At 39.6% G+C, this 57671-nt stretch carries 52 protein-coding genes and 1 tRNA gene; 29 read left to right on the plus strand and 24 right to left on the minus strand.

The window, feature by feature from the left end; genetic code table 11:
• Positions 1-308, minus strand: a 308-nt coding sequence (locus ACTIEV_RS03965; RefSeq protein WP_439516144.1) for a hypothetical protein, incomplete at its 3' end; no start/stop codon positions are given.
• 107 nt (positions 309-415) lie between these two features.
• Positions 416-796, minus strand: a complete 381-nt coding sequence (locus ACTIEV_RS03970) for a helix-turn-helix domain-containing protein (protein ID WP_439516145.1) — start codon at positions 794-796, stop codon at positions 416-418.
• Positions 797-1129: 333 nt separating this feature from the next.
• Between ACTIEV_RS03970 and ACTIEV_RS03975 the strand changes: the two genes are divergently transcribed.
• Entirely contained in the window at positions 1130-2530 is a 1401-nt protein-coding gene (locus ACTIEV_RS03975; RefSeq protein WP_439516146.1) for a S41 family peptidase, read from the plus strand.
• A 260-nt stretch (positions 2531-2790) separates the two neighbouring features.
• On the opposite strand, the gene ACTIEV_RS03980 is transcribed toward ACTIEV_RS03975, so the two are convergent.
• The 9 genes from ACTIEV_RS03980 to ACTIEV_RS04020 all read right to left on the minus strand — a co-directional run bounded on the left by ACTIEV_RS03980 (position 2791) and on the right by ACTIEV_RS04020 (position 9469).
• A complete protein-coding gene (locus ACTIEV_RS03980) occupies positions 2791-3237 on the minus strand; it encodes a JAB domain-containing protein (protein ID WP_430895121.1) in 447 nt (148 codons plus the stop codon).
• A gap of 45 nt (positions 3238-3282) precedes the next feature.
• Positions 3283-4155, minus strand: a complete 873-nt coding sequence (locus ACTIEV_RS03985) for an AAA family ATPase (RefSeq protein ID WP_439516147.1) — start codon at positions 4153-4155, stop codon at positions 3283-3285.
• A 175-nt stretch (positions 4156-4330) separates the two neighbouring features.
• Positions 4331-4681 carry a hypothetical protein gene (locus ACTIEV_RS03990; protein WP_178888512.1) on the minus strand — a complete coding sequence of 117 codons (351 nt, stop codon included), beginning with the start codon at positions 4679-4681 and terminating at the stop codon, positions 4331-4333.
• A gap of 596 nt (positions 4682-5277) precedes the next feature.
• Complete coding sequence (locus ACTIEV_RS03995; protein ID WP_439516148.1) at positions 5278-6339, minus strand: AAA family ATPase; 1062 nt, start codon at positions 6337-6339, stop codon at positions 5278-5280.
• Complete coding sequence (locus ACTIEV_RS04000; RefSeq protein WP_178888514.1) at positions 6339-6632, minus strand: phage antirepressor KilAC domain-containing protein; 294 nt, start codon at positions 6630-6632, stop codon at positions 6339-6341. The genes ACTIEV_RS03995 and ACTIEV_RS04000 overlap by 1 nt, the downstream gene beginning before the upstream one ends.
• Before the next feature lie 6 nt (positions 6633-6638).
• The gene (locus tag ACTIEV_RS04005) at positions 6639-6905 is read right to left on the minus strand and encodes a hypothetical protein (RefSeq protein WP_178888515.1); all 267 of its coding nucleotides are present in this window, start codon (positions 6903-6905) and stop codon (positions 6639-6641) included.
• 90 nt (positions 6906-6995) lie between these two features.
• Positions 6996-7262, minus strand: a complete 267-nt coding sequence (locus ACTIEV_RS04010; RefSeq protein WP_178888516.1) for a helix-turn-helix domain-containing protein — start codon at positions 7260-7262, stop codon at positions 6996-6998.
• Between the two features lie 121 nt (positions 7263-7383).
• A complete protein-coding gene (locus tag ACTIEV_RS04015; protein WP_178888517.1) occupies positions 7384-8238 on the minus strand; it encodes a hypothetical protein in 855 nt (284 codons plus the stop codon).
• Positions 8195-9469 (minus strand): site-specific integrase, encoded by a 1275-nt coding sequence (locus ACTIEV_RS04020; protein WP_439516149.1) that lies wholly within the window; start codon positions 9467-9469, stop codon positions 8195-8197. Before ACTIEV_RS04020 ends, ACTIEV_RS04015 begins: the two co-directional genes overlap by 44 nt.
• Before the next feature lie 190 nt (positions 9470-9659).
• Between ACTIEV_RS04020 and ACTIEV_RS04025 the strand changes: the two genes are divergently transcribed.
• The 20 genes from ACTIEV_RS04025 (at position 9660) to ACTIEV_RS04120 (ending at position 32796) form a co-directional block, all read left to right on the plus strand.
• Complete coding sequence (locus ACTIEV_RS04025; protein ID WP_439516216.1) at positions 9660-14849, plus strand: gliding motility-associated C-terminal domain-containing protein; 5190 nt, start codon at positions 9660-9662, stop codon at positions 14847-14849.
• Between the two features lie 266 nt (positions 14850-15115).
• Positions 15116-15188 (plus strand) — tRNA-Lys (locus tag ACTIEV_RS04030).
• A gap of 228 nt (positions 15189-15416) precedes the next feature.
• Complete coding sequence (locus ACTIEV_RS04035) at positions 15417-16223, plus strand: SDR family oxidoreductase (protein WP_439516150.1); 807 nt, start codon at positions 15417-15419, stop codon at positions 16221-16223.
• A 29-nt stretch (positions 16224-16252) separates the two neighbouring features.
• Entirely contained in the window at positions 16253-17074 is an 822-nt protein-coding gene (locus tag ACTIEV_RS04040; protein ID WP_178888450.1) for an SAM hydrolase/SAM-dependent halogenase family protein, read from the plus strand.
• Positions 17075-17185: 111 nt separating this feature from the next.
• Complete coding sequence (gene lpdA / locus ACTIEV_RS04045) at positions 17186-18592, plus strand: dihydrolipoyl dehydrogenase (protein WP_178888451.1); 1407 nt, start codon at positions 17186-17188, stop codon at positions 18590-18592.
• A gap of 422 nt (positions 18593-19014) precedes the next feature.
• On the plus strand, positions 19015-19485 hold the full coding sequence (locus ACTIEV_RS04050) for a (2Fe-2S)-binding protein (protein ID WP_322196253.1): 471 nt from the start codon (positions 19015-19017) through the stop codon (positions 19483-19485).
• Positions 19486-19519: 34 nt separating this feature from the next.
• Positions 19520-21676: a molybdopterin cofactor-binding domain-containing protein gene (locus ACTIEV_RS04055; protein WP_439516151.1), complete on the plus strand. Its 2157-nt coding sequence runs from the start codon at positions 19520-19522 to the stop codon at positions 21674-21676.
• A gap of 27 nt (positions 21677-21703) precedes the next feature.
• Positions 21704-22111: a c-type cytochrome gene (locus ACTIEV_RS04060; protein ID WP_439516152.1), complete on the plus strand. Its 408-nt coding sequence runs from the start codon at positions 21704-21706 to the stop codon at positions 22109-22111.
• A 31-nt stretch (positions 22112-22142) separates the two neighbouring features.
• Positions 22143-23306 (plus strand): XdhC family protein, encoded by a 1164-nt coding sequence (locus ACTIEV_RS04065; RefSeq protein WP_439516153.1) that lies wholly within the window; start codon positions 22143-22145, stop codon positions 23304-23306.
• 8 nt (positions 23307-23314) lie between these two features.
• Positions 23315-23899 (plus strand): nucleotidyltransferase family protein, encoded by a 585-nt coding sequence (locus ACTIEV_RS04070; protein ID WP_439516154.1) that lies wholly within the window; start codon positions 23315-23317, stop codon positions 23897-23899.
• A gap of 3 nt (positions 23900-23902) precedes the next feature.
• Complete coding sequence (gene moaA, locus ACTIEV_RS04075; protein WP_439516155.1) at positions 23903-24883, plus strand: GTP 3',8-cyclase MoaA; 981 nt, start codon at positions 23903-23905, stop codon at positions 24881-24883.
• Between the two features lie 25 nt (positions 24884-24908).
• Entirely contained in the window at positions 24909-26093 is a 1185-nt protein-coding gene (locus ACTIEV_RS04080) for a molybdopterin molybdotransferase MoeA (protein ID WP_439516156.1), read from the plus strand.
• A 9-nt stretch (positions 26094-26102) separates the two neighbouring features.
• Positions 26103-26840 carry a sulfite exporter TauE/SafE family protein gene (locus tag ACTIEV_RS04085; protein ID WP_439516157.1) on the plus strand — a complete coding sequence of 246 codons (738 nt, stop codon included), beginning with the start codon at positions 26103-26105 and terminating at the stop codon, positions 26838-26840.
• Between the two features lie 8 nt (positions 26841-26848).
• Positions 26849-27370: a molybdopterin-binding protein gene (locus tag ACTIEV_RS04090; RefSeq protein WP_439516158.1), complete on the plus strand. Its 522-nt coding sequence runs from the start codon at positions 26849-26851 to the stop codon at positions 27368-27370.
• An 11-nt stretch (positions 27371-27381) separates the two neighbouring features.
• Entirely contained in the window at positions 27382-27609 is a 228-nt protein-coding gene (locus tag ACTIEV_RS04095; protein WP_439516159.1) for a MoaD/ThiS family protein, read from the plus strand.
• Position 27610: 1 nt separating this feature from the next.
• The gene (locus tag ACTIEV_RS04100) at positions 27611-28735 is read left to right on the plus strand and encodes a ThiF family adenylyltransferase (RefSeq protein WP_439516160.1); all 1125 of its coding nucleotides are present in this window, start codon (positions 27611-27613) and stop codon (positions 28733-28735) included.
• Position 28736: 1 nt separating this feature from the next.
• Entirely contained in the window at positions 28737-29180 is a 444-nt protein-coding gene (locus tag ACTIEV_RS04105) for a molybdenum cofactor biosynthesis protein MoaE (RefSeq protein ID WP_439516161.1), read from the plus strand.
• Positions 29181-29182: 2 nt separating this feature from the next.
• Positions 29183-30094: a bifunctional molybdenum cofactor biosynthesis protein MoaC/MoaB gene (gene moaCB / locus ACTIEV_RS04110; RefSeq protein WP_439516162.1), complete on the plus strand. Its 912-nt coding sequence runs from the start codon at positions 29183-29185 to the stop codon at positions 30092-30094.
• Positions 30095-30223: 129 nt separating this feature from the next.
• The gene (locus ACTIEV_RS04115) at positions 30224-30688 is read left to right on the plus strand and encodes a (2Fe-2S)-binding protein (protein WP_439516163.1); all 465 of its coding nucleotides are present in this window, start codon (positions 30224-30226) and stop codon (positions 30686-30688) included.
• A complete protein-coding gene (locus ACTIEV_RS04120) occupies positions 30685-32796 on the plus strand; it encodes a xanthine dehydrogenase family protein molybdopterin-binding subunit (protein WP_322197441.1) in 2112 nt (703 codons plus the stop codon). Before ACTIEV_RS04115 ends, ACTIEV_RS04120 begins: the two co-directional genes overlap by 4 nt.
• Before the next feature lie 179 nt (positions 32797-32975).
• On the opposite strand, the gene ACTIEV_RS04125 is transcribed toward ACTIEV_RS04120, so the two are convergent.
• On the minus strand, positions 32976-33701 hold the full coding sequence (locus ACTIEV_RS04125; protein ID WP_322195445.1) for a DUF4197 domain-containing protein: 726 nt from the start codon (positions 33699-33701) through the stop codon (positions 32976-32978).
• A 176-nt stretch (positions 33702-33877) separates the two neighbouring features.
• Between ACTIEV_RS04125 and ACTIEV_RS04130 the strand changes: the two genes are divergently transcribed.
• Both ACTIEV_RS04130 and ACTIEV_RS04135 read left to right on the plus strand, forming a co-directional pair.
• The gene (locus ACTIEV_RS04130; protein ID WP_322195444.1) at positions 33878-34390 is read left to right on the plus strand and encodes a phosphoglycerate mutase family protein; all 513 of its coding nucleotides are present in this window, start codon (positions 33878-33880) and stop codon (positions 34388-34390) included.
• A 185-nt stretch (positions 34391-34575) separates the two neighbouring features.
• On the plus strand, positions 34576-36162 hold the full coding sequence (locus tag ACTIEV_RS04135) for a peptide chain release factor 3 (protein ID WP_439516164.1): 1587 nt from the start codon (positions 34576-34578) through the stop codon (positions 36160-36162).
• Between the two features lie 3 nt (positions 36163-36165).
• On the opposite strand, the gene ACTIEV_RS04140 is transcribed toward ACTIEV_RS04135, so the two are convergent.
• Complete coding sequence (locus tag ACTIEV_RS04140) at positions 36166-37218, minus strand: sensor histidine kinase (RefSeq protein WP_439516165.1); 1053 nt, start codon at positions 37216-37218, stop codon at positions 36166-36168.
• Positions 37219-37293: 75 nt separating this feature from the next.
• Between ACTIEV_RS04140 and ACTIEV_RS04145 the strand changes: the two genes are divergently transcribed.
• Both ACTIEV_RS04145 and rimO read left to right on the plus strand, forming a co-directional pair.
• Positions 37294-37797 carry a GNAT family N-acetyltransferase gene (locus ACTIEV_RS04145; protein ID WP_439516166.1) on the plus strand — a complete coding sequence of 168 codons (504 nt, stop codon included), beginning with the start codon at positions 37294-37296 and terminating at the stop codon, positions 37795-37797.
• Between the two features lie 44 nt (positions 37798-37841).
• Positions 37842-39149: a 30S ribosomal protein S12 methylthiotransferase RimO gene (rimO, locus tag ACTIEV_RS04150; RefSeq protein ID WP_439516167.1), complete on the plus strand. Its 1308-nt coding sequence runs from the start codon at positions 37842-37844 to the stop codon at positions 39147-39149.
• A 149-nt stretch (positions 39150-39298) separates the two neighbouring features.
• On the opposite strand, the gene ACTIEV_RS04155 is transcribed toward rimO, so the two are convergent.
• Entirely contained in the window at positions 39299-40561 is a 1263-nt protein-coding gene (locus ACTIEV_RS04155) for a sterol desaturase family protein (RefSeq protein WP_439516168.1), read from the minus strand.
• 109 nt (positions 40562-40670) lie between these two features.
• On the opposite strand from ACTIEV_RS04155, the gene ACTIEV_RS04160 reads away from it, so the two are divergent.
• The 3 genes from ACTIEV_RS04160 to ACTIEV_RS04170 all read left to right on the plus strand — a co-directional run bounded on the left by ACTIEV_RS04160 (position 40671) and on the right by ACTIEV_RS04170 (position 45406).
• A complete protein-coding gene (locus tag ACTIEV_RS04160) occupies positions 40671-41921 on the plus strand; it encodes an NAD(P)/FAD-dependent oxidoreductase (RefSeq protein WP_439516169.1) in 1251 nt (416 codons plus the stop codon).
• A gap of 122 nt (positions 41922-42043) precedes the next feature.
• A complete protein-coding gene (gene bshC / locus ACTIEV_RS04165) occupies positions 42044-43642 on the plus strand; it encodes a bacillithiol biosynthesis cysteine-adding enzyme BshC (protein WP_439516170.1) in 1599 nt (532 codons plus the stop codon).
• Between the two features lie 291 nt (positions 43643-43933).
• Complete coding sequence (locus ACTIEV_RS04170) at positions 43934-45406, plus strand: TlpA family protein disulfide reductase (protein ID WP_322195436.1); 1473 nt, start codon at positions 43934-43936, stop codon at positions 45404-45406.
• 9 nt (positions 45407-45415) lie between these two features.
• Here ACTIEV_RS04170 and purE read toward each other — a convergent pair whose 3' ends face one another.
• From purE to ACTIEV_RS04190, 4 genes are all read right to left on the minus strand, one after another.
• Complete coding sequence (purE, locus tag ACTIEV_RS04175) at positions 45416-45934, minus strand: 5-(carboxyamino)imidazole ribonucleotide mutase (RefSeq protein ID WP_322195435.1); 519 nt, start codon at positions 45932-45934, stop codon at positions 45416-45418.
• Positions 45935-45985: 51 nt separating this feature from the next.
• Positions 45986-47407: an alpha-L-fucosidase gene (locus ACTIEV_RS04180; protein ID WP_439516171.1), complete on the minus strand. Its 1422-nt coding sequence runs from the start codon at positions 47405-47407 to the stop codon at positions 45986-45988.
• A 2-nt stretch (positions 47408-47409) separates the two neighbouring features.
• The gene (locus ACTIEV_RS04185) at positions 47410-48129 is read right to left on the minus strand and encodes a pyridoxine 5'-phosphate synthase (RefSeq protein WP_439516172.1); all 720 of its coding nucleotides are present in this window, start codon (positions 48127-48129) and stop codon (positions 47410-47412) included.
• A gap of 107 nt (positions 48130-48236) precedes the next feature.
• Positions 48237-48656, minus strand: coding sequence for a DUF1761 domain-containing protein (locus ACTIEV_RS04190; RefSeq protein ID WP_322195432.1), 420 nt, complete (start codon positions 48654-48656; stop codon positions 48237-48239).
• A 138-nt stretch (positions 48657-48794) separates the two neighbouring features.
• Here ACTIEV_RS04190 and ACTIEV_RS04195 point away from each other — a divergent pair, with 138 nt between their 5' ends.
• Positions 48795-50645: a UbiD family decarboxylase gene (locus tag ACTIEV_RS04195; protein ID WP_439516173.1), complete on the plus strand. Its 1851-nt coding sequence runs from the start codon at positions 48795-48797 to the stop codon at positions 50643-50645.
• Here the strand turns inward: ACTIEV_RS04195 and ACTIEV_RS04200 are convergent.
• The 6 genes from ACTIEV_RS04200 to ACTIEV_RS04225 all read right to left on the minus strand — a co-directional run bounded on the left by ACTIEV_RS04200 (position 50626) and on the right by ACTIEV_RS04225 (position 57572).
• Positions 50626-51099 (minus strand): YhcH/YjgK/YiaL family protein, encoded by a 474-nt coding sequence (locus ACTIEV_RS04200; RefSeq protein WP_439516174.1) that lies wholly within the window; start codon positions 51097-51099, stop codon positions 50626-50628. The genes ACTIEV_RS04195 and ACTIEV_RS04200 overlap by 20 nt on opposite strands.
• Positions 51100-51139: 40 nt before the next feature.
• Positions 51140-51931: a DUF2452 domain-containing protein gene (locus ACTIEV_RS04205; protein WP_322195429.1), complete on the minus strand. Its 792-nt coding sequence runs from the start codon at positions 51929-51931 to the stop codon at positions 51140-51142.
• A gap of 105 nt (positions 51932-52036) precedes the next feature.
• Complete coding sequence (locus tag ACTIEV_RS04210) at positions 52037-52552, minus strand: DUF2911 domain-containing protein (RefSeq protein ID WP_322195428.1); 516 nt, start codon at positions 52550-52552, stop codon at positions 52037-52039.
• A gap of 210 nt (positions 52553-52762) precedes the next feature.
• Complete coding sequence (locus ACTIEV_RS04215; protein WP_322195427.1) at positions 52763-54550, minus strand: hypothetical protein; 1788 nt, start codon at positions 54548-54550, stop codon at positions 52763-52765.
• A 217-nt stretch (positions 54551-54767) separates the two neighbouring features.
• Positions 54768-55217, minus strand: coding sequence for a hypothetical protein (locus ACTIEV_RS04220; RefSeq protein ID WP_250685346.1), 450 nt, complete (start codon positions 55215-55217; stop codon positions 54768-54770).
• A gap of 450 nt (positions 55218-55667) precedes the next feature.
• Positions 55668-57572, minus strand: a complete 1905-nt coding sequence (locus ACTIEV_RS04225) for a beta-N-acetylhexosaminidase (protein WP_322195426.1) — start codon at positions 57570-57572, stop codon at positions 55668-55670.
• Positions 57573-57671 lie beyond the last annotated feature (99 nt).

Genomic DNA, 57671 nt, shown 5'->3' on the forward strand with positions numbered 1-57671 from the left:
TCATTACCAAGTTGAGCGATAAAAGAAGATTCTAACTGTTCCCAGAAAGCTGGTTCTAACTGAGCAGTTTCAATCTGTTCTTCAGTTAGTCCATTTTTCCCTAAGTTTTGAACTACCACATTAAAATTAGCTGAACTGTCGGCTAATCTCAACGAATAAACAGAAGCTATATTCTGCATATTTCGAACATCTGGTTTTTCTGGGAAGGTGATGGAAACTTTCTCAGTTAACTTGACTTTTGTTTCCTGTGACATTGCAGCAATTGGCAACAAAACGAATAAAAAGTGAATAATATAAATCTGTCTCATAAATTATTTTAGGTTAATAATGATAGATTAAAATTGGGGGTTCTGTTTTTTCTTTTTTACTATTTCCTCTTAGTTGACGAAATATATTTACTGATATTTCAAGATAGTTACTTGCCACTCCAAGCGTCCATTATACCAGCTTTAATATCAGCATAACTGGTGAATAGATAAATTACCAAAATAATAAGGAATATTGTTTTCCAATGGGTTTTTACTAAGACTTTTAAGTCATTTAAGAATTGATTCATATCTGTGATTTTAAGGTTTACATTAAATTCATAGGGTTTGGTATCGGATGTATTCAAGAGCTCAGACGATGCTAACTCCAAAGCATCACTTATTGCTTTTACGGAATAAAGACTTGGCTTTACCTCATTGTTCTCAATTCGTTGAATCGTTCTAAGGGTTAAGCCTGTTTTTTCTGAAAGCTCTTTTTGGGAGATATTTAAACCCGTTCTAAGCTCTTTTAATCTTTCACCAAATTCCATTGTGCAAATATGATGTGAGTTAATGAATAAAGTATTGACAAATAGGCGTCATTTGTGCGACATTTGATATGTCCAAGGCAATATTACAACCAGGTTGCGAGAAAATAAGTTGAAAAAGTCGGTAATTGCAACACGACAGATGCAACTATAATTCGATGATTGAGTATGTTACTATAAGGAAATTGAGAATTTAATTTGTTTTCTAAAAGATAATGTAACATTTATTAGGTTAATTCGTTTAACGAGAAAATTATATAAGTAGAAGAAAAATAGAAACAGTATACACCATTTTTTATTTAATATTCGTTTTTATTAAAAATTAGAAAAGCTAATATGAAATCATTATTCATTACAATAGCCTTTTTAGGACTTCCGTTTCTAATGCAGGCACAATGCAACTGCCAAGAAGAATTTTCAAAAATTAAAAACTACTTAGAGTCAAACTATGCTGGCTTTAAGGACAAGGTAACAGCAAATAATATCAAGCAATACAAAGACTTAACAGCTCAAAAAGAGCAACTTGCTGCGCAAGCAAAAAATAAATCTCAATGTTATTTTATCATAAACCAGTGGATGAGTTATTTTAATGATAATCATTTGTATACGGTATTGAACGCAGAAGCAATTGAGAAAATCAACCCAAAAAAACTTCAATCTGATTTTCCAATTGAAAAATATTCAGTAAGCGATGCGCTAATTAAGAATTTAGAAAACGCAAAAGGCCTAGAGGGTATATACACCAAAAAAGGTGAAGGCTTTTCAATTGCGGTTCTTAAAAACAAAAATCCTTTTAGAGATTATGTTGCTATGGTTGTTAATTCAACAGATAGTAAATATGAAAATGGTACTGTATTAGCAGAACTTAAAGAAAAATCAGGAAAAGAATATTTTTTATTGTACAACTCCTCTAATAAGTTAGCCTTTGCTACTATAAAACCAAAGGATGGTGAGTTGATCAGTGGATTCTTTAAGAATGGCAGAGAAATCGTTAATAAAACAAATTATAATTTCGAATCCAAACTTCTGAACGAAAATACTTTATACTTTAATATACCAAGTTTTAGTTGGGAAGCGAAACCAATGGTTGATTCTTTATTTGCTGCGCAAAAAGAAAATCTATCTAAAACCTCAAGCCTAATTATTGATCTAAGAAATAATGGTGGTGGCAGTGATGATGTCTACAGTGTTATTTCTCCATATTTATACACACAACCAATAAAAGGTATAGGCGTTGACATCTGGGCTTCGAACGATAATATAAGAGGTTGGGAAGTGATGCTACAAGATCCTAATTTACCACTGGACAATAAAGCAGATTATCAAAAAATGGTGGATAAACTTAAACTGAAGATAAACCAAAATGTAAATATTGTTGAAGACTATATAGATTCAAGCTATACTATGCTGCTATTCCCTAAGAATGTGGTAATTCTTATTAACGATGGTTGCGCTAGTTCTACCGAACAATTTTTACTTGAAGCTAGTCAGAGTAAAAAGGTTACATTGATGGGACAAAATACATCGGGAACATTAGATTATTCTAATTTACGAGAATCTGATTTTTGTGAAATGCCCTATAGACTTTGGTCGCCAACTACTCGTAGCCGTAGAATAGATATACGAGAAGGTATTGATGGGATAGGCATTAAACCCAACATTTACCTTACTGAAAAACAAGATTGGATTGAAGAAGCATTAAATTTCCTGAATGTAAAATTGAAAAATAATAGGTAAGAGGTTGCATCTTTTCAGAAATAGTGCATTTTGAAAATGGGAAAGCTGCAACTCCAAAGTACACACCACCAATTGAGGTTATAATCAATGCCAGAGGGGTTTTGGAAGGGGCTAAAAACAAACAAGAGACCTATAAAGATCTCTTGTGCAGTGTGGCTCCCCTTAATGGACTTGAACAAATATGATCTAGATCAACAACTTACATGGGTTTTAAATAGGTAACATATTAACTTTTACGAATATCTTACCCTGCTATTAATTCATTTTGACGAGTCAGCGAAGGAATAAAATGTTTTTGGTGTAATAATTATGTGATCGAGTACATTAATATCCAAATACTTACATGCTTCTCTAATTTTATTTGTAAGCTCCTGATCAGTGTTTGATGGATTTAGATTACCCGAAGGGTGGTTATGCGATAAGATTATACTTGTTGCAGCAATTTTGAGTGCAACCGATAAAATAAGTCTGGGATCTGCTATGGTTCCAGTCAATCCCCCAACGGATGCTTCATATACCCCAATTACATTATGCGCCCGATTAAGATAAGCAACAACAAATCTTTCTTGTAATGATATGGTTTCTTGCGGGTAGAAATCTTTTAGCAATTGGTACGCGTCTTCTGAGCATGAAATCTTATTGCCAAGTGTCTTTTTGGGAATATAACTTACTTGAATTTCTGCTGCTGATTGAGTGAGTTCTTTCATAATTAATGTTTTGAAAAATCCCCCACCAAATGGCAGGGGACCTAATTAGATAATTCCGTTTTTGTGAACGGGTAATTGACTTAATAACTTTCGATCATCATCTGCTTTGATAATGAGCTTTCTTTTTTGACTTTCGAATTCTGGCTTTAGACTCTGCTGAAACTGAGGGAACATCTTGTAAAGGGTAAGTAACTCTTGCATGGATTTGCATTCGCTAATACGATCTTGCACATCACTTGAATTGATATCAGATCCTGATTGACACCATTCTAAGATGGACTTTCCTACATCAGCCGAAAGCTTCATTTCAGGTTTACCAAAGAATAATCCGGTCCTGTCTTTAGAGGCTATGGCATTGTTTTTCATATCTAGATCAAACACCAAGGTCATCTCGTAGTCAAGGCCTTCTCTTTGGACCGATTTCAGCCCAACTTTTTCTGGGGCTACTCGACCATTTTTCTCATTCAGAACGTAATCCTGTTTGGTGCGAACTGTTGAGATCACATGAAACGGTGTCTGAAGAATCTTCTGTACAAAAGCATTGTGTCTTGGAGTAACCTTGTTCCAGTTTGTAAAGGAGTTCCCTTGTAAGGAAGAATGATACTCAAGCAAGTTTTCCCACTCGTGGGTAACGGAATCAATAATTATCACCTCCATTTCTGCTTTCTGACACACATCTAACGCCTGAATGTATTTCTCAGGAGTAAAAGGACCGGTCAGATTTAGTACTTTGAATGCACCCAAGTGAGCGTACAATTCGGCTGAGTGATTCTCAGTATCAATGACTGCAACTTTACCAAAATCATTGCATAATCCAAAAGCTATCAGCAACGCTGAATATGTTTTACCTGAACCAGATGGTCCCTGTAATGACATTTTAATTTTTGCTCTTTTTCTTTCTGCTGTTTGTAATTGCATAAGTTTAAACTTTAAATGTTTAGAAATAAAAAGAGGACCGGTTGAAACCAGCCCCCTGTTATCCATCAACCACAACTGCCAAGACGCTACGAACTACTTGTAGCGATTGATGGTGTTGTGTGTCCTACACTTGGTCGTGTGGGTCCGAGCAGTGTTTTGTGATTGGGTGGATAATCTAGATAGAAGCAACTTCATGGACTCTTGTGTGTCCAATTGCATTTTCCACTTTGCTATCCTGAGAATATGCATATGAATGCTGCAGCTTCATTAGCTCTCCTGTTCTTGGGTTAACGAAGTCGTAAGGCTCAGTTATGACCTTTACAACCTCTCCAGGAAGCTTTTGACCAATCATTGCCTCTGCAACAATTGCATTGAAAGTGCTGGGAATTGAGCACTTACGTACAGTCGCGTAATAGCGACCAGTTGTGCTGCTTTGAATCAACTCAACGCCACCTGTGATTTCAAGGGCAATGAATGTGGAACCGTCTTTACGTGTTCTTTCTGCGTAACCTGTTACTGTTACCATCGTTTGTTTTTTAAATTGTGATGAAATGGATGTTTGGAATCTACCATTAGTCTTGAATAGATACAGTTGTGCACCACTGCAAATGTTTAGTGACCTTTGGAAGTAAGTTGTATGTAAAGGGAGCATGTTGGGTAGTACAAACACTACTGCTCCATAACTTTATTTGAGTCTGGGGTTAGATAGAGGATTTAGGAAAGTAGATGTGAGGGGGGATGCGGAGCTTCAAGAAAGAGGGGGGGTAGGTTATGGGGGAACCTATCAAAGACTCGAATATAAATATCCTGAAGATGATTAATATATATCGGCATTGTTGAAAATTGCGTAATAAAGTTTACTGCTCCTAAGACTTAGATTAAATTATAGCTATCTTATCCGTTATGCGTACTATTTTTTGCTAATATCTATTTACAAAATAAATTGTAGAGGTAGAATTACTCCTCATATAAACACACTTAAGCAATTTCATTTTTCATTAGTTAAATCAAATTTCATCCTCCTGATCACTTAACTGACTTAACTAGGTTAACTAAGGAACTAATTATCAAATTCAGTTAATCGAATTAAGTCAGTTAAGTAGTACAGAGGTTGACTTACGTTTAACTGGGAAGATTAAGTTTGTAATTTCCTTTCTCCGGTTTAATAATTATTCCGTTCTTTTCTAAGCGCTTTAATGCAGCATGAAGAGTGGGTCTGGTCATAATTCCAGTGTTAACTAGCCGAGCATATAAATCTGCTGTCTTTATAAGAATTAAAGGATCTCCATTTGTCAACTCACTGAAATGAGTCTGTAAAGTGATATCACTTCCAAATGTTTCATTGGCTGTTGATGAAGACGATAGGATATCCGATTCATAAACCTCCTCTTCAGCTACTATCATTTGATTTGAGTCAATCGAAAACTTAAGGACAAATTCTGAGTCATCTGGCCAATAACGGTAGGCAACATCTTTGAGGTATCGAATATTCTGTGTACTTCGATTAACACCAATCATAAAGTCCATCTCTTGACCAATGACACGTGATCCTGCCATAGTAGCAATTGTTATAGGTCGATCATCCATTTTCTGTGAATGGTGAATTAAAACTAGTGCTATGTTGTGCTTGTGTGCCATTTCCCTAAAACGTTTCATCAGGCTTGTAGAAACTGCCGAGTCTTCGATTGAATCTGTTGTTGTCCTTGTTACTGAGTCAATCATCACAAAGCCAGGTTTTACCCTTTCAATTTCGGCATCCAGCAATTCCCACTGTTCCTCTGTTGTTATATACCTGGCAAACGAATCATCAACCACATATACATTTTCACTCCAGGTCGGGTCCAAATTATACTTACTTGTAAATGCTTCCATTTGTCTAACGTTTCTGACAGTCCTACTTCTGTAGTACTCTTCCAAGCTGACTAGCAGCACTCTTCTGTTATCACAGTTGAGATCATCATTTAGAAAACGTGTAAGCCCAGCAGCAATGCTAAAAGCAAGATTTTCAACCAGCGTTGTTTTGCCGGATTTTGAAGGACCAAAGAAGCATCCAAGGCTTGGGCGTATAATCCCTCTGAAAATTCTAGGAGGCTCTGGTAATCCCTCAAGTTTTGCCGACATGCAGTCCAGTGTTAATGCAGGTCCTGTGCAATTATCTATTGTTTTTTCTATTGTCTCTTTCATTATGAACATGGTTTGCATTTATGAAATTCTTCAAATACTATTCTTTCCAGTGCCTCGAGGCCCTTTATTTTTACCCGGGTTACGTTTACAGTAAAAGGCGGATTTGCCTTGTGTATTGTCTTCGTAGATAATTCAAACCATCCCCAGTCGCAGTATTTTTGGTATGGATCATTATTATTCATTAAATACTTTTTCTCTCTCAACCAGGCAGCGAATTTTTTCTCGCCCCCTGGGAATTTTGTAATCTTTGCCGTTTGTTGTAATGAAAATGTGGTAGCGGATTTAGTTTTCATGATTTTTTAATTAACTGAAAAAATATTTGGGTGTATTTTGACTGTACCTGTTTTCAAAAAGCGATCTAGTATAATTAATACGCTTTCATCTTCAAGCGGAATAATTCTATTCGCTTCGCATCCTAAAGAGATAGGATCTCCGACTGCCAAAAGGGAATAATGGTCGATTTCCATGTCAGCATATTCAGTGCTGCAATCATAGATTGCGAAGTACCCATGTTCCTTGTAAAATTGTAGTAACTGATTTGCAGATTTAAATCTTAGTTTTTGCATGTTTTTGTTTTTATGATTTTAAATGATAGAAAATTCAAGAATTTTAGAATCTGAGATATCTATACAAATTTGTTTTCTTAATCACATTACCTATTTGGTAGTTGCAGTTGTTGCATTATCAAGATCTGATTTTCTGTAAAGCAGCCTGCTGCCAATCCTTTGCCCACGTATTCGCCCTTTCTTAGTATGGGTATGAAGAGTTCCAAGGCTGATATCTAAGTATTCTGCGGCCTGCTTTCTATTATACAGCGAGTCTTTTGTGGGTTCTGCTGATTTTTTATCAGACAGTACTTTCTGAATTGCTCGCTCAATGATCTCTTCTAGTTCTTTAGCTGACTCTATGTTGAATACAATCATGTTCTCGTTGTTTACGAGGACGAAAGTAGTATCGCAATTATTTATGGAGAAAGAAATTGGCGTTTCCGTTTTCCCAAAAAAATGGGAAAAGAAAGGTTATAAATTAGAAGGCTGTGAAGTATTATTCACTTATAGAATCTGAATTGTTGATTGGAATTGTAAGTGGGTTGAACTTAAAATCATGCTGAGTTCTTTCAAGCCTTTTTTTTGAAGCATGAACAACTCTCATTTGCTGCAGATCAAATGCTTTCTTTACTGCATCATATTTTGCAGCTTGCCCTTTTTTACCTACCAAAGAAAAATGAAAATTACAGAGGTTAGCAAATTGTCGTACGCTTGAAGCATAAGTGGTATCTACCCAGTTGTTCTTTTTAAGAGTGGACATGAGTTCAGCAAAATCAGTTGTAGAACCCAACCATTTTATTCTTGGATAGTAACCATCAATTATTTTATCCGCTTCAATAGAGCTTGGGAATGCTTTAGTACACAATTCGATAAAATGGTATTCTAGTTCATATAAATGATCAACATGCATTTTAATTGATTCTTCGACTAGACTTCTTTTACAATCAGAAACATCAATTTTACCAGTAGCAAGCATCAGGCTTTGAATCTCTACAGGTATATATTCTTGATGCCTCTGCAGATATGAATTAACAGTTTGCCGTTTGTCCGGAGGAAATATACTCAGTAGCTCACTGACTTTGCTTTTAAATGAAGCAAAAGATTTCTCTTCATCAAAAACAAATGATGGGTCCATCAGCTGCGAAACAAAATTGCTTTTAAAATCATATTCCTTATTTCCCATCCCTTCCAAAACATCTAATCTTTCTTTGACAGACTGTCGAGCCAGGGAATGTATTTTTACATTTGATTCCTTTTTTGATTCAAGCAAGGCAATTATACTTTGGGATAATTCAATTTTCTGTTCCTCAAGACTTTTTATCTTCCCAGCTGCGTTGGATGATTTTGGCATGATCAATAGATTTGACTTTAATGTATCGAAGAAATGCTTTTTCTGTTTTATGACCTGATATTGCCATTATAGATAAAGAAGGCGTTCCTGCAAGATACTCGTTTGAACAAAACGATCTTCGTGCGGTGTGAGTTGAAATTAGCTCATTTTTTTTGAACGTTTGCCGAGCTTTTTTTCCTCCTTTAGTTATAGACAACTCCACTTCCTCATTAAGCGATGGTATCATGGCAGCAATTTCTTTTAATTCCCTGTTGGTAACTTGATTTACTTTTGCTTTTGGCAAAATCCCATTATACTTATCGATTATTTTTTTCACCGTCGGATGGATTGGAACGGTTACTGGTTCACCGGTTTTAGCCTGTCTTATCATAATAAATGAATCTTTTATTTCACTCGGTTGGATATTTTTAAAATCCCCAAACCTGAGTCCAGTTTTACAACCCAAGACAAACAGATCACGTGTTTTATCGAGCTTCTTATGCTTGGATAGGTCAAGCTGATAGATCTCTTCAATCTCTTTTTCCGTAAGGTATATTGCGTCCGTCTGTTCCTTTATTACAATAAATCGCTTGTTCTTAAACTTCATACTTGTGGTAATCCCGAGTTCAAGAGCTTCATTCAATACTAACTTGATGATTTGAATATGCTTGCCTAAAGAGTTGTTACTATAGTTCTTTTCCTTAATAAGCCATTCATTGAATTCGTTGTAGAAATTGAGGTCAAAGTCGGTGAACTTCAGTGCAATATTTTTTTCCTTCTCATACAGCAGTACATTATTATATATAGTAGAATAAGTTTTGATGGTATTGATGTGGATTGCATGACCTGTTCTGTGATTAGTTCTTATACCAGTCTTAGAGTCATCAATCATTTTTTTAAAGAATTTGATAAACTCGCCTCGTTCACCTGCTTTCATTACAAGTGGTCGCAGTTTGCTAGAAATTGCCTCCTGTAGTTTTTTTGGATCAGGAGGGTTTAATCCACTTTCCAGTTCCATTCTTCTAAATGTTGTTCGAATAAAATTATCAATGGTGTTTATGCGCTCATTAAACTCTGGATGTTGGGGGAAAGAACGATTCTCAATTGCTCGTTGACGTCTCGAACTCCAATGTGCCGGCTTAATGAATTCATTGATATAAACCTTGACCTTGTTTCCATTATAACAGATGCGGCAAAAAATTGGTCTTGGTCCTTTTGAGCTGGTGCTTTTGAGGTAATAGCTAATTTTCATGGTTTGCAGATTTAATGAATTAATGAAAGAGATTTGTTTTTGTAACCCAAGGGTACATTGAGGGGTACACCAGGGGGTACACTTTCCCTGTTTTTATCTGCATTTATTTGAATTTCTTTACAATTAATCATGTCGTAGGGTAGACATAAATAACTGTAAATAAGCACAATTAGCTGTAAATCAACAACTTATACACAGTTCGCCAGCAACCATCAGCGTTTCTTCACCAACAGGGACACATCAATGGTTTACGGTAGCATCAGGAGGAACAGCCATTGCAACCGGAAATAGTTATACCACGGGAGCATTGTTTGCGAACACAACATATTATGTACAAACAACCGTCAATGGTTGTACCAGTACAAGAACAGCAGTAACCGTTACAGTCAACAGTATTCCAACCGCACCTTCAGCATCCGGTGTGAGCATTTGTGCGGGAACTACAGCATCGCTTACTGCGTCCGGATCTTCGGGTAGTTATCAATGGTATGATGCTGCGGCAGGAGGTAATTTTTTGGTATCCACAGCAACATATCCAACACCTACTTTAAATACCAATACAACTTATTATGTCCAGGCCATGAATGGAAGCTGCGCAGGACCGAGAACAGCGGTGACTGTTACAGTGAATAGTATTCCTGCAAACCCCACCATTGTGGGTGCATCTATTTGTAGTGGTAACAGTGCTACACTTACAGCAACAGCACCGGGTGGAACCTATGAATGGTGGACAGCTTCATCTGGGGGAACAAGTTTAGGTACAGGTATCGCTTATAATACAGGTACGTTAAGTACAACTACCACTTATTATGTGGAAACCACTGTAAACGGTTGTAAGAGTGCGGGGAGAACTGCGGTGACGGTAACGGTGAATCCCACACCAGCTGCGCCTGTTGTAAACGGTGCTAGTATTTGTGGAGAAGAATCAGCTTCACTATCTGTAAGTTCTACAGGGGAAACATACAGATGGTATAATGCAGCAAGTGGAGGAGATCTTTTAACAACTGGGTCATTTTATACTACTCCACAATTAAATGCAACCACCAGTTATTATATATCTGCAACTTCTGCTGCAGGATGTACAGGTTCAAGGACAACAGCTACTGTAAATGTGACTCCTAAACAAAATCCTGCTTTTGTATATTCAGCAGGTACCTATTGTACTTCCGGAGGAATTAATCCCTCACCATTTATTCCAGGAGGGAATACAGGAACATTTACTGCATCGCCTACGGGTTTGGTATTCAGTAATCCTTCTTTAGGAGAAATTAATGTTGCTGCCAGTACTCCTGGTGTTTACACTATTACTTTTACTACTGGAGGAAGTTGTGTTTATTCAAGTAGTTCAGATATTCGAATTATTACTGGTGCAGCAGATGCAACTTTTATATATAATTCTCCATTTTGTGTGCAGCAATCGAATCCATTACCGGTATTTTCCGGTTTAGCTAGTGCAGGTAATTTCACAGCTTCATCTACTAATCTGAAATTTAAAAATGAAAATACCGGTGAAATCGATTTAGCAACAAGTTTACCCGGCAGTTATAAAATTACAAATACAATTTCTCCATCTGGAGGATGTGCAGGTAGTATTAAAGACTTCGATATTGTTATTAATCAAAATACCACCGCAGATGCAGGTACTAACTTAGTAACCTGCGATGCACAACCAATTACATTAAATGGTTTAGTAGGAGGCTCGGCAACCAATGGCTCTTGGTCCATCGTTAGTGGAACAGGTACATTTGGAAATGCGAGTCAACTATCAACCACTTTTACACCAACCAGTGGACAATCCTCAGTTACCTTACAATTAACTTCTAATAATCCCGTATCACCATGTACAGTTGCCACTGATATTATGGTGGTGAATATTAATCCTGCACCTGTAGCACCAACAGTGAATACGGTAACTATTTGTTCAGGAAATACGGCTACATTAATTGCTTCTGCGCCTGGTGGTACCTATAACTGGTACGCAGCACCATCAGGAGGAAGTTCATTAAAAACGGATCCTATTTATACCACCAGTGTATTAACATCCTCTACAACATTTTATGTAGCTGCTACTTCCGCCGATAATTGTACTGGTCCAAGAGCGCCAGTTATAGTAACAGTAAACCCACTTCCATCTATTAATAGCTCACCTACAGGAACTGTCTGTTCAGGTGTTGCACAGAATTATAGTTTTAGTTCTACGATCTCCGGTAGCAGTTTTGTATGGAGTAGGGCAGCCATCGCCAACATTACTAATCCTGTCGTATCCGGTCAAACAGGAACAACATCTATTACTGAAACATTAAATAGTATCGTTACAAGTCCGGTTGATGTAGTATACCAAATCGTACCAACAGCCAATGGTTGTACAGGTCCCGCATTCAATTACACCGTCACCGTAAAACCCATACCCGCCACACCAACTGCAACCACTACCGGACCGGTGTGTGAGGGAGGAGTGATTCAATTATCTTCTCCATTTTTATCAACAGCATCTTATAGTTGGACAGGTCCAGGATTCGCTTCTACATTACGCGAGCCACAGATTGCGAATGCAACAACTGCCAACGGAGGTACTTACACCGTACGCATAACAGTAGATGGTTGTGTTAGTGCTGGAGGAACAGTTTCGCAAACCATCAAAACAAAACCGGCTGCACCGGTTGTTTCCAATTCATCACCAGTTTGTATTGGAGAAACTTTCTCATTAAATACGCCGATCGTTATTGGTGCCAGCTATACATGGACAGGTCCGAATGGATTTACTTCTACTGAACAACAACCATCTATACCCAGTGCACAATCCGTGAATGCAGGAAATTATGCATTGTCCATTTCGGTGGATGGCTGTGTTAGTAATCCCTCTACCACGAATGTAATTGTGAATTTACCACCCGCTCAAGTAGATGTAACGAGTACCGGACCGGTATGTATCACGGAAGAGTTGAGATTGATTGCTCAAGAATTGCAAGCGGCAAGTTACACATGGTCAGGTCCGAATGGATTTGTTGCCAATAGCAGAATCGTTACCATTGCCAGCATGAATGAAGCAACTGCCGGCGCTTATCAAGTCATTGCATCAGTAGCCGGTTGTGCCAGTGTAGCAAATAGTGTAGATGCATCATTAAAGCCTACGCCCGCAGCACCTACCATCAATCCCATTTCATCGGTTTGCGAAAATGAAACACTGATTTTATCGGCTGCATCTGTTACAGGTGCTTCTTATAATTGGACGGGTCCGGGTGGATTTATCAGCAATACACAAAGTCCTGCCATCACCAATGTGCCTGTATCAGCATCGGGAAATTATTCGGTGAATATTGTTGTGAATGGATGTAGAAGTGCGAATAATACTGTAGCCATAACAGTTAATCCAACTCCACCCGCACCACAAGTGAGTAACAATGGAGCTGTTTGTGAGGGTAATACTTTGCAATTGAATGCAGTTACCATTAGCGGTGCTACCTATTCATGGACGGGACCTTCGGGATTTACTTCGTCCAATCAAAATCCTGTGATCAACAATGCCCTGCAAACAAATGCAGGTACTTATACGGCTGCAGTTACCGTAAATGGATGTAGAGGACCGGGTAGTACTACTACCGCCATTGTAAATCCATTACCGGGTCCGGTCAATATTGCAAGTAGTGGACCGGCTTGTGAAGGAAGATCGCTTCGCTTAACGGCAGATAGTGTAACTGCAGGCTCTTATAGTTGGACTGGTCCCAACGGGTTTAGTTCAAATGCAAGATCTGTATTACTCTCATCCATGAATAATAACAATACGGGAGAGTATCGTGTAGCGGTGAGTGTTGCAGGTTGTACGGGTGTGAACAACAGTATTACTACGATATTGAAACCAACACCTACAGCACCGGTGATTACAGTGCCCACACCAATTTGTCAAAATAGTCGGTTGAACTTAGGAGCCAGTATTGTTTCCGGTGCAAGTTATCAATGGACGGGTCCGAATGGATTTGACAGTAAACTATCATCACCGGTGATCGATTCTGTAAGATTGAATCAGTCGGGTATTTATTCAGTGAATATTACGGTGGATGGATGTGTGAGTAATGACAGATCCGTAAATGTTACGGTAATTCCGGAACCAACAAAGCCACAGATCAATTCGAATAGTCCACTTTGTTTGAATGATCCATTACAATTGACAGCCACAGCGGGAGGCAATGCAAGTTTCCGATGGTTCAGTACCAATGGATTTAGTTCTACGCAACAAAACCCACAAATCGCATCAGTGAATTATAGAGATTCCGGTCAATATGCGGCTTTTGTTCTTGTCAATGGATGTGTGAGTGATACGGCTTTTACCAAGATTGAAATTGATCAGCCTGCTGTAGTGAATGCGGGTAATGATCAGGTAGTATGTGCCAATAATGCGGTAGTACAACTCAATGGATCTGTTTCCGGAGGTAGCAATACCGGTATTTGGACAAGTAATGGTACCGGTAGATTTGGTACACGTACTTCTAGTTTAACGAATAGTTATATACCGAGTTCACAGGATACAGCCAATGGTACTGTTACGCTGGTATTGTCTTCAACGAATAATAAATCTTGTCGCGTTGTCAATTCTTCTTTGTCGGTTCGTATTACAGATGCACCGTTTGTAGATATTGGTAATAATCCAACCATCTGTGCGAATGATTCTTTACTGGCAGTGAATGCACAGTTTAGAAATGCAAGTGGTATTCAGTGGACATCCAATGGAACCGGAACTTTTGACAATAGGAATGCGCTTAATACCCATTATGTTCTGTCAAGCAGAGATCAATCATCAGGAAGTTTTAGGATCTATGCTACTACTACGGGTAATGGTTCTTGTGTAGCGGTAATGGATGAGATCATTGTGAATCTGGCACCGGTTCCGCAGGTAGATGTAGGAAAGGATCTGTATATTTTTGAGAATACGCCTTATACATTCAATCCGCAAATAACTGGGAATGTACAATCCTATCTATGGACACCTGCTACTTTTTTAAACAATGCATCACTGCGTAATCCTGTTTTTAGAGGAAATGCGGATCAGAATTTAACACTAAGGGTAGTGAGTACCAATGGGTGTGTTGCTACTGATGAAGTATTTGTTACGGTATTGAAACCATTCCCAATTCCCAATGTGTTTTCACCCAATGGAGATGGTGTTCATGATACTTGGGTGATTCCTGAACTGGATAAATATCCGAATGCGGTGGTGAGTGTGTTTGACAGATATGGTAGAAGGGTATTTTTTACAGAAGGGTATAAGCGACCTTGGGATGGAACATTTGAAGGGAAACCTGTTGCAATAGCTACTTACTATTATATCATCGAACCGAGATTGATACCAGGAATATTTTCGGGGTCTGTTACTATTTTGAAATAAGTTGAATAGAAGAATAATTGTATAGCTATGTTTTAGCAGACGCCTTGCGTGAAAAATTCGCTTCTTTTAAAAAGATAAATTATTGGGATGGGAGCGAAATACGGTCGTATTCAGATGGAAATGAGCAGTTGATTATGCACATAAAGAGTTGAATGTGAGTAAATCGTATAAAAAAGAAGCATAAAAATTTGGCTGGTTTTTTATTTCACCTATTTTTGCACTCCCAAAACGGAATACAGCAATGTATTTTCAGTTCTAAGGAAGGAGATTCCGTAGCTCAGTTGGTAGAGCAATACACTTTTAATGTATGGGTCCTGGGTTCGAGTCCCAGCGGGATCACAGTAAAAAGGTTACGAACAATCGTAGCCTTTTTTATTTGTGCAACCTCATGCAGGTATTGTCTTGCAAAATTTCGACAAGTGCTAGGATTATAGATGCTTGAACCATTATTTTCTTCTTAAGTCGTTGTATTTTTCACCATTATAACGATGAATAATGCAAATGGCTTCTTCCATTTATTATTTACGACTATCTATCTTGTATTTTTGTTACTTAATGATTTGAATTATGTCGCAATTCCTCAACAAAGTGGTAGTAGTTACCGGTGGCTCCGATGGAATCGGTAAAGCATTGGTAGAAGCTTTTTTGGTCTTGGGTGCTAAAGTGGCTACTTGCGGAAGAAACTATGATAAGCTTTATCAACTGCAGTCTGCTCACCCGGGTGCTCCTTTATTGATTCACACTGCGGATGTGAGTAAGGAACAGGATTGCAGACAATTTATCGATGTTACGATCAAATCATTTGGCACCATTGATATCTTGATCAATAACGCAGGCATTTCCATGCGCTCCATTTTTGAAGAAGTGGAATTGGATACTTTACGTAAAGTCATGGACATCAATTTCTGGGGTACTGTGTATTGTACCAAATTCGCTTTACCGCATATTTTGAAAAACAAAGGAACCATTGTAGCTATTTCATCCATTGCCGGTTATCGCGGATTGCCGGGAAGAAGTGGTTACTCCGCTTCCAAATTTGCAGTCAACGGCTGGATGGAAGCACTCAGAACCGAATTACTCGAGAGTGGAACCAATGTACTATTGATTTGTCCGGGATTCACCACTTCCAATATTCGAAATGTTGCGTTGAACAAAGTCGGACAATCGCACGGCGAATCACCTATGGATGAGGGTAAAATGATGAGTTCGGAAGAATGCGCCACACATATCATTGCAGCCATCGAAAAAAGAAAAAGAAGCCTTGTACTCACTTTCACCGGTAAGAGAACTGTTTTCATGAATCGCTTTTTCCCTTCGCTGACTGATAAGCTGGTTCGTAAGTTTTTCTTCAAAAATGGACAACTGGTGAAATAACCGACGTATCCTGACGTTACTATTGCGGCATGCCCATACTAACGTTGACAACTGATATAGGCCAGCGAGACTTTCTCGTGGGTGCTATCAAAGGACAGTTCCTGCAACTGGATCCTTCTGTCAATATTTGTGATATCACACACTACCTGCCCCAAACCAATTTCCCGCAGGCGGCTTATATCTGTGCGAATGCATTTCAACATTTCCCCTCGGGTACTTTTCATCTGATCATTGCTAATTTATTTGAATCACCCCTGAAATATGTGTTGATGGCCAAACACCGCCAGCAATACATCATCTGCTCCGATAATGGTTTATTGACCATGATTACAGGTGAAAAACCCAAAGAGATCATCGCCATACCCTTGGGTGCTGCTAAAAATTTATTACAGATCACAAGTGCTATTGCCGTAGCTATCAACACTTTCTCTAAAACCGCACAGCTCAATAGCATCGGTCAGCCCATAGACACGATTGATGAAAAATACCCGCTCAGACCAACCGTAGGTCCAGATTGGATAGAAGGACAGATACTGTTCATCGATCAGTTTGAAAATGTGGTGATCAATATCACAGAGGCTGAGTTCAATGAACATCGTAAGGGAAGGAACTTTAAGATCGTTTTTAAAAGAAATGAGGTCATCGAAACGATCAGTGCCAACTATACGGCCGTTCCGGAAACCGAAAAATTGGCATGGTTCAATTCCGCCGGTTATCTCGAAATAGCCCTCAGGAATGGAAATATGGCCGGACTTTTCGGCTTACAGGGTTTCAATGAGCAACTCCAAAAGACACCCTCCATCGATACCAGCTGGTTTTACCAGACCATCCGGGTATTCTTTGAGGGATAAGATACTGGGTTCTTTCACTTTTCACCTTTCACTTCTCACTTTTCACTACTTTCCAGTATTTTCGCATCCGCAATGACATCGTCATTGGATCATTAAATCAATCAAAATCTTATGGCATACGACGTAATCGTTATTGGAAGTGGTCCGGGTGGATATCCTGCTGCTATCCGTGCTTCTCAGCTGGGTTTTAAAGTAGCAATCATTGAAAAAGAAAGTCTGGGTGGTATCTGTCTGAACTGGGGCTGTATTCCTACCAAAGCATTGTTAAAAAGTGCACAAGTATATGAATACCTGAAACATGCTTCTAACTATGGCATCAATGCAACCGGTACCCATGATTTCGGTGGTGTTATCAAACGTAGTCGTGGTGTTGCGGATAAAATGAGTAAAGGTGTTCAGTTCCTGATGAAAAAGAATAAGATCGATGTCATCATGGGCTATGGTAAAGTGCAGTCAAAAGGAAAAGTGGAAGTAACTGCAGCAGATGGCAGCAAACAAATTGTAGAAGCGAAATATATCGTGATCGCCACCGGTGGTCGCAGCCGTGAATTACCGAACCTGAAACAAGATGGTAAAAAAGTGATCGGTTATCGCGAAGCGATGGTATTACCTGAACAACCTAAGAGCATGATCGTTGTAGGAAGTGGTGCAATAGGTGTTGAATTTGCTTATGTATACAATAGCATGGGTACCAAAGTAACCATCGTTGAATTCATGCCTCGTATTGTTCCGGTAGAAGATGAAGATGTTTCTAAAGAATTAGAGAAGCAATACAAAAAGCAAGGTATTGAGATCATGACCAATGCTTCTGTTGAATCAGTAGATACTTCAGGTGCCGGTGTAAAAGCACAAGTGAAAAAACAAGATGGTTCTATTGTAACCCTTGAAGCTGATGTAGTATTGAGTGCAGTAGGTGTGGTAGCTAATATCGAAAATATTGGTCTGGAAGAAAACGGTATCAAAACTGAAAAAGGAAAGATCATCGTTGATAAATACCAGCAGACATCTTTAGCAGGGGTGTATGCAATTGGTGACTGTTCACCCGGACAAGCACTCGCTCACGTTGCTGCCAAAGAAGGTATCAATGCAGCAGAGCACATGGCTTATCTGGAGAAGAAGCATCATCATTTACCTGAGGCTATCGATTATAACAATATCCCGGGCTGTACCTATTGTATCCCTGAGATTTCCAGCGTTGGTTATACAGAGAAAGCTGCGAAAGAAGCAGGATACGAGATCAAAGTAGGTAAGTTCCCATTTGTAGCCAGTGGTAAAGCCAGTGCTGCAGGAGCCACCGAAGGTTTTGTAAAAGTGATTTATGATGCGAAATATGGTGAGTTCTTAGGTTGTCATATGATCGGTTACAATGTAACTGAAATGATCGCTGAAGCGGTAGTTGCACGTAAATTGGAAACCACTGCACACGAAATTCTGAATGCAGTGCATCCACACCCAACCATGAGCGAAGGCTTGAAAGAAGCAACAGCCGCGGCTTATGGGGAAGCGATTGATATTTAGTGAATTTTTTGATGTCTGATCGCAGATGTCAGATGTAATATAATTTTAGTGATGCCGGATATTTTTATCTGGCATCTTTTTTTTATTGTCGACTTAATAGTCTAGAGAGGCATATAAAACTCCTTAGCGCAAACTCAGCGTCCTCTGATTCTCTGCGGTAAAAAACGCTATATGAACCGCAGAGAACATGAGTAAAAGAGATATCGCAAGGAACCTTCTATCTGGTGGGCATTTTCAAAAAAAAGAATCACATCCTTTTTACCCTTCCCATTTCTTAAAAATTATAAACGACCCATTTTCATGTTGAATGGGAGGGGAATTGTTTGGGGAAACTTCATTTTTGTTTGGAATAAAAACTTTAACTTAAAGGGATTTTTCCAGATAAGATCTATTCCTCAATCATCATACTTTAAAATCACTATATGGCTAAGATTACACTAAAAGTCAATAAGAAAGAACATACGATTGATGCCGATCCCCAAATGCCGCTTTTATGGGCTATCCGCGATATCGTTGGATTAAAAGGAACCAAATATGGATGTGGCGTGGCACAATGTGGCGCCTGCACGGTTCATATGGAGGGGCAACCGGTTCGTTCTTGTTCCATTCCTGTGATCGGTGCTGCGAATAAGTCCATCACCACCATCGAAGGGTTATCAGATGATAACTCACATCCGGTTCAGGCTGCCTGGATAGAAGAACAGGTGCCGCAATGTGGTTATTGTCAGTCCGGACAGATCATGGCCGCCGTTGCGTTATTACAAAAGAAGACTTCACCCACGGATGCGGATATTGACGCAGCCATGCAAGGACATATTTGCAGATGCGGTACCTATCCAAGAATACGAGAAGCCATTAAAAAAGCTTCGAAGAAAATGACCGCAAAAGGATAGCATCTACATTATTCAACCACAACAATGACCGATCATGGAACCAAAAGATATATCAAGAAGAAAATTCATTAGAGCCACCGGTTTATCAGCCACTGCGCTTACACTAGGTTTTTATTTTTCCGGTGAATCCAAAGCATCTACCATTATCAAAGGAGAAGATGCAGAGAATTATGGCGTATCACTGAATTCATGGATACATATTGATACCAATGGTAAAGTCACCATCGTGAGTCACCGCGCTGAAATGGGACAAGGGGCTTATCAGGCCATCCCGCAAATGATTGCAGAGGAATTAGAAGTAAACCTCGATGAAGTCAATATCATTTTTGGTAAAGGCGATACTGTTAAATATGGTAATCAAATTACCGGTGGTAGCTCTACGGTACGAGGAACTTACAAGAACTTATCAAAGCTCAGTGCCAGCGCTCGTGAAATGCTGATTACTGCTGCTGCAAACAAATGGAGTGTTCCTGCTGCAGAATGTTATGCGGAAGCCGGACATGTGATTCATCGTCCATCAGGTAAAAAAATGCATTACGGTGAGTTGGTAGTAGATGCTTCAAAATTGGAAGCGCCTAAAAATGTGCAACTGAAAAAAATAGAGGATTATAAATTGGTTCGAAAGCCACTTGCTCGTCAGGATACTCCACTCAAAACCAATGGTACGGCTGTTTTTGGTATTGATAAAACATTGCCCGGTATGTTATATGCCATGGTAGAACGCAATCCACGTTTGAGAGGAAAAGTAAAATCCTATGATGATACTGCTGCCTTAAAAGTGCCAGGTGTGAAAAAGGTATTCAAGGTCACCATGAAAGTATTTGATACGGATCGTGAGGGAATAGCTGTTGTAGCAGAATCAACTTGGGCTGCGATGCAAGGACGAAAAGCATTAAAAGTAGTGTGGGATGATGCAGGTTTTGATTATGTGAATACGGAAGATATCTATAAAAAAATGAAAGCGGAGTTACAATCCAAAGAAGGATTGTCTGCCAAAAAACAAGGTGACCCCGATCCGATCCTGGCACAACAAAAAAACAAATTGGATGTGGTCTATGAAACACCCTATCAAGCCCATGCTTGTATGGAACCTTTGAATTGTATAGCGCATCATAAAGGAGACTCGATTGAGATTTGGGGACCTATTCAGGCACCTGATTGGGTGCAAGGGGATATCAGTCAAAAAATGGGCGTGAAAAAAGAAAATGTGATTGTGAATATGACTTTCCTGGGAGGTGGCTTTGGTCGCAAAGCATTTTTAGATTATACGCATGAAGCCTGTTTGATTTCCAAAGAAGCAGGAGCACCGGTACAAGTTATTTGGACAAGAGAAGATGATATGACACAAGGACCTTTCCGTCCGGGTGTGAGTTACAGAGCGGAAGGTGCTGTGAATAATGGAGAGATCAGTGCGATCAAGTTCAGATTGTGCGGACAGAATATCGGACATTGGCTGGGTAGTAAAAAAGATGTACCGAATGATAGTGTGTTGGAAGGTTTTCAACCACATTATTTTGATAGTATCAAAAATATCAGCTTCTCAGATGTGCCATTTGAAACGCCGATTCCGATTATGTGGTGGCGTTCAGTATATGCATCTACCAATGGGTTTGCTTATGAGAGTTTCATGGATGAACTCGCTATTGCTGCGGGTAAAGATCCATTGGCATTCAGAAAGCAATACCTCAAGAGTGATCGTTGTCAAAAACTATTGGATAAAGTAGCAGAAGTGTCAGGGTGGAAAAACAGAAAACCCAAACAAGGTTATGGTATAGCGATCACAGAATGTTTCAGTAGTACGGTGGCGCAAGTGGTGAAAGTGTCTAAAGATGCAACAGGTAAAATCAAAATCGATAAAGTATGGGCGGTGATCGATTGCGGATGGTATGTAAATCCGGATACCGTTCGTGCGCAAGTGGAAGGTTCTATTGTGATGGCATTGGGTGCGGCCACCAATCATGAAATTCATTTCAAAGATGGACTGACGGTAGAGAAAAATTTCAATATCTATCGCATGCCAAAGATCAATGAGATTCCACCTATTGAAGTATTTATCATGGATAACAATGAAGATGCAGGTGGAGTAGGAGAACCCGGATTGCCACCATTCACGCCGGCATTGACCAATGCCATTTATGATTTAACAGGAAAACGAATCAGAAAATTACCCTTTGATCTCGCAAAGGTTTGATCGGATTTATTTTGATAATTTGCAGGTATGAAAAAGAAGATATCGATTGTAATAGTTGTATGTTCCATGGTCATCATTAGTAGTAGTTTTATACAAAGTGAGACACAAAAAAGTATTACCAGAGGAAAAGAAGTATATGGATTGTATTGTCAGAATTGTCATATGGAAGATGGAGTCGGTATGCCGGAAGTAAATCCGCCATTGGCAAAAGCAGATTACATGAAAAGACCTTCCAAAGATTTAATCAATGTAATCCTAAAAGGCTCTACCGGTAGTTTAACGGTGAATGGTAAAAAATATGTTGGAGCTATGCCTGCACAAGAATACCTCAGTGATGAACAGATCGCAGATGTATTGAATTATGCAAAAAATAGTTGGGGTAATAAAATTCCGGGTGTTATTACACCTGCGTTGGTAAAAGCGCAGCGTAAGTAATGTATTCGTATTGTTATCGAGGAGTTTGATCATGCAAGAAATCATTTCGATTATAAAATCTTATCAACAAGCAGTTGCAGAAGGTAAAAAAACAGCCTTGGCAACAGTCGTGCATGTTGAAGGCTCATCTTACAGAAGACCGGGTGCCCGCATGCTGATTACAGAAGATGCCGAAATCACCGGATCAATTAGTGGTGGATGTTTGGAAGGAGACGCATTTCGTAAAGCTTTGCACGTTATCCTTTCTGATAAAGCCATGTTGGTGACCTATGATACGGCTGATGAAGATGATGCCAAATTCGGAATGGGACTGGGTTGTCAGGGTGTGATACAAGTGTTGATTGAGCCATTACAAGGAGAGAGGGGGAAGGCTATTATGGATCTTTTGCAAAAAGCAACAGCATCCAGACAATATGCATCATTGGTAACTTTTTTTTCCATGAGTGACAAAAAAGCGCCACAATATGGATCATGTTATCTATTCACAGAGAAAGAAGAAACAACCGGTTCTTTACCTGTTTTATCAAAAGATGTGATAGAAGAAGAGGCAAGACAAGTAATAGCTCAGCGTAAGTCCTCTTTTAAAAAATATGAGATTGGTCAACAAGAAATCATCGTATTCACAGAGTTGATACAACCTCCCGTTTCATTGGTAGTTGTTGGTGCCGGTAATGATGTGATTCCTGTGGTGAAAATGGCGGAGATGTTAGGGTGGCAATCCACCGTACTCGATGGAAGACCTATGTATGCCAGCAGAGAAAGATTTCCGATGCCTTCATGTCAAGTCTTTCATAGTAAAGCCAATCAAATATTGGAACGTGTACAGATCGACGCAAGAACCGTATTTGTATTGATGTCGCATAATTATAACTATGATCTTGCGGTATTGAAAGTATTACTCAATCACCCCACAACTTATATTGGCGTATTGGGCCCTCACAAGAAAATGAAAATGATGATGGATGAACTAGCGGAAAATGGTATCGAGCTAACTGACAACCAAAAAGAAGCCATTCATGGTCCGGTGGGTTTGCATATTGGTGCAGAAACAGCAGAAGAGATCGCAGTATCCATTATCGCAGAAATACAAGCCAAGCTAACATCTACGGATACACGTCCACTGAAAGAAAAGCAGGATGCGATTCATCGCCGAGCGGACTTAGTCATTGAATCCACTTCTTCAACAGCCATTTAATACCAAGCATGCAAACCCCATCAACAGCAGTATTGATTTTGGCTGCAGGCGCATCTGTTCGTTTGGGTAGACCTAAACAAAGTTTGCTTTATCAGGGACAAACATTGGTACAAAAAATTGTTTCAACGGCTTTGGTGCTTCAATCAGGTCCTGTATTGTTGGTGTTGAAAGAGGGAGATGGTATAGATGTTCAGGAAGATGTAATCAAGATATATAATCCGGATGCAGCTTTGGGTATGGCCAGTTCTATACATTGTGGAATCAAATATTTAGAAACACAGCATCCGGATATCGAAACAGTGATCATCACGGTTTGTGATCAACCTTTTATTACGAGCAGTTTGTTACAAGAAATGATCACCCATCACCGGGAGACAAAGTTGCGCATCGTTGCTTGTAAGTATGATGATATTGTTGGGACCCCTGTTTTGTTTCATAAAACCATGTTCAAAGCTTTATATGGGTTAAACGGAGACAAGGGTGCTAAACAACTGATAAATCAGCATATACAACAGGTTGGATTGATTAACTTTCCACTCGGAAACATCGATGTAGATACAGAAGAAGACTATGAGCGATTGATTAAATTATAAAGAATGATTGTAGACAACCATCAACGAATACATAATTACTTAAGGATATCATTGACTGATAACTGTAATCTGCGATGCTTTTATTGCATGCCGGAAGATGAATATGATTTTGCCTCGGCTGCTCAGTTGATGCAAGTAGATGAGATTGAACAACTGGCTAAAATATTTGTGGCACAGGGAGTGGATAAAATACGACTCACAGGTGGAGAACCGTTGGTAAGAAAAGATTCCAAAGAGATCATTAAAAGATTGGCTCAGTTACCGGTTACACTTACTCTCACAACAAACGGTACTCGGTTACATGAATTCGCTGCTTTGTTAAAAGAAAGCAATGTTCAATCTGTCAATATTAGTCTGGATACTTTACAGTCTGATAAATTCAAGCTGCTTACTAAAAGAGATCAGTTTGAGATCGTTCAACAGAATATTCAACTAATGATCGATCAGGGCTTTCATACAAAAGTCAATATGGTAGTGCTGCGTGGTATGAATGATATGGAGATCCATGATTTTATTGAATGGACAAAAGACCAACCCGTACATGTTCGCTTTATTGAGTTCATGCCATTTGAAGGAAATCGTTGGACGAGTAACAAGGTTTTTACGATGGATGAGATACTATCAACCATTGCAGAGAAATATCCAATCGTACCGTTGCAGGCTGAGAAACATGATACAGCAAAGAAATTCATGGTTCCCGGGCATCAGGGAACCTTTGCAGTAATTAGTACCATGAGCGCTCATTTCTGTGGCGATTGTAATCGCATGCGATTGACAGCAGATGGTAAAATGAAAAATTGTTTGTTCTCCAAAGATGAAGTGGATTTGTTAACACCCTTGCGAAAAGGAGAAGATGTATTGCCATTGATTCATCAATCCATTGCAGCAAAAGCGGCGCAGTTGGGCGGACAGTTCACGCAAGACTATCAGCATTTGCAAGCGGAGAGTATTCAAAACAGAAGTATGATCACGATCGGAGGATAAATCAGTTATTAATATCAGCAAGTTTATGATCAGCGTTTCAGAAGCTCGGGCAATCATTCAACAACATATCGTAACCCTATCTCCGGTACTACGAATATTACCTGATGCACTGGGTTATACCATTGCCGCTGATGTTTTTGCAACCGTAGATATTCCCGCCTATCCACAATCGTCGATGGATGGATATGCTTTTTCTTATACAGATTGGCAACAAAACAAACCATTACAGATTAGCGGCGAAATGGCGGCCGGAACTAAGGAGTCTATTTCATTGCCATCAAAAACAGCTGTGCGCATTTTCACAGGTGCTCCCGTGCCTCCTGGAGCTGATACGGTGGTGATGCAAGAAAAAGTGATTGCTGAAAAAGGAATATTAACCATTCAAGATGATCAATTACAAGCCGGTGCCAATGTTCGACCAAAAGGATCAGAAATCAAGGTAGGAGAACTGGCCTTGCCATCAGGCACTTTATTGACTCCGGCAGCTATTGGATTTCTTGCAGGTATTGGTGTTACAGAAGTAACGGTATATCCTTCACCCGTTGTTACCATCATCATCACAGGAAATGAATTGCAAACACCCGGACAACCCCTAGAGTACGGACAAGTATATGATGCCAATTCATTTGCATTATCTGCGGTGTTACAGCAATACGGTGTTCAACAAATAGAAGTGATACAAGTGCCTGATGTCATAGAACGATTGAATGAAGCATTATCTCAGGCACTGCAAAAAAGTGATCTGGTCTTATTAACAGGAGGTGTGAGTGTAGGAGACTATGATTTTGTAACCCGTTCCGCAGAATATTGTGGCATTACTACCCAATTTCATAGGCTCAAACAAAGACCGGGAAAACCTTTGTTCTTTGGTACAAAAGGTCGGCAAATGATATTTGGGTTACCCGGTAATCCTTCTTCTGTACTCACTTGTTTTTATATGTATGTGCTGCCTGTGATCATGGGTATGAAAAAGGCTGGAACTGGGTTAGTCCAACAACAAGTGCCGCTTTCGCAGAGCTATCATAAAACAACACAGCTGACCCATTTTTTGAAAGGTTGGTATGATGGACAAACCGCTGCACCATTGGGGGCGCAAGAGTCCTATCGGATGCGTTCATTTGCAGGTGCAAATTGTTTGATAGAAATTGAGGAGAAAGCAGAACGTATGGAGCAAGGAGCGTTGGTTACCATTCATTTGTTATCTGCTTAAAGCTATTGTATGGATCCCTTTTATTGGTTTTATATATTATTGTTCATCGTGGCTTTTCTGTATGCTTCAGTTGGGCATGGAGGTGCAAGCGGCTATTTAGCACTGATGGCTTTATTTAGTGTGGCGCCTGAAGTGATGAAGCCAACGGCATTATTGCTGAATTTATTCGTATCACTCACCGCCTTTATTCAATTTTATCGAGGTAAGCATTTTGTATGGAAAGTGTTTTTACCGCTGGCATTGGCTTCTGTACCCATGGCATTTGTGGGTGGATTGATCACCATTGATGCAACACTCTATAAAAAAATATTGGGGCTGCTTTTATTGTTTTCTGTGGTTCGTTTATTGATTCCGTCGAAAAAGAATATTGCTGATTTGCAACCATCGCATTTTTACGGAGCTTTGTTGATGGGGGGAGTGATTGGATTGTTATCGGGAATGATTGGTATCGGAGGCGGCATTATTCTTTCTCCTTTGTTATTATTTTTCAAATGGACAGACCAAAAACAAACAGCCGCTATCAGTGCCCTGTTTATTTTTGTGAATTCTGCATCCGGATTGATGGGGCAGCTGACCAATGGTATTCAGTTCAGCACAGATATGTATGGTTATGTAGGTGTTGCTTTTGTAGGTGGGATCGGAGGTGCCTATTTTGGAGCCATGAAATTTAAACAGACAAGTATGCAGAAAATTTTAGCGATTGTATTGGCAGTAGCAGCTTATAAATTATTATTCACAACAGCTTAACGATAACTATGAAATATTTGATTCTTTTGTCTGTGCTATGTGTATCTCAGTTGGTATATGCACAGCATGATACAAAATCTACTGATTATTTTACGATAGAAGGTAAAGTCAAACAAACAATAAAGTTTACATTGGAAGATGCTACTGCCTTCAATAGTATTTCTTTTGATAGCATCGTTATTTACAATCATCTGGTAGTGAGAAAGTCGGTACTGAAGAAAGTAAAGGGTGTTTTATTAAAAGATATTTTAGCAAAGTCCTCATTTGATAGTAATGATCCAAAGTCTTTGAGTGAATATTACATTACTTGTATCGCATCAGATGGGTACAAAGTGGTGTTCTCTTGGAATGAAATATTTAATACTGCCATTGGAAAGCAACTGATGATTATTACGGAAGCTGATGGTGTAAAAGCATCTGCTTTATCACAGCGTATAGCTATCATTTCTCCTGCTGACGTCGCTACAGGTAGAAGATATGTACATGGGCTTTCGAGAATTGTTGTGAGTAGAGTTGAATCATTAAATTAATGCAGTAGATAATGAAGATCCTTTTTTTTGGACAATTGGTTGAAGTGGTAGGTGCAAAGGAACTAAGTATTGAGGGTGGTACAGATATACATGCTTTGACTTCTTCTCTTCATCAGCAATTTCCTTTGTTAGCCCAAGCGAAATATGTAATAGCAGTAGATCAGGAAATAATTTCTGATAATCGGAATTTACAAGAACACAATATTGTAGCATTGATGCCCCCTTTTTCCGGAGGATAATATGAGTCAAGAATCATTATATGAACGATATCATCGACAAATGATCTTGCCGAATTTCGGTACAAGGGCGCAACTGCTTTTACAGGAATCCAAGGTGTTGGTGATCGGTGCGGGTGGATTGGGTTGTCCGGCACTACAATATTTGGTGGGTGCTGGTGTTGGGTATATCGGAATTGTAGATGGAGATCAAGTGTCATTAAGTAATCTGCACAGGCAAACATTATTTACTTCGGACGATGTTGGACAGAACAAAGCGGAAGTTGCCGCAAAGAAGTTAAATCGGCTAAATCCTGATATCCATATCGAAGCCATTCCGGTTCATCTCAGCAATCAACACGCACTAGAAGTTATCAATCGGTTTGATATCATCCTCGATGGTACCGATAATTTTACTACTCGTTATATGATCAATGATGCTTGTGTGTTATTGAAAAAGACATTGGTATATGGCGCAGTATCTCAATACGAAGGTCAGGTAGCTGTATTCAATCATTTTTTACCAAATGGACAACCTTCTGCCAATTATCGGGATATCTTCCCGGATCCACCCAAAGAGGGTTCTGTATTGAACTGTGTGGATGCAGGAGTGTTAGGTGTGTTGCCCGGTATCATCGGTACTATGCAGGCTGCAGAAGTTATTAAATTGATTACAGGTATCGGAGAGCTGTTGGTGAATCAGTTATTAACCTATCAATTCAATAACCATCAGGTATTTACTGTTAAAATAACTCCACAGTCTAAGACATCCTCATTCATACCCACTGATGCAACTGCATTTAAAGCCATTGATTATGTATGGCTTTGTTCATCACCCCCAAACACTTTAGAAATCAACGCAGCTGAATTTGATCAGTTGACGAGTCAGAAAAATATTGATATTGTTGATGTAAGGGAATTGCATGAATTGCCGGTTGTTCAGACATTCAGCCATCTTCGTATTCCGCTTTCGGATTTAAAAGAATCAGCCGGACAACTTAAAAGTGATACAGTTGTTGTATTTTGTCAATCAGGAATGAGGAGCCTACAAGCTGCAAAAGAGTTATCAGCTTTATGGGGCGATACAAAAAGAGTATATAGTTTACAAGGCGGTATTTTGTCTTGGATCAGATTTGCAGAAAAGAAATAGTATGAAAGAACGTACACCTAAAAATATTTTTATTCAAGGAGCGATCAGTAGTGCATTTATTGCGGATAGCATACAAAAACACAGTACCAAAACAGACATTGGTGGACATAGTATTTTTTTGGGTCAGGTACGTGCGGATGAAATAGAAGGTAAAAAGGTAGTAGCCATTGAGTATACAGCTTATGAAGAAATGGCATTACAGAAAATGCATGAGATAAGAGAGGCTGTTTTTGCTGAATACCCACTTACATGTATGCATGTGTATCATAGTTTGGGTAAAGTGGCAGCCGGAGAGATCTGTTTATTTGTGTTTACATCATCTGCTCATCGAAAAGCTGCAACAGAAGCCTGTAGTGTATTGGTAGAAAGAATCAAGGCAGAATTGCCGGTTTGGGGAGCTGAAATATTGGAAGATGAAACCCATCAATGGAAAGTGAATCAATAATTATGGTAGATATCACATCAAAATCAAATACGTTTAGACAAGCCATTGCCATTGCTACTGTAACAGTATCAAAGCAGGAAACCATTGATGCGATTCTGGGAAAAAAAGTACCCAAAGGAGATGTATTTGAATTTTCACGTGCAGCCGGATTATTGGCCATCAAAAAAACCAGCGATGTTATACCTGATTGCCATCCTTTGCCAATAGAGTATGCAGCCATCAAACATGAAGTTGCTGGTTTGAGCATATTAATTACCGTTGAAGTACATACCATCTATAAAACCGGTGTAGAAGTAGAAGCGATGCATGGCGCATCGGTGACTGCATTGACAATGTACGATATGCTAAAGCCCTTGGATAAAGGAGTGGAGATTGCAAATATTAAACTGTTACAAAAATCAGGTGGTAAATCAGATAAGTCTTTAATGGATTCATCCGCTATTAATTGTGCAGTGGTTGTTTGCTCCGACACAGTATCAGCAGGTAAGCAAGAGGATGTTTCCGGAAAAACAGTGATACAAAAAGTAGAACAATGGGGTGTTACAGTTGCACATTATGAGATCATTCCGGATGATCAGGACCAAATTCAACAGCTGGTAAAAAAGTTTTCAGTAGAAGGATGTAAGTTGATCTTGTTAAGCGGAGGAACCGGTTTATCTCCAAGGGATATCACACCTGAAGCGGTAGCGCCTTTGATCGATCGTCCTATTCCCGGTATCATGGAAACCGCTCGCCAATATGGTCAGCAAAGAACGCCATTTGCCATGTTATCAAGAGGTGTATCCGGATTCGTGAAAAACAGTTTGGTGATTACTTTACCCGGTTCTGTTAAAGGAGTAGCCGAAACTATGGATGCATTGTTTCCACAAATTTTACATGTTTTCAAAGTGGCAGATGGAAGTCGCCATGAATAAGCGTTTTTTTCAAGTGAAAGATCAGTTGTGCAGAAGACCTATTGACCGATTTTAATTTCCTGTCTTTCGTCATTTCTGATATAATGCTTAGCTTACAAATCGTTTTATTACGTTAATAAATTTTTTCAAATGCCAAAGTATACGCTCTCTGTCAACAACAAACAAATGTCTGTTGAAGTAGATGCAGATACCCCACTTCTTTGGGTACTGCGAGATCAATTGAATCTGGTTGGAACCAAATATGGATGTGGTGTTGCACAATGTGGGGCCTGCACCATTCATTACAATGGAAGTCCTGTTCGCTCTTGTCAGTTACCCATTGCTGCAGTAGGCAATGGAAAAGTGGTTACCATTGAAGGGTTGAGTGAAAACGGAGACCATCCTGTACAGCAAGCGTGGATAGAAATGGATGTGGCGCAATGTGGTTATTGTCAGGCCGGACAAATCATGGCGGCTGCTGCATTGTTGAAAAAGAATCCGAATCCAACGGATGAAGAGATAGATACCACCATCACCAATATTTGTCGTTGTGGTACCAATGTTCGTATACGTAAAGCCATTCATTTGGCTGCATCAAAAGGAGGTAAGTCATGAGTCATCCATCTGTATCCAGAAGAAATTTTCTAAGGGTAAGCATGATCGCCGGTGGCGGTATGCTGGTAGGTTTTTCTGCATTGAGCAATTCCGAGACCGGAGAGAATACAGAAGCAACTCCATTCTCACCCAATGCTTATATCAAAATATCACCTGATGGGAAGATTACATTGATGTCTCCCAATCCTGAGATTGGTCAGGGTGTAAAAACATCTTTGGTGATGTTGATCGCTGAGGAAATGAATGTGGATTGGCAAACCATAGATGTAGAAATTGCTCCATTAGATGCTAAGTATGGTAGTCAAACTACTGGCGGTAGTGGCGCTATCAGAAGTCGATATGCGCCGCTCAGACAAGCCGGTGCTACTGCCAAAGCCATGTTGATGTCTGCTGCTGCTGATACTTGGGGTGTAGCTGTAACCGATTGTTATGCTGAGAAAGGTTTTGTGATCCATAAAAGTTCCGGAAAAAAATTATCCTACGGAGAGCTGGCTACTAAAGCCGCCGGAATGCCGGTACCTACAAATGTGCCTTTAAAAGATCCCAAAGATTTTACCATTATTGGTACACGTGTCAAAGATGTGGATGCGAAAGCCATCGTAACCGGTAAGCCATTATTTGGTATCGATACCAGAAAAGAAGGAATGTTATATGCCGTAGTGGCTCGTCCACCTGCACATGGAAAAAAACTGCAATCATTTGATGACAGTGCTGCTTTGAAAGTGAATGGGGTGAAAAAAGTGGTACAGGTGAAAAATAGTGTAGCCGTATTGGCTACTTCTACCTGGGCTGCCATGAAAGGAAGAACAGCTTTAAAAATAAATTGGGAAGATGCTTCTAAACTAGAAAGTACCACTGACCATGAAAAAGCATTTCGTGAATTATTGAGTAAGCCTGCAGCTACTCCTAATAGAAATGATGGCGATGTAGATGCTGCTATGGCTGCTGCTACAAAAGTGTTGGATGTGATGTATGAAGTGCCTGTTCTTTCACATGCACAAATGGAGCCCTTGAATTTTTATGCAGATGTACGTGATGGAAAAGCAGAACTCTATGGTCCTACACAAGTACCACAAAGTCTGGTGTCAGCAGTTGCTAAAGAGCTGAATATACCGGCAACCAATGTGTCATTGGGTTTGCCCAGACAGGGGGGAGGATTTGGTAGAAAACTACGTCCTGATAATGGTGTAGAAGCTGCGTTGGTATCTCAGGCAGCACAATGTCCAGTTCAAGTGCAATGGTCGCGTGAAGATGATATGCAGAATGATTTTTATCGTCCCAGTGGTATGTTCCGTTTCAAAGCGGCTATTAAAGACGGTAATTTGGAAGCATGGCATCAATCTTTTGCATCTTTAAGTAATGGAAGAAGTCCGGATACTTATCCTGCCGGTGCAATTCAAAATCTGAAAATCGAAAGCCATAGTTTGCCCACTAATATTCCCACCGGTCCATGGCGTGCACCTACACATAATGTTCAGGCATTTGCCAATGAATCTTTTATGGATGAGGTAGCACATGAACTTAAAAAAGATCCGGTAGCGTTTCGCTTGGAATTATTGAAAAAAGCAAAAGAGCAGCCTGTTGGGAAATTGGCTTATGATCCTGATAAATTTATCAGCGTCATAGAACTCGTTGCAAAAATGTGCAATTGGGGTAAAACACCTGCCAATACTTATCGTGGATTCTCTACCTGGTTTTCATTCAATAGTTATGTAGCGCAGGTAGTAGAAATACAAATGCTAAAAGGGAAGCCTCGCATTACAAAAGTGTATTGTGCGGTGCATTGTGGTAAAGTGGTGAATGTAAGCGGTGCAGAGAATCAGGTACAAGGTGCTGTCGTAGATGGGTTAGGACATGCCGTATACACCAAACTCACATTCAATAACGGATCAGCGGTACAAACCAATTTTGGTCCATACAATTTTGTGAGGATGCGCAATACGCCGTTGGATGTGGTGGTTCAATTCGTACCATCAGAAGAAAATCCAACCGGTTTAGGAGAACCCGGTTTGCCACCGATCGCTCCGGCATTGGCAAACGCACTCTTTGCAGCAACCGGTAAACGATTCAGAAAAATGCCTTTTGTGGATGATATTGAGTTTGCTTGATGGGGAGTTGAAGTCAAAAGTAAAAAGTAAAAAGTCAAAAAAAACTGTGTAACTCCGTTTTCAACTCTGCGTAACTCTGTGGTTAAAAAATAAACCACAGAGTTACGCAGAGTAAGGAACAGAGTTGCACAGTTTTTTAACCCATATTTCAAATCTGCTATCTGAGATCTGACATCACTTTATTTCGCTCCAAACACTTTTTTCAGAATATCGCTGGTTCTCGCCAACGGATTTTTTCTGATTTCTTTTTCTTCTACTGCTACTTGATAGAAAATACCGCTCAATGATCGCTCAGTAACATAAGCTGCTAAGTCGGGGTTGATTTTATCGCGAACCAATGGCAATTTGTTGTAACTGCTAATGAGTGTATTCCAATGCTTAGTGGCATCAACTTTCTCGAGTGAGCTTTCTATTACCGGACGAAATGCTTCTGTAAGTGGACTGGTTGTTTTACTTTTCAGATAGGAAGTAGCGGCAGTATCAGATCCTTTCAAAATACCTACTGCATCCTGAAAACTCATTTGTTTAATCGCATTAGCGAAAATGGGAGCTGCGCTTTTACAAGCATCTTCCGCAGCACGGTTCATACTCAATATGGCATCATCTACTTGTTTACCTAGTCCAACACTTCTTAATGTTCTTTCAATTTTTTGAGCTTCAGGCGGCAACAATATTTTCAGTGCAGCATTGGCAAAGAAACCGTCTGTTTGTGATAAAAGATTCGCTCCTTTTGTGGAACCTGTTACCAAGGCTTCTTTTAATCCCGATACAATATCATTATTGCTCAAACCTGTTTGATTTCCGCTCACTGCATTCTTGGCTTTGTTTAATAAACCGCCCAATCCTTGCGCTTGCAGTCCCTGATACAATACAACGAGCAATACCAGTGTAATGATTCTTTTCATAATCGATTTGTTTAAAATGAATGGCTGATCGTATACTCCAAAAATGATACCAATCCTTGCAGATCAAAAATAACAGTGAAGGATGGAAAAAGATGTGAAGAATACCTTATAAAATGGACTAACGGTATGGACACAACAGTGTATACACTTATCTTAGGCTTGAAAATTATCAAAAAATGAAACAGATATTTACTCGTTTCCTGGTTGCATTGTTCATCTTAACAGCAACAGAAACCTATGCACAAACCAGTACTTTTATTTTGATGCGCCATGCTGAGAAGGATACTACTGCCCAAGGTTCTACCATGATGCAGGCAGATCCTCCATTGAGTGCTGAAGGTACAGCTCGTGCTGCCCGCATACCCGAAGTGTTGAAAATGTATCAGCCCGACGCTATTTATTCTACCAATTTTAAACGCACCAAGTCAACTGTTGGGCCATTGTCAGTTAAAACCGGTAAAGAAGTGCAGGTGTATGATCACAGAAACTTAAAAGGTTTTGCGGATGAATTATTGAAAATGCAGGGTAAAACAGTGGTAATAGCCGGACATTCCAACTCTACGCCGATGTTGGTTAATTTGCTGCTAAAAGAAAACAAATACCAAAACTTGGATGAATCGGTGTATGATACTTATTGGATTGTGACCGTTACGGATGGAAAAGCGGAAGCTAAGATCATGAAGTATTAGATATGGATTGATGGCTTTTTTGCAACCTTTTTTCTTTTCTTCAGCAGTAGAACCAGCTTAGATCAATATTCTAAGCTGGTTTTTTATAGGCAGAAAGGAGTCCTGTAATTTGTCATAACCCAACAAATTGTACCTTTGCGCCCTGAAAGAAAGAGCAAATACCCTTTCTTTCGGATTTATTGAACATGAAGTACGAAAAAGAGATCAACCGTCGCAAGACTTTCGCCATTATTTCCCACCCGGATGCCGGTAAAACAACCCTTACAGAGAAATTACTCTTGTTTGGTGGTGCCATTCAAACAGCAGGTGCTGTTAAAAGCAACAAGATCAAGAAGCACGCCACATCTGATTTTATGGAAATCGAGCGTCAAAGAGGTATCTCAGTAGCTACTTCCGTGATGTCTTTTGAGTACAAGGATATTTTGATCAATCTCTTGGATACGCCCGGACACAAAGACTTTGCTGAAGATACTTATCGAACACTCACTGCAGTGGATAGTGTCATTCTGGTAGTCGACAGTGTAAATGGGGTAGAAGACCAGACCAGAAGATTGATGGAAGTATGTAGAATGCGCGATACACCGGTGATCGTTTTTATCAATAAAATGGACCGTGACGGTAAAAATCGCTTTGATCTACTGGAAGAAATTGAAAAAGAACTGCATATCTCTCTTCATCCCATGACCTGGCCCATCAATAGTGGTAAGGAATTCAAAGGGGTGTATAATCTGCACGATAAGAATCTGCGTTTGTTTACAGCAAGTACAAAAGCGGAAGAGGATGATACCATTGCCATTGATGATTTGTCGTCTGCTTTGCTTGATGAAAAAGTAGGAGAAAAAGATGCTGCACAGTTAAGAGAAGATGTGGAGCTAATAGATGGTGTATACGGAGAATTAAAAGTAGACGATTATCTCACAGCTAAAATCGCTCCGGTATTTTTTGGTAGTGCGGTGAATAATTTCGGGGTAAAAGAAATGCTGGATACTTTCATTCGAATTGCTCCTGTTCCACGCAGCAGAAATACTTCCACACGTACCATTGAAGTAGGAGAAGATAAATTCAGTGGGTTCATCTTTAAAATTCATGCCAACCTAGATCCCAAACACCGTGATCGTATTGCTTTCATGCGTGTATGTAGTGGAAAGTTTGAGCGAAATAAATATTATCACCATGTTCGATTAGATAAGGATATGCGTTTTAGTAATCCTTACACATTCATGGCGCGGAGTAAAGATGTGATCGATGATGCCTATGCCGGGGATGTGGTAGGTTTATTTGATACGGGTAACTTCAAAATTGGTGATACTTTGACAGAAGGGGAGGATTTCTTCTTCACAGGAATTCCTACTTTTTCACCCGAAATATTCAAAGAGCTGGTGAATAAAGATCCCATGAAGACCAAGCAATTGGAAAAAGGGATCAGTCAGTTAACAGATGAGGGGGTTGCACAATTGTTCACGCAATATGGAGGTACCAAAAAGATCATAGGTTGCGTGGGTGAACTCCAGTTTGAAGTGATACAATACCGTTTATTACAAGAATATGGTGCAGCCTGCGAATTCAGAACCTTACCTTTTTATAAGGCTTGTTGGCTAACGAGTAATGATGCAAAGAAGTTGGAAGATTTTCTGCGATTCAAACAACAAAACTCAGCGGAAGATAAAGATGGGCATCCGGTATATTTGGCACAAAGCGAATGGTTTTTGAATACTGAGATCACCAATAATCCTGATATCAGTTTCCATTTCTCTAGCGAGATTCATAAATAACATTTAACCGGCAATAGGCAACTGTATCGTGAATACAGCTCCTTTATTTATTCCTTCGCTGAAAGCGGCAATCATGCCGCCATGGTTTTGGATGATCTTACGTGTGAGATAGAGTCCAATACCTGCGGATATTTCCCCCTCGGTACCGGATTGTCCTTCAGAAGTGAATTTTTGAAAAATAAGTTCCGCTTTCCCCGATTCAAATCCCACACCTTTATCAGCAATCAGGATATGAATATGTCCGCTGAATAAATGCACTTTGATAATGACTTCTCCACCTCTGTGCGAAAACTTAATGGCATTGCCGATAATATTTGAAATGGCTTGTGACAATAAACGAAGATTGCACTTCACCGATACATCCGGAATATGATGTTTCAGTACTTGAATCTGTTTCGACAAACCAGATATATGTTGTGCATCAATCGCCAGACCAATCACCTGTTCAATCTTAATACTTTCATATACATGCGATTGATTTTCTTCATTCCCTCCTTCAAGAATCATGACCATGTCTTCTATAAAGCGAAGTTGTTCGGTAGCTGTTTTATGCACCAGTAAACCGTAATGTTGAATCGTGTCCTGATTTTTTTCCGTCTGGATCAGCGCACCGATATGACTCATTTGCGCAAAAGCTGTTCTTAGGTCATGAGATAATAAGGCCAATAAGTCTTTTCTTTCTCTTAATAACCCATCCATTGAGTCAATCGTCAACTGCACTTGTTGAAGCAATTGTCCGGCTTCATCTGTATAATGTAAGGGCAGTGTCGGGATAATTTTTTTTCCGGTATAATCAGATAATGCTTTTTTCGCTTCGTGTAAAGGCCATAAAAGTCCACGTAAAAGATATAAAGTACCGGCAGTTGCAACCAATGTGGCTAATAATGCAACTGCAATAATATTCCAGCCCTCTAAAGAAATCCAATGAAATGCAATTGCCATGATCAAGACAATTAACGGTATATGCACACCAATAAATGCAATGAATAAAAACTTCATTGTATAGTTGGTGGATAGGAATCCGGGTTTGGAGAAAAACCGGTACACATTTTTCATACGGTGGAAAATTGCCCTGCAAAAATGCTTCCTTTACATCGGATAACGGGCAAAAACTTAAAAAAAGATTAAAAAATGAATGTGTTTCATACTAATCACTTGATAATCAGTCGGTTTAACATCGCCCATGAAGCCGATTTTTTTGCCCTCAATAGTCACCCTGAAGTGATGCGTTACATCCGACAGGTCAAAACAGAGGAAGAATGTCGGTCTTTTTTAAAAGAAAATATTCATTTGTATAAGGATGGTTCTGTGATTGGAAGGTATCATGTAGCTCAAAAGTCAACTCTTGCCTTTGCCGGAACATTTTCTGTTTTAATGATGCCGGATCGGGATGCTTTTCATATTGGGTATGCGCTGATGCCTTGGGCACAGGGAAAAGGATGGGCAAAGGAATTGGTAATCAATGGTCTCCGCTGGGTTTTTGAACATACGAATCAGCAGCAAATTTTTGCCATTACGGAGCCTGACAATACAGCTTCAGCATTTGTTTTAGCCAAGACGGGGTTTTCTAAATTGGAATCCATTCAGCAAAGCGGAAAGCTGTTGGATGTATATGTCACTCATAGAAACGCGTAAGGCTTGATGGCTTCATCTTCGAATCCCTACCTTTGCAGCCATCTATGAAGTCGAAAACACTCAAAAAAGACAAAGTCAATATCATTACACTGGGTTGTAGCAAGAATCTGGTAGACAGTGAAGTACTCAGCGGACAATTAAGTGCCAATGACATTGATGTGGTACATGAGAATACAAAACTGGATCACAATATCGTAGTCGTAAATACTTGCGGATTTATCGATAAAGCCAAAGAAGAGAGTATCAATACGATTTTGGATCAGGTGGAATTAAAACGTAGAGGAAAACTGGATAAAGTATATGTGACCGGATGTTTAAGTGAACGTTACCGTGGTGATCTGGAAGCTGAAATGCCTGAAGTAGATGCCTGGTTCGGAACCATGGAACTTCCATTGATCTTGAAAAAATTTGAAGCAGATTATAAGTCTGAATTAGTAGGGGAAAGGTTGCTCAGTACGCCCCAGCATTATGCATATATGAAGATCAGTGAAGGTTGTAACCGTACCTGTTCTTTTTGTGCCATTCCACTCATGCGTGGACAACACGTCAGCAAACCCATCGAAGAGTTGGTAGCAGAAGCAGAGAGCTTGGTAAAAAAGGGTGTAAAAGAAATTATGCTGATTGCCCAGGAGCTGACTTATTACGGATTGGATATTTACAAGAAGAGAGAGCTGCCTCGTTTATTGAATGCATTGGCAGACGTAAAAGGATTGGAATGGATTCGCTTGCATTATGCTTACCCCAGTAAGTTTCCATTGGAAGTGCTGGATGTAATGCGTGAACGGGACAATATCTGTAAGTACCTGGATATGCCTTTGCAACATGCCAGCAATAACATGCTAAAAGCCATGCGAAGAAATATCACACGTGAAGAAATGACGGAGTTGATTCATCAGATCAGAGAGCGTGTACCGGGCATTTGTTTGAGGACCACACTCATTGCCGGCTTCCCCGGTGAGACAGAAGAAGATGTAGAAGAATTGAAAGATTTTCTTCGTGAACATCGCTTTGATCGGGTTGGTATTTTCAGTTATAGTCATGAAGAAAATACCGGTGCGTATGATCTGGATGATAATATTCCGGCAGAAGTAAAAGCGGAGCGCGCGCAGGAAGTGATGGAAGTACAACAAGAAATCAGTTACGAAAAGAACCAAGAGAAAATTGGTAAGATCTTCAAAGTATTAATCGATAAAAAAGAAGCCGGCCGCTACTTAGGTCGCACCGAATTTGATAGTGTAGAAGTAGATAATGAAGTAGTGGTACATTCTTCCAAAAAACTTACACCGGGAACCTTTGTACAGGTTAAAATTACCAAAGCATATGATTATGATTTGGAAGGGGAAACGGTTTAGAAGAAAAGAAACAAGGCACAATATGCAAGACACAAGGAAGTTTCAAGGAGTAAGACACAAGACACAAGGAATCTTTAAGAACCAAGGCTCACTTCCTTGAAACTTGTTTCTTGAAACTTTCTTGTACCCTGTACCTTGTTCCTTGTATCTTATTTTATATTTCTTATTTCTGTATTTTCTTTGAGTACAAAATAGAGGCAGACCATCAGAGATAATACAAAGTATCCTGTGAGAACAGGAATCGCCAATGGTGTGTATTGCGATAAGCCAAACCAATCATTGTTTTGAATCAATAACGATAACCCGAATATTGTTTTGAGCGTCTCCCAAATCCAGGCATATTTACTTCTGTCCATCAGTTCCGTGAAAGCATAGACCTGAAGAAAAACAAAGGCACCGTATATAAACATATTGGGACTTCCAATGGCTGCAATATTTCCAAATAAGTAACTGATGAATAATAGTGTGATGGCAAGTTGTACCCATGACCAAATCACCATGGTTTTTGTATGACCGGTATCATATTTTTCAAAATGATAAACATCTTCAATTTTATAAACAGGAAATTTTGCGGCCACATCATCGGGTCTCCATCCGGTAGGCATGAACCAGATACGTAATTTATCTTTCCAATTTTTCGCATGCCAGGCATCTTTGATTAATAACCATAAATGCATAAAATTGATCTTGATCGGATTCCAGGTTCTTACCGGTCTTGTAATGCCATACACGGCAGGTACATCAGCCAACTCTTCTTGATAAGTACCAAATAGTTTATCCCAAATAATGAATATCTGTCCATAGTTCTTATCCATGTACTCCTTATTGATGGCATGATGTACACGATGGTGTGAGGGCGTAACAATGATATTTTCCAGAAAACCCATTTTGCCAATATGCTGGGTATGATACCAGAACTGCGCAAACAAATGCAAAGGCGCTACGATGGCAATCACTTGTCCGGGCACACCCAATATGGCTGCAGGTAAAAGAAATATGGTGAATATTTTAATGATCGATGAAATACTTTGTCTCAATGCACAAGCCAGATTAAAATCTTCGCTGCTGTGATGTATGATATGATTGTTCCAGAAAATATTGTATTCATGTGCAATGCGGTGGATCCAATATCCCGCAAAATCAAGAGCGATAAAAGCGATCAAGTAAGTGAGAAACCCATTGGGTACTTGCGTAATGGCCAGTTGATTCACCATCCACTCATAGCTGATCACTACCAGACTCAATCCCAATACATCTTTCGTTACATTGGTAATACCTGAACTCAAACTGGAAATCATATCCAGTGTACGAACGGTTTCTTTTCCTCGATACCACCCATACCATTTTTCAAATAATACCAGCAATAAGAAAGCGGGCATAGCAATCAAAATGATCTTTCCGTAAGTTTCCATAAGGTAATCGTATCTGTAAATTTAAAGCTCCTTTTTCATAAATGAACAACCTTAAAAAAAGATGAAACGGAACAGGTTTTAAGCGACATTTGTGACTCAAATTTTAGTTATGAAGGTTGTTATTATCGGCGGAGGTATTGTTGGATTGAGCAGCGCTTATTATTTGTCTGAATCAGGTCATGAAGTGACTGTGATCGATAAAACGGATATTTCCGGTAATTGCTCTTACGGTAATGCAGGATATGTTTGCCCAAGTCATTTTGTACCCTTGGCAACCCCCGGTATCGTAAAACAAGGACTTAAATGGATGTGGAATAGTAAAAGTCCGTTTTACGTTCAACCTAGGCTGAATTTGAGTCTCATCGACTGGGGATTAAAATTTATGCGTAGTGCCACACCCGAGCATGTGGAGCGTTCGGCCATTCCTTTACGTGATATTGCAATATTGAGTCAGAAAATGTATGAAGACTGGACACGCCTTCCTCAATTTCAGTTTGCCTATGAACACAAAGGTTTGCTGGAAGTTTTTCAGACTGAGAAGGGTGGCGATCATGCAAAACATATCATGCATCGAGCCCATGAATTGGGATTGGAGGACACAGTACTCCTAGATGCATCGGAATTACAAGCGCTAGAGCCTCACACTACTGTAAAAGCTAAAGGTGCAGTATGGTTTAAGTGCGATGCTCATTTATACCCTAATAAACTGATGATACAACTGGTTGCTGATTTGAAAAATAAAGGGGTTCGTTTTATACTGAATGATGAAGTAACAGGTTTTGAAAAGAATCAGCAGCAAGTGACCAAGGTGAAAACAACCAAGCAGGTCATTGATGCCGATTCAGTAGTCATAGCAGCGGGTTCTTGGAGCCGCGAGCTCTCCGCATTGCTTCAACTGAAAATCCCTTTGATGCCCGGACGAGGCTATTCTGTTACACTAGAAGATTCTCCGCATCGACTCAACTATCCATCCGTATTGATTGAGGGTCGGGTGGCTTTAACTCCCATGGATGGCAATAAAATTCGTTTTGGAGGAACGATGGAAATTACATCCACCCAAACACCTCCACGTTATCAAAGGGTACAAGGTATTTTAGATGCTGTAAAACGCTATTATCCTGAATTCGATGTTCCAATGCCGGCACCTGAACAAATCTGGTATGGATACAGACCTTGTTCGGCAGATGGACTACCGTACCTAGGTCGTACCCAAAAGTGGAAAAACGTTGTCATGGCAACCGGACATGCCATGGTAGGATTGAGCCTGGGAGCCGGAACCGGTAAGCTGGTCAGCGAAATAGTCAATGAATCATCCCTGAGTATGGATATCAGTGCATTTAAGCCGGAGAGGTTTGGATAGTTAGTCCATAGTCCATGGTCAATGGGTTTTTGCTATGGACTATGGACTATTGGCCATAGACTATCATAAAATTGACCAACGGCATAAGCAATATCAGGTAAGTTGTACTTTTATTCCTTATTATGAAGCATCACTGTAGCCGATTATCATACGAAAGCACCGGATATTTTTCGAAGATCGTGACCGATTATCTTGTTCAGGCTGATACTGTCAGACCTTTTTTTGTGCATACACCGGATATCCAAGGAATCAAAGAAGCTATTGCTGCCAGACAATCTTTTCAAACACCGAGAACGGTTTTGGTAAAAGCATTAGTGGAACAGTATGCTCAAACAGCTACCTCTGCATTGGTTCAGCAACAAATACAGTCTTTATTATCTGAGAAAACCTTCACCGTCGTTACTGCCCATCAGCCCAATATTTTTACCGGTCCTTTGTATTTCATTTATAAAATCTTACATGCTATACAATTGGCAGATGCGCTCAAGAATGAAATGCCTGATCTGCATTTTGTACCGGTTTATTATATGGGTAGTGAAGATGCAGATTTGGATGAACTCGGACAAATCAATATCGATGGACATCCGCTGACTTGGAAAACCAATCAAACGGGGGCGGTAGGGAGAATGAAGGCTGATAAAAAGCTCCTGGAACTATTGGCGGCTATTGAGGGACAAACCGGCGTACACCCTTATGGGAAAGCGTTAACAGATATCTTCAGAAACGCCTATGTTGAAGGTAGATCGATACAGGAAGCTACTCTTTATTTGGTCAATGAATTGTTCGGAAGGTTCGGGTTGGTGGTATTGATTCCTGATCAGGCAAAACTCAAACAGTGTTTTGCATCCGTGATTGAAAAGGAATTATTGGAAGGATTTTCACATACAATCGTTTCAAAGACCATCATTGAACTTGAAAAAAATTATAAGGTTCAGGCAGGGGGAAGAGAGATCAACTTATTTTATCTGATCGACAATCAACGCGAGCGAATTGAAAAAGAGAAAGACAGATTTGTTGTTCCTGCTTTAGGACTTCAATTCACGAAAGATCAAATACTGGAAGAATTACACACCCACCCCGAACGTTTTAGTCCCAATGTGATTTTGAGAGGTGCTTTCCAGGAAACCATTCTGCCCAATATTGCTTTTATTGGTGGCGGTGGAGAATTGGCTTATTGGTTGGAATTGAAAGATGTATTCGCTGCGATTCATGTTCCTTATCCGGTTTTAGTTTTGCGTAATTCATTTCTTATTCTTACAGCAGAGCAGGAAAAAAGAATGGAGCAATTAGCACTCAATACAACTCGTATTTTTCAAAAAGCAGACCTTTTATTAAATGCGTTGGTAAAAGAAAGAACATCCAAACAGTTGACGATCAAAAATGAATTGCATCGTTTGGAAGCGCTTTATCGACAAATAGAACAGGTAGCAGCTGATGTTGATCAAACATTATCGCCCCATGTACAAGCCCTACAGGTACAGGCTGTAAAAAAGATACAAGAGTTGGAGAAAAAGATGTTGCGTGCAGAGAAAAGGAAATTTGAAACAGAAGAGCGACAACTTAATCAGTTCAAACAACAACTTTTCCCAAATAACAGTTTACAAGAACGGATAGATAATCTCTCGGGTTGGTATTCGCGTTATGGTTCAGCATGGATTGATATGTTAAAAGCACAATCACTTGCCTTGGAAAGTGAGTTTTCTATTGTGGTAATAGCATAACAGATAGTCCGCTTTAGGTCTGCATCAAGTCCGTTCCATGTCCGTATCCAGTGCGTATTCCATTCGGTAGTTATTCAATATCCATTTGCCATCAATTCCCCAGCCACACAACCCTCCTATACAGATACGGAATTATCCCTATTATAGTAAGGTACTTGAATAAAGTAAAGGCAGTTTCTTACGAATATTTGCCAACAGCAAGTGAGTGGAGCTAAACTTACCCTTGATGATGGTCATTTAACAATGATACTTTGTATTTTATTTTTATATTAGAATTGGAAAATAATGATCATGCGAAAAAGCCTAATTGTTGTTCTTTTTGTTTGTATTAGTACAGTATTGATGTCCCAAAGTCAGGTTGCTTTGGTTAACTTCACTTTTTTACATCAGCCTAAGGCAGAAATTAGCATTTTAAAACCGGTGAATAATGCCATTTTCTTTGCGGCTAGAAAAAATCTCTTATTAGACGAGAAGGGTTCTATCAGTATATCTTGTTCTCCTACTGAGACAGGTTTTCTAAAAGTGATTTGTAAGGATCGCGTAATAGATCTATTTGTACAGTCTGGTGATAACATACAAGTAACCATTGACACGCCCAGTTCCGCAAGGCCCTTGATTACAGGTTCCAATAAAGAAGGTCAGATTTTATTGAATGAATCTTTTATTCCAAAATACTATCGGGATATTCTTCCTTTATTCAAAAATGATAGTACGATTGAGCTTTTGTCTAAACATGTAGAAGCCGAGAAACAAAAATATACCGAACAATTCGGTAAACTATATGATGCCAAATTGGTGGATAGTAGCTTCTTTAATTTCACTAAAAAAAATATCGACTATTTGTATGCAACTGTATTGGTGCAAAAAATGGCAGAACGATTTTATCCAATCACTTATTCGCCAACGAGTCAAGCGTATCGTTCTGAATTTCCGAAAGAGTATGCTACCTACTGGGATGCAGTATTGGATCACTTTCCTTTGAACGACTCTTCTGTTAAATTCCTGCCTGCATATCAGTGGTATGCAGAAAATATGATCAATGCAAACCTGTATCGAATACGTTGGTTCAAAGGTGATACTACTATTAAAGAGGAAAGTGCTTTTATCCGTAAAAAATTTGAAGACATTCAACAATATTTCAAGGGAGAAATCGGAGTGCTAACGCAGGCCAGAGAATTGTATTTCATGTACATTCAGGAAAAGTTTGAACAACCTTTGATTGATATCTACGAAAATTTTTCTAAACTACCTTCGGCAGCACCTTATCTTCCATTCTTGCAGCCTTATCATCAAAAAATAAAAAGCTTTCATGGGGTTGTTAGTCAAAAAAATAAAGGTATTTCCTTTGTAAAAAATGCTACACAAATCAACAGCTTCCAAACGCTGAAAGAGCTCTTTAAAGGGAAGAGACTCTATATTGACTTATGGGCTACCTGGTGTGGGCCTTGTAAGGATGAGTTTAAATATCAGGAGGAAGCCAAAAGAATATTGGCATCCCGAGCAGTGGAGACATTGTATATTTCTATGGATGTTGCTGAACGCGATGATCAGTGGAAAAAAATGGTTCAATATTTTCAATTGACCGGACACCATATTCGAACATCTGATGTACTGAGAAATGATCTGATGAAACTTTTCTGGGATGGGAAATCTTATACGATCCCTCGCTATTTATTAATCGATGATAAAGGAGTGATACGCGAACTGAATGCGGCACGTCCATCGGATGTCAAAGGATTGAAGGGGCAAATCGAAAAACTATGAAGAAGGTATTTAATCAAATTGATTCGGCCATGTATCCTTTAATCCATCAATTTTTTCTCCTACCTCATCTTTCATTTGTTTTTTATACGCAGCCAGTTTTTCTGCGGTTTTATTGTGATGGCTACCGATGATTTGAGCTGCCAATATACCTGCATTCTTGGCAGCATTCAATGCTACTGTAGCAACAGGCACCCCATTGGGCATTTGTAAGATCGACAAAACAGAATCCCAGCCATCAATCGAGTTGGAAGATTTGATGGGCACACCTATCACAGGTAATGTGGTGATGGCCGCAACCATGCCCGGTAAATGAGCAGCACCACCCGCACCTGCAATGATCACTTGTAACCCTCTTGTTCTGGCTGTTTCTGCATAAGTAACCATTCTTTCCGGCGTACGATGCGCAGAAACTACAGTTAACTCAAAAGGAATATCAAAATGAGTAAGCATATCAGCAGCAGCCTGCATGATCTTTAAATCACTGTCACTGCCCATGATAATACCAACAATAGGAGTAGATGCTGTCATGGTATAAAGATAATTAATTTATGGAGTTGGGGGTTGGCTAATTGCTTATGGCTAATCGATGGATTGAATATAGAAAGCAGATAAACTTCTTAACACAGGTTGGGCTTTCGATTCATGAATAATGATCTTGATTTCATTGGTTGCTACCTTTGGAAAAGTTGCAATTTTTTTTCTGCCAATCGTTGTTCCCTCAAATACTTTTACAAACTGATCTCCTTGTTTCGCTTCAATGGAAAAACGAATCACCCTTTGTCCGTAGGCAATCATTTCTTCCAATACTACCGCATTCAAAGTTTCCGGGTAGGGGAGCTTTAGTTGAATCACAACCTGATCATTCCTGTCTGATGTCCAATAAGTGTTATCATTTTCATCGATCAAATGTCTGAGCGCTGTCTCTCTCTGATTATTGGTGGAAACAGATGCTTTTTCGAAAAGGTTATGGCTAAATGCTTCGGCTCTTTTCTTAGCAAAGCCCATCAAAGCCGCAGAATCATTGGGATGAAACAACCCTCTTCTGTCGGGTGGAACATTCAGTAATAAGTTGCCCCCGTTGCCAACCGACTTCAGGTACAAATTGAATAGTTCATCCGGTGTTTTTACTCGATCATCTTCACTGGCATGATAAAACCAACCCGGACGAATAGATACATCTGCTTCAGCAGGTATCCAATGTTTGCCATTGAAATTACCTTGATTCAGTGTATCCACATGTGGTGCTCCCAATCCCCTTGCAAAACCAGCTGTATCCAATAGATTCCAATTGGTATTGCCAATGAATCCTTTTTCATTGCCACACCAGCGAATGCTTGGACCAATATCACTAAAAATAATCAGCGGTTGTTGAAAAGAGAAAGCTGCTTGTTCAAATCTTTTGAAATCATATACTTGCTTTTTGCCATTGGGTCCTTCGCCATTCGCACCATCCCACCACAATTCAAAAAAAGGTCCATAGTTGGTAAACAACTCTTTCATCGTTGCGATGTACACATCATTGTATTCCGGAGTCCCATATTTAGGATGGTTTCTGTCCCACGGCGATAAATACACACCCATTTCAATCCCTTCTTTTTTACAAGCTTCGGACAACGCTTTTAGCACATCACCTTTGCCATTTTTCCATTTGCTTTCTCTTACTGTATGAGTGCTCTGTTTGCTAGGCCACAATGAAAATCCATCATGATGTTTAGCTGTTAGGATGATGCCTTTGGCACCGGCTTGTTTGGCAATACGTGCCCACTGTCTGCAATCCAGTGCTGTTGGATTAAAAATATTGGGGTCTTCATTTCCTTCACCCCATTCTTTATCAGTAAATGTATTCGGACCAAAATGGATAAAGAGATAAAACTCTTTTTCATGCCAAGCCAATTGTTCTTTTGTTGGGATGGGATAGAAGGGTTGTACTTTTTGAGCAGCACATTGTAAAGAAATGATGGTTGTACAAAACAGGATGAATCTATTAATCTGTGGCTGCATCATTAAATCAGTTGACGCTTATACATCTGCACAGTATTCTCATATCCCAAATAGATGGCATCACATACCAATGCATGTCCAATACTCACTTCATCTAAATAGGGAATATGCTGTTTCAGGTATTTAAGGTTGGTCAGATCAAGGTCATGTCCGGCATTGATACCCAATCCTAATGTTTTTGCTTTTTCTGCAGCTGCAACATAGGGTGCAATAGCGGCCGCATGATTGCCGGATGCAAATGTTTTGGCATAACCTTCTGTATATAGTTCTATACGATCAGTGCCTGTTAAAGCGGCACCCTCCACCATATCAATCACCGGATCCACAAATATGGAAACGCGGATACCCGCTTTTTTAAAAACACTGATGATATCAATTAAATAGGATTGGTGCTTGATGGTATCCCAGCCATGATCACTGGTGAGTTGTCCTAATGCATCCGGAACCAATGTTACTTGATGTGGTTTTGTTTCCAATACCAAGTCAACAAATTTTTGTTCTGTTGGATTCCCTTCAATATTAAATTCAGTAGTGATGATTTTTCGAATGGCTCTTGTGTCATCATAGCGAATATGTCTTTCATCAGGACGAGGATGTACGGTCACGCCATCTGCCCCAAAACGTTCGGCATCCATGGCAGCCTTGATGACATCCGGATTATTCCCACCTCTGCTATTTCTCAGGGTGGCGAATTTATTGATGTTAACACTGAGTTTTGTCATGCTGCAAAGGTACTCAGAACTAAAGAAATTCTCCGCGATATCTCTTTTTCTCTTGTCCTGCGGTTAATGTAGAGTATTTTTACCGCAGAACAAGAGAAAAAGAGGAGCTATCCTAAGTAATGCATCACCACACTGGCAGTAGTAAGACCCACAATATGATACCCGCAATCGATGAGATAAAGAGCAAATGGCTTTTTCGTATACAAATACCCAATACTAATAGCCGGAGTACTGAATCCTATAGATAATAGGATACCCAGATGAAAAGCATCCATATAGTTATTCATAGGAACCATTTGTCTAAAAATAGTTAACCCAACACAAGAAACAGCCATGAAAATAAAGCTGATCCCCATAATAGCACCGGCTCCTTTTTTGGCATTCGGATCATTCATGTCAATATTGGATAAACGTACCCAGGCTTTTGAAAATAAAAAACTGTACCAAATGGCACCAATCAGAAAATAAGCGAGAGTGCTCAGAAAGAAAGATAGCCAATTGACATGGTCTGTAAAATGATGTAACATAGTTTGGTTGTTTAGGGTTTTGAATGGTATTAAGGTCGGAAATAAAACGCAGTTCTGCAACACACTTATGGGTAATGACTTATTTTGCAGGAGGAATACTTCTGCTCAACCATTTGCAGCCAACAATGTTTTAAAGCTATGTCTTACCCATCACTCGAATCCTGCCTAATTGATCTGGAAAAAAATGGTCAGTTAATACGCATTAAAGAAGAAGTAGATCCTTATTTGGAAATGGCGGCTATTCACTTGCGTGTATACGAGATGGGAGGTCCGGCACTACTATTTGAGAATGTAAAGGGAACCGAGTACAGAGCTGCTTCCAATATCTTCGGAACATTGGACAGAAGCAGGTTTATATTCCGAGAAACCCTAGCTCAAGTTCAAAAGTTGATTGAACTGAAGGGCGACCCCATCAAGGCGATTAAACAACCTTTGCAAAATATTCGTACTGGTATTGCAGCTCTCAAGGCATTGCCTTTAAAAAATCCACTTAATAAACCGGTATTGTATCGAGAAATAAAAATCAGTGATCTCCCTTTGATACATCATTGGCCGATGGATGGGGGTGCTTTTGTTACTTTACCCCAAGTATATACAGAAGATGTAGATCAGCCGGGTATTATGAAAGCCAATCTGGGTATGTATCGTATCCAATTGAATGGGAATGATTATGAAAAAGACAAAGAGATCGGGTTGCATTATCAGCTACACAGAGGCATTGGCGTTCACCAAACAAAAGCGAACAAAAAAGGACTTCCATTAAAAGTAAGTTGTTTCGTTGGCGGACCGCCTTCACATACAGTAGCAGCAGTCATGCCTTTGCCGGAAGGCATCAGTGAAATGACATTTGCAGGTGTATTAGGAGGTAGACGTTTTAGATACACATATGAGGATGGATTTTGTTTGAGTACCGATGCTGATTTTGTTATTACAGGTGAAGTGTATCCGGGTGACAACAAACCTGAAGGTCCTTTTGGTGATCATCTGGGGTATTATAGTTTACAACATCCTTTTCCATTGATGCGTGTACACAAAGTATATGCTAAGAAAAATGCGATCTGGCCTTTTACGGTCGTAGGAAGACCTCCACAAGAAGATACCAGTTTTGGACAATTGATCCACGAAATTACCGGAGATGCAATACCACAGGAAATACCCGGTGTGAAAGAAGTACACGCGGTGGATGCTGCAGGTGTACACCCTTTGTTATTGGCTATTGGAAGTGAAAGGTATACACCTTATCTGCCTACCAAACAACCTGCGGAATTACTAACCATTGCGAATCATATTCTTGGAACCGGACAATTGAGTCTCGCTAAGTTCTTATTCATTACAGCAGATGATACCCAACAATTATCGACGCATCATGTGAAAGCGTTTTTTGAATACGTTTTTGAGCGGATTGATTTAACCCGTGACATTCATTTTCATACCAATACCACCATTGATACATTGGATTATTCCGGAACAGGGTTGAATACAGGAAGTAAAGTCGTATTTGCAGCCTATGGGGAAGTATTGAGAACATTAGCTACCGAAATACCTTCTGTGTTGAATGATTTAAATGGATTCCGGAAGGCATCACTTGCAATGCCCGGTGTTATTTGCTTAGAAACAGATGCTTTTGTAAATGCGGAAAAAACAGCTTTACAGATCGAACAGTTGAATGCACAATTAGCGCATCATTTACCAGCGTTAAAAGGAATCGTACAAATAGTGCTTTGTGATGATGCTTCATTTACCGGAGAAAAACTGGGTAATTATTTATGGGTTACTTATACAAGAAGTAATCCATCGCATGATATATATGGTATCGCTTCGTTTACACGCAATAAGCACTGGGGTTGCGAAGGCCCAATGATTGTAGACGCTCGCGTCAAACCCCATCATGCGCCGCCTGTTACAAAAGATACTGCGACAGAAAAAAGAGTTGATCGATTATTCTCGAAAGGGGGGAGTCTTTATGGGATTAAAGGTCATCTCCAATAAAATCCACACCTACTTTTACCACTACCTTTTTAACTTGGGAAGGTGCTTGATGAAGAATACAAGGCATGTGCAGGTCTGATGGATAAAAAATGGTGAACATGCCTTCTGTGATCAGGGAAAAGAAATCAGGGGCTTCATCAAACAACATGAAATCATTATCTGGTTGATATTCGCGAGATGGGATTTGTGCTTTAAGAAGTGCATGTCCCATTTTTTCTTGTCCACTCACTACATATTGAACATCGATATATTTTTTGTGTGCTTCTAATTTTTCTGCGGAAGGATCTTTGGTGTCATATGATTGCACGATGGCAAATACTTGTTCTCCCGCTATTTCATATTGACCATTTTCCAGTTTCGAAAAATCAGTGGTTTGAATATAACGAAGTGCAACTTCTATTCCGGGATGGAGATGATAGTAAATGACAGCACGTGTGATATGATCGATTACCATGTTTCAAATATACTTTTTTCAATGAGAGCAGAACCTGCAATTAATTCACTTCAACCCATGTATGATCAGCCAATAAACGAACGGATGATACAAACTGTTTAAAAGGGCCCGAACCACCCCATTCCTGTGGTGCTACAAGAGAAAGAATATGTTGTCCGTCATTTTTTTCATAGAGATGATAGATATGTCCGATCTGTGGTTTGAAACTTAGTTTTGCTTCATAGATCATCATGCTCAGTTCTTTTCTTTTTCTGATCTCTTGTGCTTGTCTCGCCAATAACTCGATCTGCTGACGTATCTGATCCAATTGCATATTGGTTTGATCTTCCATAGCAGATAATGCTTTGTGTTTGATCACACCTTCTTTAGTAGGTCTGATGGCCACTCCGGCTACTGATGATGCATATGGAAGAACACTCAGCTGTTTATGATACATTTCAATATTTACAAAAGGCTTATTGTCTTTGTCATATCCCTGTTGTGTTAGCTTCAAATAACCATTGGGCATGATCTCATGTTTAACTTCCAGTATCACTTGCCCGTTCTTATAAAATTTGAATAAAAGGGTAGAAGAGTTCTCAATGCTGGCTTGTGCTTCATCAGCCAACTCCACATTTTCAAAAAGATGCGACTTGCCATCCGGAACAATTTTGTATTGGGTGTAGTAGGCTTCATTATCCATCGATACCCAATTGATACTAATACTTAATGCATGACCGTTATCGGCTGATTCTATTTTATAATTGCCACTTTTCGGAGGGATGCCTGATTGAAAATCACATTTCTCGGGAAAAAGCTGCCAACTTGCTAAAAAATTATATGCCTGTACCATACCTGTAAACTACATATGACGAACGCAAAGGTTCTGTTTTTACACGAAAAAGCCACAGATTCAACAAATAATCTGCGAATCTGTGGCTAAAATATATTGTACTGATTATTTTACTGTAAAATCAACCCTTAGGGTTCCCCAAGCAAGGGTAATAACACCGGCTTTTGAAATGGTATAAGTTAGTTTTTCTTCAGAAGCACCTGCTGCAGCTTGCTTTACATTCACTCTCAATGCATCATCTGATTCATTGTATTGTGTTCCCCATCCTTCCCATTTTTTGCTGAAGATCAATGTCCAATCATTGCCATTTTTAAGTGTGAAGAAACCATATTTACCGGCAGCCAATGGCTTGCCCTCAATGGTCACATCTTTACTGAATTCAATCCATGTTTTTTCATTGGCACCTGCACGCCATACTTTCCCGTCTTTGGGTTCGATGTCCTTTCCCAATTCTCGTCCTTTTAAAGAAGGTTGGCTGTAATCAATGGTGATTTTTGTTCCACCAACGGTTTCAGATACATGAGCGGGTGGACTCGGTCTTTTTGATTTATCCTGTGCACAAGCAGAGATGGATGTGTACAACAGACCGGTCAGGGCCATCATGGCAAATAATTTCTTCATGGTAATCGTGTTTATGTTTATAAACGAAAATTAGACGAAAAGGTTGACGTTTAAGTGTATTTTATGATGCTCGGAATGTTAAAAACCATGAGCTTCCATTTAATTGATGAGTGGTCTCTAATGCTAACCCCATCCAATCTGCGCTGATCATAAAAAATCATGATCATCCGCGTTCAATCATCATACATAATCAGTTGAATGCTATTCATTCTAATTCACCTGAACAAAATCCGGACGTTTCAATAACTGGCTATTGTATTTAAAGCGTAAACCGGTATTGAATGTCAGATTCCAGGGTGTCATCCGATCGGTAGTACGTGGATAATAAAATACCTTCAATTCCATGGTACCAAAAACAAGGTTTTCATTTCTGGTTCTGACACCTGTTCCGAATGAGGAGAAAATATCCCCTTTATCAAAACCTTCTCCGATACTTTTCAGATAGGTGATATTACTGAATACAAAAGGCGCAAAACTAAATCCATAATTCTTTTGTGTATTGTAAAAAACAGATTCGCAATTAGCAGTAATCCGGGTAGACGCCCTTGTCAATTCATTTCTGAATTCCGGAATACCAAAAATACTGGTCAATCTCAACGGCTCATTCAAAACTGTTTTTACTTGTTGGGTAATGCTACCACTTAAGAAGTGACGAGTGTGCCAATTTGATCCACTGATTTTACGCAGCCGGGTGAAATATTCAATGCTTGTTAATCCACTGATATCTTCAAATCTGTTTTGATTGAAATAAGTACCAAAGCGAATGATATAGTTCACATAGTTCTTACTATCCGAAAAATAATTTCTTTGATAATCAAACCCTACATAAGGTCTTTCTACCTGATTTCTTTTAACCCATCCCCCTAGAAAAGTCATGCTAAAACCTTCGGGAACATCTTCATTACGACCAAAACCGTATAAGAAATTGGTATGATAATAATCCTGTTGAAAAATGGTGAAAGCACCTAAGACTGCTTCGAGATTCGAATAATAATAATTGTATGTGGTTTTGAATTGTTCCGGTATATCATTGAACAAACGTTGCACACCACGTACTCCAATAAACCTTTTTAATCTCGATGTAAAATTCTTTTTGAGTTGTTTTTTAGCACCCACATTATATGCCAGCCAGCCATCCAAAGTTTGATAGGTATATTTAAAGTCTACCTTGTACAATGAATCGGTGAGATAGCCATTTTCTGTATGACGTTCAGATAACTCAAATCCTCCGGTCCAAGAGTGATAAGGGCTAACCAAGGGTAATTCACCACGTAAATACAAGGCTTTCTCTTCTCTTCTACCACTATTGAATGCTGGTGCATGTGTTTGGTACCCAAACATCAGGTTTACAAAACTACCACCTATATTTCGCTTGATGTATTCAAAGCCGGAGCCAAAATCCGGTCTTCTGTCCATATCATATAACCCACGAAATTGAATTCTATCACCTGAGCCGAATAAGTTATCGTTATTCACTTCTAGGCTCATGGTTTTGAGTGAACCTATTTCAGCACTGCCACCTATTGGGAATAGATCTTTCCAACGAATGGTAATGTCTACCGCGTTTTCATCATTTTCAACATCAGAGGCTACGATTTTGGCATCCTGAAGAAAAGACAGTTCGCGCAGGAATCGTTCATTGTCGGCAATAAGATATGGGTACAATGTATCCCCGGTTACAAAAAAAAGATTACGTAGAATGGTCTTGTTGGTAGTCCCGGTATACAATGCATCGCTGATATCATTGATGAGCCGGCGTTGTACTTTTATTGTATCATTGACAGAGTTATCAAATGATAATTTTTCAACCCTAATTTGACGGATGATTTTTCCACGAAAAGGGTTAAAAACTTCTTCGTTTTTAATGGCGCCTTTATTTTCAGTGATAATATCTTCTCTACCACTTACAGATACGGCTCTACCCAGTTTACCCAATAGCCCCTTTTTATTGGCCAGAAAAAAAACAGTGTCTTCTTTCAGTTTAGATTCTTGTGCCATGCATGGGATGATACTTATACATGCCGAGATAAAAAATAAGCATCGATATATAGAAGCATGGCAATTCATTCCAAAATCCGCGGTTACAGTTGAGTAATAATCCGAACGGAAGTTAAGGAATAGGGCTAAGTATCAGACAAAATGTTCACAAGGATGATTGTTAAAAGAAAACCCGGCTTACGGGCCGGGTGGATATATAGACTGAGAAAATTGCGTCTTATTTGCTCTCTTTTGAGAAAATGCTTACACTACCTGCTTCAGAAATTTCAAGTACCAACTTTTGATTTACTTTTTCCATAGAGATAAAGTAGCTGGTTTCTCCTGCAGCATTGGTGAATTCAATACAATCTTCTAACTGAAATTCAGGATAAGTGTATTTAGTAGTGATGGTTTGTAAAGCAGACTTAGGTAATTTATCGAAAGCGAAAGTTTTGGTAGCACCAATTAACTCTCCATCATGAGTATAAAATACCTCTTTCTTAATACCATTTTCCAGAAAGCTCACTTTCTCGAATTTTGCATCAGCACTCCAGCTTACTTCTTTCACACCTGTGAAAGTAGAACTGAAATGACTGGCGCCATTGTATTTTGTTTTTTTGTTGGTATCAGCAAAAGCGCTGGTTCCAAGTGCGATGACTGCTAAGGTCAGGATGAATAACTTTTTCATGTTGTTGCTTTATTAATGTTGTTATCAATAGTTTGTCGTTTTCTTTTGTTTGATTGACAAGTCAAAAGTAGAACGTGTTGATATATAGACGAAGCGGATTGTGATTAGTTACAAGCGTTGCAGCAACCTTATTATGAGTGGTGTTAATGCCAATGTTAAGCAATGTTAACATTGCCCTGAAATGCAGAACAGTAAACTGTTGTAGCCGATTTCTTAATGAAATATTAAAGGGCTGTTTCCTGTGACGAGTTACAGGAGCGGGGGAGGGTAGTTGGGATGAACGGCAGTAGGGTCGGCAAAAAAAGCTGCGAGCCACGAGCTGCTAGCTACTAGCAAAGCGTTTAGAATAAAACACAAAAACAATATTATACTTCGTAAGCATTAATATAGTTAAATTGACGCAATCAACTAGAGGCTAGAAGCTAGAAGCTCGCAGCTCATGGCTCACAGCTATCTCCCCACTCTCTTCTTCAACTCCTCCACCGAAATATTAATCTGCCTTCCTACCTGTTTACCATTTTTGTAGCAAACGAATTTTACCGTGGCAACATCTTTGGGTAGGGTGTAAGGGGTTTCATATTTACGATAGGTGTCATCCGGATTACTTTCATCGATAGAAAAATGAATATTCATATCGGGTATTTCTTTGTCAACAACCAGTATCAGGTTCTTTTGAGCATCATAGCGTGCAGAAACAATCGGATCATACATGGCAGTGCTGTACCTGATTTTGGCATGATTCATACGGTCAAACTGATGTTCAACACGATTGACAAAATCACCCCAGTTTTTACGCTCTTTTGGCGACCATACCGATTCTGCAATGGCTAGTGCACGTGGCCATAACATATATTGCACGGTTCTGAAATTCTGGATTTGTTCAGTCCAGAGATTCGCTTGTCCACCCAAGATAAACTTGGGATCAATACTATCCGGCAAAGGATCAAATTGATAGGCTTTCTGTAATCTTAACCCGGCGTATACCGGAGGTTCTACCGTTTTCTCGCCTTGATAATAGTCTAAGTATGCAAAGTCTGTTGGTGACATCACTACGGTATGGTTGGCTTTTGCAGCAGCAATACCCCCTTTCATACCTCTCCAACTCATTACGGAAGCGCCTTCAGCCAAACCCCCTTCCAGAATTTCATCCCATCCCATCATCTTCTTGCCTTTTGAGCGAATGATCTTTTCTACTCTTTTCACAAAATAACTCTGAACAGCGTCCATGTCTTTCAGGTTCTCTTTTTTCATAAGCTCCTTGATCTCCTCACTTTTCTCCCAGAAATTCTTCGCCGTTTCATCACCACCCATGTGTATGTACTCAAATGGGAAGAGTTGTGCTACTTCCGTAAATACCTTATCAAGCACTTGGTATACTTTTTCATTGGCTGGGGAGAGGTTATTGTCTTTTAAAGCATAGAAATGTGCACCTGCCGGCCATTCCATGAATTTTTCTCCGGCGTTCACCCAATACTTGGTTCCGGGAGTGGCAGATAAATCTGGGAAAGCAGCAAGCATTGCCATACTATGACCTGGAATATCTATTTCAGGTAAGATGTTTACAAAACGCTCTTTGGCATATTGCACCAACTCTTTGATGTCTTCATGCGTGTAAAACCCACCATATTCTTTAGGTTCGTTTGGTGAGGGATCAGGAGTATTGGCCCATTTACCTTCACGCTTGGGTCTCCAGGCGCCTACATCAGTTAATTGTGGTAATGATTTGATCTGAATTCTCCATCCCTGATCATCGGTTAAGTGCAAGTGCAATAAATTGAATTTATAACGCACCATTTCATCAATGAACTGTTTTACTTCTTGTTTAGTGAAGAAGTGACGACTCACATCAAACATTAGTCCACGCCAGCCAAAACGAGGGGTATCGGTAATGGTAACAACCGGGATTTTCCAGTCTCGGATCTGTTTTATGCGAATGGCATTATTCGCTTCTGATCTTTTAGGTAACAATTGAAAAAATGATTGCATGCCATAAAATAATCCCGCAGGTTTATTGGCAAGTATCATTACGTTGGTTGCTGTTACAATCAGACGATATCCCTCTGATCCCAATGCCGAGTCCTCATTTTTTGATAACTGAAATGCAATATCTGCACCATTTTGCACAATGGTTGCTCTGGTATCTGTTGCTTTTAAGAGTCTGTCTTTGAATTGATCAATGATATGCTGTACTCCTTCGCCATCAACGCTAATAGTGATTTGAGGTTTTAATGATAAGTGCCCATTACCTACAATTACGGAAGATGGATTGGGAATAATATGTATGGGTTCAGTATCCTGAGCAGTCAACAACAAAACAGATACTGACAATACAACAAAGACAAAAAGTTTTTTCATGAAGGCAGGTTTGAATCTGAAAAATAAGAAATAATCTGAATTATAGCTTCTGTGTTATTCTGTGTTCTCAGTGGCATTTAATTGCCACTGAGAACAGGA

The sequence above is a fragment of the Sediminibacterium sp. genome, from assembly GCF_051861365.1.
Classification (GTDB): Bacteria; Bacteroidota; Bacteroidia; order Chitinophagales; family Chitinophagaceae; genus Sediminibacterium.

Excerpts from the sequence above, each read along its gene's own strand:
- ACTIEV_RS04160 (WP_439516169.1), top strand. The coding sequence starts at position 40,671 with ATGAAGGTTGTTATTATCGGCGGAGGTATTGTTGGATTGAGCAGCGCT.
- ACTIEV_RS04190 (WP_322195432.1), bottom strand. The coding sequence starts at position 48,656 with ATGTTACATCATTTTACAGACCATGTCAATTGGCTATCTTTCTTTCTG.
- ACTIEV_RS04040 (WP_178888450.1), top strand. The coding sequence starts at position 16,253 with ATGCCCATACTAACGTTGACAACTGATATAGGCCAGCGAGACTTTCTC.
- ACTIEV_RS04135 (WP_439516164.1), top strand. The coding sequence starts at position 34,576 with ATGAAGTACGAAAAAGAGATCAACCGTCGCAAGACTTTCGCCATTATT.
- ACTIEV_RS03975 (WP_439516146.1), top strand. The coding sequence starts at position 1,130 with ATGAAATCATTATTCATTACAATAGCCTTTTTAGGACTTCCGTTTCTA.
- rimO (WP_439516167.1), top strand. The coding sequence starts at position 37,842 with ATGAAGTCGAAAACACTCAAAAAAGACAAAGTCAATATCATTACACTG.
- purE (WP_322195435.1), bottom strand. The coding sequence starts at position 45,934 with ATGACAGCATCTACTCCTATTGTTGGTATTATCATGGGCAGTGACAGT.
- ACTIEV_RS04125 (WP_322195445.1), bottom strand. The coding sequence starts at position 33,701 with ATGAAAAGAATCATTACACTGGTATTGCTCGTTGTATTGTATCAGGGA.
- ACTIEV_RS04115 (WP_439516163.1), top strand. The coding sequence starts at position 30,224 with ATGCCAAAGTATACGCTCTCTGTCAACAACAAACAAATGTCTGTTGAA.
- ACTIEV_RS04015 (WP_178888517.1), bottom strand. The coding sequence starts at position 8,238 with ATGCCAAAATCATCCAACGCAGCTGGGAAGATAAAAAGTCTTGAGGAA.
- ACTIEV_RS04085 (WP_439516157.1), top strand. The coding sequence starts at position 26,103 with ATGGATCCCTTTTATTGGTTTTATATATTATTGTTCATCGTGGCTTTT.
- ACTIEV_RS03970 (WP_439516145.1), bottom strand. The coding sequence starts at position 796 with ATGGAATTTGGTGAAAGATTAAAAGAGCTTAGAACGGGTTTAAATATC.
- ACTIEV_RS03990 (WP_178888512.1), bottom strand. The coding sequence starts at position 4,681 with ATGGTAACAGTAACAGGTTACGCAGAAAGAACACGTAAAGACGGTTCC.
- moaA (WP_439516155.1), top strand. The coding sequence starts at position 23,903 with ATGATTGTAGACAACCATCAACGAATACATAATTACTTAAGGATATCA.
- lpdA (WP_178888451.1), top strand. The coding sequence starts at position 17,186 with ATGGCATACGACGTAATCGTTATTGGAAGTGGTCCGGGTGGATATCCT.
- ACTIEV_RS04180 (WP_439516171.1), bottom strand. The coding sequence starts at position 47,407 with ATGCAGCCACAGATTAATAGATTCATCCTGTTTTGTACAACCATCATT.
- ACTIEV_RS04155 (WP_439516168.1), bottom strand. The coding sequence starts at position 40,561 with ATGGAAACTTACGGAAAGATCATTTTGATTGCTATGCCCGCTTTCTTA.
- ACTIEV_RS04205 (WP_322195429.1), bottom strand. The coding sequence starts at position 51,931 with ATGGTACAGGCATATAATTTTTTAGCAAGTTGGCAGCTTTTTCCCGAG.
- ACTIEV_RS04090 (WP_439516158.1), top strand. The coding sequence starts at position 26,849 with ATGAAATATTTGATTCTTTTGTCTGTGCTATGTGTATCTCAGTTGGTA.
- ACTIEV_RS04010 (WP_178888516.1), bottom strand. The coding sequence starts at position 7,262 with ATGATTGTATTCAACATAGAGTCAGCTAAAGAACTAGAAGAGATCATT.
- ACTIEV_RS03985 (WP_439516147.1), bottom strand. The coding sequence starts at position 4,155 with ATGCAATTACAAACAGCAGAAAGAAAAAGAGCAAAAATTAAAATGTCA.
- ACTIEV_RS04185 (WP_439516172.1), bottom strand. The coding sequence starts at position 48,129 with ATGACAAAACTCAGTGTTAACATCAATAAATTCGCCACCCTGAGAAAT.
- ACTIEV_RS04130 (WP_322195444.1), top strand. The coding sequence starts at position 33,878 with ATGAAACAGATATTTACTCGTTTCCTGGTTGCATTGTTCATCTTAACA.
- ACTIEV_RS03995 (WP_439516148.1), bottom strand. The coding sequence starts at position 6,339 with ATGAAAGAGACAATAGAAAAAACAATAGATAATTGCACAGGACCTGCA.
- ACTIEV_RS04055 (WP_439516151.1), top strand. The coding sequence starts at position 19,520 with ATGGAACCAAAAGATATATCAAGAAGAAAATTCATTAGAGCCACCGGT.
- moaCB (WP_439516162.1), top strand. The coding sequence starts at position 29,183 with ATGGTAGATATCACATCAAAATCAAATACGTTTAGACAAGCCATTGCC.
- ACTIEV_RS04070 (WP_439516154.1), top strand. The coding sequence starts at position 23,315 with ATGCAAACCCCATCAACAGCAGTATTGATTTTGGCTGCAGGCGCATCT.
- ACTIEV_RS04200 (WP_439516174.1), bottom strand. The coding sequence starts at position 51,099 with ATGGTAATCGATCATATCACACGTGCTGTCATTTACTATCATCTCCAT.
- ACTIEV_RS04210 (WP_322195428.1), bottom strand. The coding sequence starts at position 52,552 with ATGAAGAAATTATTTGCCATGATGGCCCTGACCGGTCTGTTGTACACA.
- ACTIEV_RS04095 (WP_439516159.1), top strand. The coding sequence starts at position 27,382 with ATGAAGATCCTTTTTTTTGGACAATTGGTTGAAGTGGTAGGTGCAAAG.
- ACTIEV_RS04020 (WP_439516149.1), bottom strand. The coding sequence starts at position 9,469 with ATGAAAATTAGCTATTACCTCAAAAGCACCAGCTCAAAAGGACCAAGA.
- ACTIEV_RS04140 (WP_439516165.1), bottom strand. The coding sequence starts at position 37,218 with ATGAAAAATGTGTACCGGTTTTTCTCCAAACCCGGATTCCTATCCACC.
- ACTIEV_RS04105 (WP_439516161.1), top strand. The coding sequence starts at position 28,737 with ATGAAAGAACGTACACCTAAAAATATTTTTATTCAAGGAGCGATCAGT.
- ACTIEV_RS04065 (WP_439516153.1), top strand. The coding sequence starts at position 22,143 with ATGCAAGAAATCATTTCGATTATAAAATCTTATCAACAAGCAGTTGCA.
- ACTIEV_RS04195 (WP_439516173.1), top strand. The coding sequence starts at position 48,795 with ATGTCTTACCCATCACTCGAATCCTGCCTAATTGATCTGGAAAAAAAT.
- ACTIEV_RS04080 (WP_439516156.1), top strand. The coding sequence starts at position 24,909 with ATGATCAGCGTTTCAGAAGCTCGGGCAATCATTCAACAACATATCGTA.
- bshC (WP_439516170.1), top strand. The coding sequence starts at position 42,044 with ATGAAGCATCACTGTAGCCGATTATCATACGAAAGCACCGGATATTTT.
- ACTIEV_RS04005 (WP_178888515.1), bottom strand. The coding sequence starts at position 6,905 with ATGCAAAAACTAAGATTTAAATCTGCAAATCAGTTACTACAATTTTAC.
- ACTIEV_RS04060 (WP_439516152.1), top strand. The coding sequence starts at position 21,704 with ATGAAAAAGAAGATATCGATTGTAATAGTTGTATGTTCCATGGTCATC.
- ACTIEV_RS03980 (WP_430895121.1), bottom strand. The coding sequence starts at position 3,237 with ATGAAAGAACTCACTCAATCAGCAGCAGAAATTCAAGTAAGTTATATT.
- ACTIEV_RS04145 (WP_439516166.1), top strand. The coding sequence starts at position 37,294 with ATGAATGTGTTTCATACTAATCACTTGATAATCAGTCGGTTTAACATC.
- ACTIEV_RS04225 (WP_322195426.1), bottom strand. The coding sequence starts at position 57,572 with ATGAAAAAACTTTTTGTCTTTGTTGTATTGTCAGTATCTGTTTTGTTG.
- ACTIEV_RS04220 (WP_250685346.1), bottom strand. The coding sequence starts at position 55,217 with ATGAAAAAGTTATTCATCCTGACCTTAGCAGTCATCGCACTTGGAACC.
- ACTIEV_RS04120 (WP_322197441.1), top strand. The coding sequence starts at position 30,685 with ATGAGTCATCCATCTGTATCCAGAAGAAATTTTCTAAGGGTAAGCATG.
- ACTIEV_RS04170 (WP_322195436.1), top strand. The coding sequence starts at position 43,934 with ATGCGAAAAAGCCTAATTGTTGTTCTTTTTGTTTGTATTAGTACAGTA.
- ACTIEV_RS04050 (WP_322196253.1), top strand. The coding sequence starts at position 19,015 with ATGGCTAAGATTACACTAAAAGTCAATAAGAAAGAACATACGATTGAT.
- ACTIEV_RS04000 (WP_178888514.1), bottom strand. The coding sequence starts at position 6,632 with ATGAAAACTAAATCCGCTACCACATTTTCATTACAACAAACGGCAAAG.
- ACTIEV_RS04035 (WP_439516150.1), top strand. The coding sequence starts at position 15,417 with ATGTCGCAATTCCTCAACAAAGTGGTAGTAGTTACCGGTGGCTCCGAT.
- ACTIEV_RS04100 (WP_439516160.1), top strand. The coding sequence starts at position 27,611 with ATGAGTCAAGAATCATTATATGAACGATATCATCGACAAATGATCTTG.
- ACTIEV_RS04215 (WP_322195427.1), bottom strand. The coding sequence starts at position 54,550 with ATGGCACAAGAATCTAAACTGAAAGAAGACACTGTTTTTTTTCTGGCC.